We start from the raw sequence: 55532 nt of genomic DNA on the forward strand, positions 1-55532 counted from the left end.
CCCGGCAACCGCGCAACGCGCGACAGTGCCTGATCTGGTAGTGCCGAGCCATGCTCGGCAACCGCGCAACGCGCGGCCCACACCGGGCGTATTCAGTGCAGCGCCCATACTGAAACAGCGGCTACGAAGCCCGCCACCCGGACACCGCACCGAAAAGCCGCCGAGCATGGCCCGGCGTTACGCGGGGGCGGTGACGACCCCGTCGCCGGCTGCCCACGCATCGGCCAGCCCTTCGCGGTAGGTTGAAAATCGCGGCTGCCACTGCAACGCCTCGCGCGTGCCACGGCTGTCGATGCGCTTGTTGCTGCCGTAGAAGCGCCGCAGCGAGGCAGGGACGGCCGGGTCATCCCAGGCCAGCGCGGCAGGCAACGGCAGGCCACTCAGCGCCGCTGCGTACGCCAGCACGTCCTGCGGCGGCGCCGGCTCATCGTCGGCCGGCAGATACAGCGCGTTGCCCTGCGGCCGGCGCATCGCGGCCAGTACCGCACTGGCGAGGTCTTCCACGTGCAGCCGGTTGAATACCTGGCCCGGACGCACGACCTGCCGCGCCTTGCCCTGTGCCAACTGCACCAGCGCGTTGCGTCCGCGTCCGTACAGCGCGGGCAGCCGGAACACCGCCGAGGCCAGGCCGCGCGCCCGCGCCACGGCCTGCCACTGCTGTTCGGCACGCAGGCGCTTCAGTGCGGTGTCGTCGGTGGCATCGGCCGTCGAGTGCGTGTCGATCCAGCCGCCATCGCGGTCGGCATACACGGCGGTCGAAGAGAGATAGCCCACCCAGCGCAGCGACGGTGCATCGTGCAGCGCTTCGCCGAGCAGCCGTAGCGCAGGATCGCCCTCGGCATCGGGTGGGACACTGCACAGGATCGCGTCGGCCGTTCGGATCGCCTCACGCACGTCCGCATCGATGGCGCATCCCTCGGCCAGGCGATGGCGTGGCACGCCGTCGGCCGGCGCGGTGGCCGGATCGCGCACGGTGCCGCTGCACGCAATGCCATGTGCGTGCAGCAGCGCGGCCAGATGCCGCCCGCCGTAGCCCAGGCCCAGCACCAGCACGCGTGCCGGCGCGGCGTCGGCGGCCATGCTCAGCCCTTGCGCTGCTGCTGGTAGGCCTGCAGGTGCGCATAGGCCACGGCCAGCAGTGGCGCCGCCTGCCCGGCGGCACGCGCGCGGACCAGCATGTCGCCGACGATATGCTCGGCCTCGACCTGCTGGCCGGCCTCCAGGTCGCGCAGCATCGAGGCTTTCAGCGCCGAACCGGCCTGCGTGGTCGCGGTCAGGGCGATCTCGCGCGCCTTGGCGGGAATCGGCTCGCCGGCGGCGTCGGCCACGGCGAGGCATTCGTCGTACAGCCCGCGCACGATCGCCGCGCCGTCATCGGTGGCCACGATCGTGCCCACATCGGCGCGCATCAGGCAGGTCGCCGCCGCCAGCGTGGTCAGGAAGGTGTACTTGATCCACTGCTCCTGGCCGATAGCATCGGTGGCCACGTGGTCCACGCCGGCCTGCACGCAGGCCGCCGCCAGCGCCAGCACCCGTGCGCTGCTGCCGGTGCCGTCGCGCTCGCCGAAGGTCAGCTTGGCCGCAGGCGCCAGATGCACCACCGCGCCATCGGAGGCCTTGGTCGCGCTGATGAAGCACAGCCCGCCCAATACCGCGTCGCGGCCGAAGCGCGCATCCAGATCGGTGTAATGGCGCAGCCCGTTGAGGATCGGCAGCACCGTGGTCCGCGGCCCCATCGCCGGCGCAATGGCCTCGATGGAACTGGCGAGGTCGTAGGCCTTGCAGCTCAGGATCACCAGGTCGAACGGCTGCGCCGCGGCCAGCGCCGGCAGCGCCTCGGCGGTGACGTGCTGTACCGGGAACGTCGCATCGCCGAGCGGGCTGCGGATCACCAGCCCCTCGCTGGCCAGCTGCGCCGCGCGCGGCGGGCGCACCAGGAAGGTGACGTCCACGCCGGCTTGGGCCAGGCGGCCACCGAAATAACCGCCGGTACCGCCGGCGCCGAGGATCAGGATGCGCATCAGCTCCGCATCCCCACACCACGCTTCAGCAGCCACAGCGCCAGCGCGGTCAGCACCACCACGAAACCGAGCATCAGCGCGTAGGCCACCCACAGCGGCACGTCGCTGGTGCCCAGCAGGCCGTAGCGGAAGGCGTTGACCATGTAGAAGATCGGGTTGGCGTGGGTGGCGGCCTCGGCCCAGGTGGGCAGCAGCTTCACCGAATAGAACACGCCGCCCAGGTAGGTCAGCGGGGTCAGGATGAAGGTCGGCACGATCGCCACGTCATCGAACTTTTTGGCGTACACCGCGTTGATGAAGCCGGCCAGCGAGAAGATCGTCGCGCCCAGCAGCACCGTGGTCAGCGTCACCAGCGGGTGCGGGATGCGCACCGGGGTGAAGAACATGGCGATGATCAGCACGATCACGCCCACCATCAGGCCGCGCAGCACCGCACCGGACACATAGCCCCACAGGATCACCCAGTTCGGCATCGGGCTCACCAGCAGCTCTTCCACGTGGCGGCCGAACTTGGCGCCGAAAAACGAGGAGCTGATGTTGCCGTAGCTGTTCTGGATCACGCTCATCATCACCAGGCCCGGCACGATGAACTGCATGTAGCTGTAGCCGCCCATTTCGCCCACGCGCGAGCCGATCAGGCCGCCGAAGATCAGGAAGTACAGGGTCATGGTGATGGCCGGCGGCACCAGGGTCTGGCCCCAGATGCGCAGGATGCGCGCCACTTCGCGGCGCACGATGGTCATCAGGGCGATGCGGTTGCGCTGGCCGTCGGTGAGGACGGGGGTCGGGGTAGTGCTCATGCCGCGTTCTCCTGGTTGCCGGTGAGGCGCACGAACAGCTCCTCCAGGCGGTTGCTCTTGGTCCGCATCGAACGCACCCGGATGCCCGCCGCGTTCAACGCGTCAAACACGCGGTTGAGGTCCATCGCGCGCGGCATGTCCACGTCCAGCGTGTGACCGTCGGTGGCGATCAGCGTGGCCCCCTCGATCTCCGGCAGCTGGGCCGGCAGGCTGCCGTCGATGTCGAACAGGAAGCCTTCCACGTCCAGCTTGGCCAGCAGTTCGCGCATCGGGCCCTGGGTGACGATCTGGCCGTGGTTGATGATGGCCAGGTTGCGGCACAGGTGCTCGGCTTCTTCCAGGTAGTGCGTGGTCAGGATGATCGTGGTGCCGGCGGCATTGATCTCCTTGAGCACGCGCCACATGTCGCGGCGGATCTCGATGTCCACGCCGGCGGTGGGTTCGTCCAGGATCAGCAGGCGCGGGCGGGTCATCATCGCCCGGGCGATCATCAGCCGGCGCTTCATGCCGCCGGACAGGGTGCGGCTCATCACCTGGGCCTTTTCCCACAGGTGGGCGCGCTTGAGCTCCTCTTCGGCCATCTTCTCGGCCTCGGCGCGGGCCACGCCGTAGAAACCGGCGTAGTTGACCAGGATGTCGAAGGGCTTTTCGAACAGGTTGAAGTTGATTTCCTGGGGCACCAGGCCGATCAGGCGCATGGTGGCGCTGCGGTTGCGCACCAGGTCGCTGCCGAATACCTCGACCTGGCCCTCGCTGAGGTTCACCAGCGAGCTGATGATGCCGATCAGGGTGGACTTGCCGGCGCCGTTGGGGCCCAGCAGGGCGAAGAAGTCGCCCGGGGCCACGTCCAGCGAGACGCCCTTCAGCGCCTGGGTGCCGTTGTCGTAGGTCTTGCGGAGGTCACGCACCCGCAGGGCGGGGGCGGCGGAGGGCGCGGGAGTGTTCTGGGAAGCCAAGCTCTTGCCTTCGCGCCCATGGGCTGGCGCTGGATAGGGGCGGGGAGGGGCTATTATAGAAGACCCCGAGGGCTTGCCCCGGCTACACACTGTCCCGAAAAGTCGTGCCTGCCCAATTCCCCCTCAAACTGGTCGACCGGCGCATGCTGGCCCCGACCGTCGGCCACTACCAGTTCCTGCGTGATGACGGCCAGCCGCTGGATTTCCAGCCCGGCCAGTTCATCCAGGTCCATTTCGAGTACGCCGACGGCACCGCCGCCAAGCGCAGTTACTCGCTGGCCACCATTCACAACCACGCCCTCGGCGCGGGCGAAGCGGTCGATATCGCGGTCAGTTTCGTCCCCGGCGGCGCCGCCACGGCCCTGTTCGAGGGCCTGGACATCGGCGGCCACGTCACCGCCAGCGGCCCGTTCGGCCGGTTCTGCCTGCAGCCGGGCGACCACAATGGCCGCTACCTGCTGATCGCCACCGGCACCGGGGTCACCCCGTACCGGTCGATGCTGCCGCTGCTGGCGACCGCCATGGTCGAGCGTGGCGTCGAGGTGGTCCTGCTGCAGGGCGCCCGCACCCCGGCCGAGCTGCTCTACAGCGACGACTTCCGCGCCTTCGCCGACGCCCACCCGGGCTTCCGCTACGTGCCGTGCCTGTCCCGCGAGCTGCCCGACAACCCGCACCCGGACGTGCGCCATGGCTACGTGCAGCAGCACCTGGCCGAGTTCGCGCCCAACCCGGCCACCGACATCGCCTACCTCTGCGGCAACCCGGACATGGTGGATGCCACCTTCGAGGCGTTGAAGGACGCCGGGCTGCCGACGCCGCAGGTGCGGCGGGAGAAGTACGTCAGCAGCAAGTAATCCGCTGCGGGCCTGGCCCGTGCCGCCAGCCGGTGGCACGGCGCAGCCTCCGGCCGTGCCATGCCTGCGTCGGGGGCGGCGTTCAGCCGTCGAAGCCTTCCAGATCCTGTGGCCCGTAGGCGTAGTCGCCTTCCCATGCGGCGGCTTCGGCCAGCGCATCGGCATCCAGTGCTTCCACGCGGCTGCGCACATCGGCGGCGCGTTCGGCCAGCCACTGCTGGAACGTGCCCACTTCCTCCGTTACCACGCCGCCTTCCAGCAGCCACACCACCGGCTCGGCGTCGTCCTCGGCCTCCGGATCAACCCCGAACGCCCAGCCATCGCCATCGGCGAAGTTCCAGCCGGCGAACATCACGTACCGCCAGGTGTACTGGCCGGCGCGCCGCGCCGCGCGCACCTCGGCGAAGTCGCGTTCCTCATCGGCGATCAGCGTGCTCACCTGGCGTGCGGCCAGCGGCGGCAGGAAGGCGAAGCCATAGTGCAGTTCGCCGGGCACGGCGAGCAGGGGATAGCCGTGCGCTGCCACGAAGGTGCGGTAGGCCTGCGGCAGCAACGCCTCGAACTGCGCTGCGGAGGGGGCATCGTCGGGCAGCGCGCCATCCCGGCGCCAACTGGCATCGGCCGGCGAACTGCACACCTGGTCCGCCAGTCCGCTGGCGGTCAGGGCCTGGACCAGTTCGGTCCACGGCGAGGGATCTGCGGCAGGCTGCATGACGATTCCTTTCGCGCATTGAGGTAGCCACCGAGTGTACGTCAGGGGCTGGCTTCCCCGCCCGGGCATCGCGCCTTGCCGCACAGTAAACTGCGGCCGCCCCTCCGGCGCCCGAGGCGACATGTCATTGGATTTCCCCACCGTTGCCGTGCTCGGCTACCTGCTGTGCCTGGGCATCGCACTCGGCTTTTCGCTGCTGCTGCTGGTGCTGCGCGGGCAGCCGGCACTGCGCCTGTGGACGGCCAGCCTGTGGCTGCTTGCGCTGAGCCTGACCTCGGTCGCGCTGCGCGCGCAGTTGCCCGTCGTGCCCCTGGTCATCTTCGGCAACGCCGTGCTCGCCCTGTCGGCCGTGTTGATGCTCTATGGCGTGGCCCGCCACCTGGAGCGGCGGCTGCCACCGTGGCAGCCCGCCCTGCTGGCCGGTGTGTATGTCGCCGGTATCGTGGTGTTCGTGGTGCCCTTCCCGAACCTGGCGATCCGCTTGAACGTGGCCAGCCTGTTCGCGGTCCTGGTCAACGGCTGGATGGCCTGGCTGCTGGTCCGCCATGCACCGCCGGCGCAGCGCACCAGCTGCCGGCTTGCCGCTGCCATCTTCGCCGCCGAAGCCGGGGTGTACCTGGTGCGGCTGTGGCTGCCGGTGGCACCGGGTGCCGGGCAGGACATCTTCCGGGCCGGCGCGCCGATGTTCGCCACCTACCTGGCGGGGATCTTCCTGGAACTGGCGCGCTGCTTCGCCCTGGTCCTGCTGCTGGTCGAGCGGATGCTGGTGGACCTGCGCCGCGCCGCGCGCACCGATGGCCTGACCGGGCTGCTCAATCGCAGCGCGGTGCTGGCCGATGGCCAGGCGCACCTGCAGCACGGCCTCCGCGCGCAGCAACCGATGGCGCTGTTGCTGCTGGACGTGGATCACTTCAAGCAGATCAACGATCGCTGGGGCCACCAGTGTGGCGACCGCGTCCTGCAGCAGGTCGCGCAGGTGCTGGTGAGCTGCATGTCCAGCCCGCAGCACCTGCTCGGTCGCTACGGGGGCGAAGAGTTCGTCGTCCTGCTGCCGGGCGCCGGGCATGCCCGGGCGGTCGAGCTTGCCGCGACGATCCACGCCCAGCTGCGCCGGCATCCGGCGCAGGTGGGCACGTCGCAGGTGCAGGTCACCACCAGCATCGGGCTGGCGGTGGGATCGGGGCAGCACGATCTCGCGGCGCTGCTGGCCGCCGCCGATGCCGCGCTTTACCAGGCCAAGGCCGACGGTCGCGACCGCACCGTCAGTGCCGCGCCAGTGGCCGCCACCTGATCGCTGCGCCGCCCGCCGACGCCGCGGCATGGCATCGGTCACATCCAGCCTGCCCTGTCGTCATGGCATGCTGAACCCCTTCAATCCAGGATGCGATCGAACATGCGAGTTTCCTGCCGTCCCCTGGCGACCGGTGCAGCCTTGCTGCTGCTGGCCGCCTGCCAGGCTACCCCGGAGGCCGCGCCGGATGCGGCGCAACGCCAGTACGGACGCCTGACGTTCAAGCCGTGCACGCTGACCAGCACCCAGGCCAGCGACAACGTCGAAGCGCAGTGCACCACCTTGCACGTGGCCGAAAACCCGGCCGCGCCCGACGGTCGCAAGATCGGCTTGAACATCGCGTGGCTGGAAACCAGCAACGAAGGCGAGGGCAAGCACGACCCGGTGTTCTTCCTGGCCGGCGGGCCGGGGCAGGCGGCCACCGAGGTGGCCGCGGTGATCAACCTGGCCCTGCGCGAAGTGCGCAAGCAGCGCGACATCATCCTGGTGGACCAGCGCGGCACGGGTAAATCCAATCCGCTGACCTGCGTGGGTGCCGACGGCAAGGAAATGACGCTGGACGACACCGCCACGCCCTCCACCCAGCTGATCGCCGACTTCGCGCGGCAGTGCGCCGCATCGCTGGCCGATCGCGCCGACACGCGCTTCTACACCACCACCCAGGCCATCGCCGACATCGACACGGTGCGTGCGGCACTGGGCGTGGACAAGATCAACCTGATCGGCGGCTCCTACGGCACGCGCGTGGCGCAGCAGTACGCCGTGCACTACCCGCAGCACACCCGCGCGGTGGTGATCGATGGCGTGGCCCCGAACGACGTGGTGGTCGGCGGTGATTTCGCCAATACCTTCGAGGCGGCCATCGACCTGCAGGCCGAACAGTGCCGCAAGGATCCGGTCTGCGCCAAGCGCTTCCCGGTGGACACGCGCACCCAGCTCAAGAACGTGATGACCGCGCTGGCCAAGGCTCCGGTCGAGGTGGAGTACCGCGACCCGGGCACCGCCGAGGCCAAGCGCGACGTGCTCACCGCCGATTCGGTCACCGGCCTGGCCTTCATGTTCTCGTACATGCCCGAGCTGTCCTCGCTGCTGCCGGTGGTGCTCGATGAAGCCGCGCATGGCCGCTACGCCTCGCTTGCGTCGCTGAGCAAAATGGCCGGCCGCTCGCTGGGCGTGCAGATGAATCGTGGCATGCAGTGGTCGGTGATCTGCGCCGAGGATGCCGACCGGTACCAGGAGCCGGCCACCAGTGACCGCCTGCTTGGGCCGGAAGTGGCGCGCATGTTCTTCGCCGCGTGCCCGGGCTGGAACGTCGGCACGCGCCCGAAAGACTTCACCGCGCCGCTGAAGAGCGACCTGCCGGTGCTGCTGCTGTCCGGCCAGTTCGACCCGGTCACCCCGCCGCGCTACGCCGAGCAGGTGCTCAAGACCCTGCCCAACGGCCGTCACCTGGTCGCCAAGGGCCAGGGCCACGGCACCCTCAACGCCGGTTGCATGCCGCGCCTGCTCGGCCAGTTCATGGACAAGGCAGACGCCAAGTCGCTCGACGCCACCTGCCTGGACTCACTGAGCCCGGTGCCGGCCTTCACTTCGTTCAACGGATGGGCACCATGATCGTCGCCGAGAACCTGCATAAAGCCTTCAAGACCAAGACCGGCCTGATCAAGGCGGTGGAGAACGTGGGCTTCCATGCCGAGGATGGCCAGATCACCGGCCTGCTCGGCCCCAACGGCGCCGGCAAGACCACCACCATGCGCATGCTGTACACGCTGATGACGCCGGACCAGGGCAAGGTGCTGGTGGATGGCATCGACGCGGCCGCCGACGCGGTCGCCGTGCGCCGCCGGCTCGGCGTGCTGCCCGACGCGCGTGGCGTGTACAAGCGCCTGACCGCGCGCGAGAACATCGCCTACTTCGGCCAGCTGCACGGCATGAGCGCGGCGCAGATCCGCGAGCGCACCCGGGTGCTGTCCAAGGCGCTGGACATGGACGACATCCTGGACCGGCAGACCGATGGCTTCTCGCAGGGCCAGCGCACCAAAACCGCGATAGCCCGCGCACTGGTGCACGACCCGCGCAACGTCATCCTCGACGAGCCGACCAACGGCCTGGACGTGATGACCACGCGCGCGCTGCGTGGCTTCCTGCGCGGCCTGCGCGACGAGGGCCGCTGCGTGATCTTCTCCAGCCACATCATGCAGGAGGTGGCCGCGCTCTGCGATCGCATCGTGATCATCGCGCACGGCACGGTGATGGCCGCCGGCAGCGCCGATGAGCTGCGCGCGCAGACCGGGGAAGACAATCTCGAGGATGCCTTCGTCAAGGTGATCGGTTCGGAAGAAGGATTGCACGCATGAGTTCGTTCGCCACGTTGTTGACTGTCATGCGCAAGGAACTGCGCGACCTTTCCCGCGACCGCCGCACCCTCGCGCTGACCCTGCTGCTGGGCCCGCTGCTGTACCCGATCCTGATCCTGGGCATGGGCAAGCTGGCCGAGAGCCGGGTCAAGACCCAGATCGACAAGCCGTTGGAGATCGCCACCATCGGCCGTGAAAACGCCCCCAACCTGGTGCGCTTCCTGGCCGCGCAGGGGCTCAACGCGGTGGATGCGCCCAAGGACCTGACCGCGGCGATCCGCGACCAGCAGATCGACGTCGCGCTGCGGATCAGCCCGGACTTCGGCAAGGACTGGGCGGAAGGCCGCCCGGCGCTGGTGGAGATCGTCAAGGACAGCACCCGCCGCGCTGCCGATATCCCCAGCATGCGCCTGCAGACCGCCCTGGCCGGCTACAACCAGCAGGTGGGCGCGCTGCGGCTGCTCGCCCGTGGCGTGGACGCCCAGGTCGCGCGGCCGCTGGACCTGGCCACGCAGGACCTCGCCACCGCCGAAGCCAAGCGTGGCCAGGTGCTGTCCTTCCTGCTGCCGGTGCTGCTCACCATCACCTCCTTCCTCGGCGGTGCCTACCTGGTCATGGATACCACCGCCGGTGAGCGCGAGCGGCAGTCGCTGGAACCGTTGCTGGCCACCCCGGCACCGCGCAGCGCGATCGTCAGCGGCAAGATCGTGGCCGCCTGCGTGGTCGGCATGGCCTCGCTGCTGCTCACCCTGCTGGCCTTCAAGCTGAGCGCGCAGCTCTCCAGCAGCGGGGCCGGGCGGCAACTCAACATGGGCTTCCTGCCGATGGCGCAGATGCTGTTGATCATGCTGCCGATGCTGTTCATCGGCACCTCCCTGCTGACCTTCCTGTCGGCGGCGGCCAAGAGCATGAAGGAAGCCCAGAGCCACATGACCTGGCTGATGCTGCTGCCGATGCTGCCTGGCTATGCGCTGATGGTGTACCCGCTGAAGAGCGAGCTGTGGCAGTTTGCGGTGCCGTTCCTGGCGCAGAACCAGATGCTGCTGAAGATCATCCGCCACGAGGCGATCAGCGCGCAGATGTGGGGCGTGTACCTGGCGGCAGGCTTCGGCCTGGCAGCGGTGCTGTGGTACGCGGCGGTGCGCCGTTACCACCAGGAGCGCCTGGCGATCTCCGGTTGAGCGAACGGGGCGATGGCGACAGTGCCATCGCCCCGAGCGGATCCGCCACGCGTTGCCGACCCGTCAGCGACCTGCGGTCGACGTTGCAGCCACGCATCGCGTGGCTCCCCCACATCATGCCGTCGCGCCGCGGCTGCGCACGTACCGCGCCGGTGTCGTCCCCATCTCGCGCTTGAACACGGCAATGAACGCACTCGTCGTGTCGTAGCCCAGGCCCAGCGCGGTGCGCGTCACCGAGTCGCCGGCCAGCAGCTGTGGCAGCGCATGCAGCACGCGCAGGCGCTGCCGCCACTGCGCCAGCCCCATGCCCGTCTCGACCTGCCAGCGCCGCGCCAGCGTGCGGGCGGAGACACCGATCCGTGCGGCCCACGCCTCCACCTCGCGCCCGTCATGCGGCTGCTGCGCCAATGCCCGTGCCACCTGTCGCAGGCGGCGGTCACGGGGCTGGGCCAGTGCCAGCGGCAAGGGCGCGCTGGCGACAAGCTCATCCACGATCACCTCGGCCAGGCGCTGCTGGGCAGCATCCAGCGCTGCAGGCCGCCAGGCCAGCGCGCGGGTGATCGCCGCCTGCAGCAACGCGTCGGGAAACAGGACGCGGGGATCGGCCGGCAGGCGCGCGCTGGCCGCAGCACTGAAGTACAGGCTCCAGCCATCGAAGCCCTGCGGGGCGAGCAACGCGTGCGGCAGGCCGGGCGGGATCCAGGCCAGGTGGCCGGCCGGCAGCAGCCAGTGCGCACTGCCGGCCTCGATCTGCAACAGGCCCTGGCGCGCACCGATCAACTGGCCACGCGCGTGCTGGTGGCGCGGCGTGCGGCGCGGGCCCACCGCCGGGTGGTTGCTGGCAGCGAACAGCAGCGGGCCGTGGGCGGCGTCGGCCAGCGTGGGGTCGATCAGGGCGGAGGATGTCTGATTTGCCATATCAATTGGCAGTTATACGACAGAACGGCCGGCCCCAGGATCGGACACTGGAGCGCCTCCCGATGAAAGGTCGCCCACCATGCGCCCCGAAGACCTGCTCCCCGACCACCAGGACCATGTGCACCGCGACGGCATCATCGTGCGCAAAGGCAGCGTGGGTGCGTTCCTTGCCAATGCGCGGGTACTGCAGGACCCCGCTGCCAGCGCGGGTGCACGCGCCAGCGCCGCGTCCGACCTGCGCGCATTGCTGCCGGGGCTGCATGCGCTGGGCCTGTTCGAGATCCTCGTCCCGCGCGATCCCGCCCTGCGCGACCTGGTCGACGCCGACCGCTGAAAAGAAAAGGCCCGGATCGCTCCGGGCCTTCCCATGACGGCAATGCTGCGGCGATCAACCGCCCGGCGCGAAGGCCAGGGTGCGGCGGGTGGTCACGGGGGCGCCAACCGGTTCGAACTTCCAGCGCTTGACCGCGTTGAGCGCCTCGCGGTCGAACACGCGCGACGGCGTCGCGCGCAGCACGCGGGCGTTGGTGACCGAGCCGTCGGTGCCGACGGTGATCTCCACCAGCACTTCGCCGGAGGTGCCCGAACGCAGCGCTTCGGCCGGGTAGCGCGGGGCCGGGGTGCTGACCGGGCGCAGGCTCGGCGCCGCGGCCGCCGGTGCGGCAGCCTGGCGTGCGGCGGCAGCCTGCTGGGCAGCGGCGGCCTGCTGGCGCTGTTCGGCCTCGCGGCGGGTCGCGGCCTGGCGTTCGGCATCCTGGCGCTCGCCATCGCGGCGGGCGGCATCCTGCTGGGCGGCGATGGCGCGTGCCGCTTCGGCTTCGGTGGCCTGCTGCTGGGCCTGGCGCTGCTGGTCGGCCAGCTGCTTGGTGCGGTTCTCGGCGTCCTTCTTGACCTTGTCGGTCTCTTCCTGGGTGCGCTTGAGGGCGGTCTGCATGCCGCCGGTGATGCCCTGCTTCAGGCGCGGCAGCGCCGGCGCGGTGGCGTCCACCTTCTCGATCAGCGCGACCAGGCGCTGCGACTCGGCGAAGTCCTCGCGGCTCAGGCTCTGCTCGGCGGCGATCAGGGTGTAGGGCAGCAGGTCGGTGAGCGCGCTCTTGACCGAGGCGTCATCGGGGGTCTTGTCGCGCAGCGCCAGGTAGTACTCGATGGCGTTGTCGCCGGCCGGGGCGTACATGCGGTTCTCGCGCAGCGCCTTGCTGGCCAGGTCGCGCAGTTCCTCGGTGCCCATCGACTGGACCTTGGCCGACACCGCCGGTGCGGCGACCGGTGCGGCGGCGGGCGTTGCGGCCGGTGTGGCGGGTGCGGCCGGAGCCGTTTCGTCCTTGCCCGAGCAGGCGGCCAGGGCCACCAGCAAGGTCAGCGGCGCAAGCAGGCGCGCCTTGGCGATCGTGTTGACGTGCGACATCCAACTCCCCTTTGAAGACGACGATACGTAAGGCCCGATGCGGTCAGGCTGGCCGAGGCCCATGGACGTTTCCCGGCGTCCACGGCAGTACTGCAGGTGTGCAATCTAGCACCACCGCGCCCGGCCTGGGGCCGGGCGGCGAGGGCAGGCCGGCATCGTGACCGATGCCGGCGCCGCCGGGCAAGCGTCAGTGCGACAGCGTCTTGCTGGGCGTACCGCTCATCAGCTTGTCGGTGTAGGCGATGCCGATCGCCGACAGGATGAAGGCGGCATGGATGATGGTCTGCCACATCACCCCGGTGGAGGTGAAGGCGGTGCACTTGAAGGCAGCGGCGGCGGTCGGGCCCGCGGCCGCGACAGCGGTCGCCACGGCCTGGATGTAGACATCGCTGTTGCAGGAGGGAAGGCTGTCCAGGCTGCCGGCGGCGATGAACGTCTTCAGCAGGTGGATCGAGGAGATGCCGATGATCGACAGCGCCAGCTTCACCTTGAGCACGCTGGCATTGACATGGCTGAGCCACTCCGGCTGGTCGGGGTGGTTTTCCAGGCGCAGGCGCGAAACGAAGGTCTCATAGCCGCCCACGATCACCATCACCAGCAGATTGGAGATCATCACCACGTCGATCAGCCCCAGCACCAGCAGCATGATTTCCTGCTCGCCCATGCTGTTGGCCTTGTGCAGCAGGTGCCACAGCTCCTTGCCGAACAGGAACACATACACGCACTGCGCCAGGATCAGGCCCAGGTACAGCGGCAGCTGCAGCCAGCGCGAGGCGAAGATCAGGGACGACAGGGGGCTGATGGGCTTCTCGGTGGCGCTCATGCTGGAATGCTGCGTTGCGGGGGACGCGGCAGGTTAACGGGTCCGCGATGACGCCGCCACCCAACCGACGCACTAGACTCCAGCTTCCCTATCCGCGAGTGCGTCGCCATGATCGATCTGTACTACTGGCCCACCCCCAACGGCCACAAAGTCACGCTGCTGCTGGAAGAGCTGGGCCTGCCGTACCAGATCAAGCCGGTCAACATCGGCGCCGGCGACCAGTTCAAGCCCGAATTCCTGGCGATCTCGCCCAACAACAAGATGCCGGCCCTGGTCGACCACCAGCCCGCCGACGGCGGCGCCCCGCAGAGCGTGTTCGAGTCCGGCGCGATCCTGCTGTACCTGGCCGAGAAGACCGGCCGCTTCCTGCCGTCCGATGCCCGCGGCCGGGTGGCGGTGCTGGAGTGGCTGTTCTGGCAGATGGCCGGGCTGGGCCCGATGAGCGGGCAGATGGGCCACTTCAACGTCTACGCGCCCGAGCAGATCCCCTACGCCATCGAGCGCTACAACAACGAGGTGCGCCGCCTGCACGGGGTGATGGACAAGCGCCTGGCCGACAGCGCCTTCCTCGGCGGGGACGACTACAGCATCGCCGACATGGCCAGTTACCCGTGGATCGGCGCCTACGACAAGCTGCCCGTGGATTTTGCCGCCTTCCCGCACCTCAAGCGCTGGCACGAGACCATCGCCGCGCGCCCGGCCACCCAGCGTGCCTACGCGCTGCGCCAGCAGGTCAACCCGGATGCCGGCAAGCCGCTCAGCGAAGAAGAGCGCAAGCACCTGTTCGGCCAGCGCTGAGCCCGGGAAGTGCCGGCCGATGGCCAGCGCCCGGCAATGCCTGGCGCGGCCGGGGCACCGGCCACCCCGGCACGACCGCAAGGCTTTTGGTTAGGATGAACTGCTCCCCGCCGCCCCAGGCGGGCGGGGAACGTCCAGACGCTGCCGGAATCCTTCATGCGCCACCTGTTTGCTTCACTTGCCCTCATGCTCGCTTCGACCACGCTCGCCCACGCTGAAAAGCTGACCCTGGACGCCATCACCGGCCCGTTGCCGTTGTCCGGCCCGACCCTGATGAAACCCAAGGTCGCCCCGGACGGCTCGCAGGTCAGCTTCCTGCGCGGCAAGGACGCCGACCGCAACCAGCTGGACCTGTGGGCGTACGACATCGCCAGCGGCACGACCCACCTGCTGGTCGACTCCAAGGTGGTGCTGCCGGGCGAAGAAACCCTGAGCGACGCCGAGAAGGCCCGCCGCGAGCGCCAGCGCATCGCCGCGATGACCGGCATCGTCGATTACCAGTGGTCGCCCGACGCACGCACGCTGCTGTTTCCGCTCGGCGGCGAGCTGTACCTGTACGACCTGGGCAAGCAGGGCAAGGCGGCGGTACGCCAGCTCACCCACGGCGAAGGTTTTGCCACCGATGCCAAGCTCTCGCCCAAGGGCGGCTTTGTCAGCTTCGTGCGGGCGCGCAACCTGTGGGTGATCGACCTGGCCAGCGGCCGGCAGATCCAGCTCACCCGCGATGGCAGCGACACCATCGGCAATGGCGTGGCCGAGTTTGTCGCCGATGAAGAGATGGACCGCCACACTGGGTACTGGTGGGCGCCGGACGATTCGGCGATCGCTTTCGCCCGCATCGATGAAAGCCCGGTGCCGGTGCAGAAGCGCTATGAGATGTACGCCGACCGCACCGAGATGATCGAGCAGCGCTACCCGGCTGCCGGCGACCACAACGTCACCGTCAGGCTGGCCGTGATCGCGCCCAGGGCCGATGCCGCGCCGCGCTGGATCGACCTCGGCCGCAACCCGGACATCTACCTGGCGCGCGTGGACTGGCGCGATCCGCAACGGCTCACCTTCCAGCGCCAGTCGCGCGACCAGAAGCACCTGGACCTGGTCCAGGCCGACCTGGCCAGTGGCGCGCAGCACACGCTGGTCAGCGAAACCTCGCCGACCTGGGTGCCGCTGCACAACAGCCTGCGCTTCCTCAAGCAGGGCGGCTTCCTGTGGTCCTCCGAGCGCACCGGCTACGAGCACCTGTACCGCGTGTCCGAGGACGGCAAGACTGTCACCGCGCTGACCGCCGGCGCCTGGCCGGTGGACGAACTGCTGGCCGTGGACGAAGCGGCCGGCACGGTCTACTTCCGTGCCGGCGTGGACTCCCCGCGCGAGAGCCAGATCTATGCGGTGCCGCTGCAGGGCGGCACGCCGCGGCGCCTGTCGCAGGCGCCGGGCATGCACAGCGCCAGCTTCGCCAAAAATGCCAGCGTCTACGTGGACAGCTGGTCCAACACCACCACGCCGCCGCAGATCGCGCTGTACCGCGCCAACGGCGAGAAGATCGCCACGCTGGTCGAGAACAACCTGCAGGATCCGCAGCACCCGTATGCGCGCTACCTGGACGCGCAGCGCCCGGTGGAGTTCGGCACCCTCAAGGCGGCCGACAACACGACCGACCTGCATTACAGCCTGATCAAGCCGGCCGGTTTCGATCCGGCCAAGCGCTACCCGGTGGTGGTGTACGTCTATGGTGGCCCGGCCAGCCAGACCGTCACCGACAGCTGGCCCGGCCGCGGCGACCATCTGTTCAACCAGTACCTGGCCCAGCACGGCTATGTGGTGTTCTCGCTGGACAACCGCGGCACCCCGCGCCGCGGCCGTGACTTCGGTGGCGCGCTGTACGGCGTGCAGGGCACGGTGGAAGTGGCCGACCAGCTGCGTGGCGTGGCCTGGCTCAAGCAGCAGGCCTGGGTGGACCCGGCGCGCATCGGCGTGCAGGGCTGGTCCAACGGCGGCTACATGACCCTGATGCTGCTGGCCAAGGCCTCCGATACCTACGCCTGCGGCGTGGCCGGCGCGCCGGTCACCGATTGGGGGCTGTACGACAGTCACTACACCGAGCGCTACATGAACCTGCCGGCCAACAACCCGAAGGGCTATGAAGCGGCGCGCGTGCTGGCCCACATCGACGGGCTGCGCTCGCGCCTGCTGTTGATCCATGGCATGGCCGACGACAACGTGCTGTTCACCAATTCCACCTCGCTGATGAGCGCACTGCAGAAGCGCGGGCAGCCGTTCGAACTGATGACCTACCCGGGCGCCAAGCACGGTCTGTCGGGCAGCAATGCGCTGCACCGCTACCGCCTGGCCGAGGACTTCCTGGGGCGCTGCCTGGCACCGTAAGCGCAGCCCGCACACCGCACCACCGGCACGACAAGGAGGACGCCGATGACCCTTCCACCCCCGCTTCCCACCCACCCCCGGGGTTGGTGGGCACGCCACTGGCGCTGGGCAGTACCGCTGGCCGCACTGCTGACGATCACGGCCGCGGCCGGCGCCGGCTGGTTCGGGCTGCAGCAGGTGTCGAGGATGGCCCGTGGCAGCGAGCCCTACCAGGAAGCCATGCGGCGCGCGCGCTGCAGCGTGCACCTGGTGGCGCACCTGGGCGAGCCGATCCAGGACGGGTTCCTGCCGATGGGTGGCATCGAAACCGACAGCAGCGGTACCGGCTCCAGCCAGTTCGTGGTCCACCTCAGCGGCCCGCGCGGCAAGGGCCGGCTGTTCCTGCAGGCCGACCGCGCGCAGGGCCGGTGGGACTATCCGATGCTCTACGTGCTGGTCAAGGACGCCGAACCGATCGACCTGACCGCGCTGGACGACGCCGAGGCGGCCACCCAATGCGCGCTGGAGGCCTGTCGCGCGCAGGGCGACTGCCCGGCGCTGGCACCGCCGCTGGAGGTTTGAGCCCGGCGCATGACCTCCGGCCGATTGCCGCCCGTGCGCCGAGTGCGTAGGGTCACGGGCATCCGTCATCCGGGAGTCCTGCATGAAGCCGCTAGTCCTTGCCGTCGCGTTGGCCCTTTCCGTTCCCGCCGCGCTGAGTGCGCCGCCGGCCCTGGCTGCCAAGGCGGCCGCCAGCAAGACGCCGGAAAGCCCGGCCTGGGTCACCCGCAGCAACCAGCTGGCGCAGATCCTGCTGGACGCGCAGGGCCCGTTCCAGCCGGAAGAAACCGGCTTCTTCGGCGTGCCCGGCTACGACGACAAGGTGGCCGACTTCGGCCCCGACAACGGCGCCCGCTACCGCGCCGCCATGGCCAAGGCGCGCAGCGAGCTGCAGTCCAGGCTGGCCACCGAGCGCGACCCCAACGTGCGCCAGGACCTGGCGATCATGATCGCGGCCGCCGACCAGAACATCGAAGGCAGCGAGCTCAACGAGAAGTACCTGCTGCCGTGGAGCGATACCCCGCAGACCGTGTTCAGCGGCATCAACATGCTGCTCTCCGACCAGGTCTCGGCCGAGCGCCGCGCCAAGGCGCTGGACCGCCTGAAGGCCTACGCCGGCCTGGCGCCCGGCACCCAGCCGGTGACCACGCTGTCGCGCCAGCGCTATGCAGAGCGCCTGGGTGACAAGACCCTGCTGCAGCCGACCAAGATCGAGGTCGAGCAGTCGCTGGCCAACGTGGACACCTACATCACCGGCATCGAGCAGCTGTTCGGCAAGTACAAGGTGGCCGGCGCCGACGAGGCGCTGAAGACCATCGCCACCCAGTTGCGCGAGTACCGCGACTGGACCCGCAAGGACGTGCTGCCCAAGGCGCGCACCGATGCCCGCCTGCCCGAGCCGCTGTATGCCTACCAGCTCAAGCGCGTGGGCATCGACATCGCCCCGGCGGTGCTGATGCAGCGTGCGCAGCTGGAGTTCATGGAAACCCGTTCGGCGATGCGCCAGCTGTCGCCGTTGGTGGCCCAGGCCAAGGGCCTCAAGGTCGCCGATCCGACCGATCCGGTCGCGGTGGTGCGCGCGCTGAAGGGCGACAAGATCGCCGACGACCAGCTCGAGCACCACTACCGGGGCGTGATCGACGCCATCGACCCCATCATCCGCAAGGAAAAGATCGTGGACGTGCCGCAGCGCCCGATGCAGATGCGCCTGGGCTCGGCTGCCGAAAGCGCCGCGTCGCCGGCCCCGCACTTCCTGCCGGCCCCGCTGGTCGGCAACACCGGCCAGCAGGGCACCTTCGTGCTGCCGCTGGGCAACCCGGCCGCCGGCGACAAGGCCGCGCAGTACGACGACTTCAATTTCGGCTCGGCGGCGTGGACGCTGAGCGCGCATGAAGGGCGCCCCGGTCACGAACTGCAGTTCACCGCGATGGTCGAGCGCGGCATCTCGCTGGCGCGCACCATGTTCGCGTTCAACTCGGTCAACGTCGAAGGCTGGGCGTTGTATGCCGAGGCGGAGATGGTGCCCTACGAACCGCTGGACGGGCAGCTGATCGCGCTGCAGTTCCGCCTGCTGCGCGCCGCACGCGCCATGCTCGACCCGATGCTCAACCTGGGCCTGATCGACCGCGCCAGCGCCGAGCGCGTGCTGATCGACGAGGTCGGCCTGTCCAAGGCGATGGCCACCCAGGAACTGGACCGCTACATGGTGCGCATGCCCGGCCAGGCCGGCAGCTACTTCTACGGTTACACCCGCATCCTGGAACTGCGCATGCAGACCGAGCTGGCGCTGGGCGATCGCTTCGACCGCCTGGCCTTCAACAACTTCCTGCTCGACCAGGGCCTGTTGCCGCCGGACCAGTTGGCCAAGGCGGTCAATGACGTCTTCGTGCCGACCTACAAAAACGCCACCAAGCGCTGACGCCTCGCCGGCAGGCGCCGACCGTGGGTCGGTGCGCCGTTACGCACGCCACGACCCAGGGTCGTGGCGTGTCTCCTTGCGGCATTCCTTTGTACGCAGCAGCCATGAACATGCGTGCCGCGCAACGGCGCAGGCGAGGGCAAGGCGTCGGCAATGCATTCGGCGCCCGCTGATGATTCCACTGATAGTGTGATGCGCCACACCGCCTCGCAGGGTCGTGGCCCACCGCGGCGCTGGTTACCGCGTCGGCGTGATCGTCTGCGTCGGCAGGCGCGGCGCAGGCGGCGGGTTCGGGACCCAGATGGCCACGCCGGCCGCGCGCTTCTGCGTGGTCGGGATGCCGATGCCGACGCCACCGCCCACGTGCGAGCCGTAGCTGCCGGCGCCGACGGACATGCCCACCGGCGAACCGCTGGAGCCCACGCCCATCAGGATCACGCCATTGGCCCCGAGGGCGGCGGCCTCGCGCTTGAGCCGCATGACGGCCGCATCGGTCTGGCCCTGCGTGCCGAAACCGACCGCGCTGGACGACTCCAGTTGCGCGATTTCCACCGAGCCGGCCGGCGGCGTGGAATAGATCTGCACGCTGGCCGGGTCCACCGGCGCCCGCGCCTGGCCCAGCATCACCTTGGAGGTACTGGCGCAGCCGGCGACGGCCAGCAGTGCGCCCAGTACGGCAGTCATTCGGATGTTCATGCATCACCCCTGTTCGGTAGGGACCATCGGCCCGTGGCGCGATCATCGGTGGCGACCACTGAATCGGTGCCAACCTCGTGATCTTCACGCTAGCACTGTCCAGGTGAGCGGCGTGCCGTGGTCCGGCTGGCCGGCGCCGGGCGCCGATGAACGCGTCAGCCAGGCCCCCGATTTAGGCTATGGTGGCGCCAACATCACCGAAGGAGCCTGGCATGGGGTTGATCAGTCTGTTGTGGGGCATCCTGGCGCTGCTGTGGATGGTCCTGGCCCTGATCCCGCTGCTGGGCTGGGGCAACTGGTTCCTGATCCCGTTCGCGGCGGTGGGCGCGGTGATCGCCGCCCTCGGCATCCTGTTCACCCACCCGAGCAAGCGTGGCCGGGCCTGGGCCGGCCTGGTGCTCAACGGCATCGTGGTGGTGGTGGGCATCGTCCGGCTCAGCCTGGGTGGCGGCATCGTCTGAGCCGGTCCGCCTGTCGTGCCCGGCCACTGCGACCATCGGTCGCAGTGGCCGGGCACCGGCGCGCAGGGGCGTACAATCTTCGGCTGTCGGGGCGCGTCCGCCACTGGCCCACGCCCGTCCGGGCGCCACATCCGCTTTCGATGATCATTCGTCCTCGTCCCCACGGCTGGCAACTGCTGTACATCCTGCGCGGCTCCATCGTCCCGGCGGTGGCCCCCAAGGTGCTGGCGATCCTGCTGCTGGCCATCGCCGTGGCCGCCTTCGCCGAGGTCTGGCACCCGCCGGGCATCGAGCGCGTCTCGGTTGCGCCGTTCACCCTGTTGGGCCTGGTGCTGTCGATCTTCCTCAGCTTCCGCAACAACGCCTGCTTCGAGCGCTGGTGGGAAGGACGCAAGCTGTGGGGCCAACTGGTGTACGAATCGCGCAGCCTGGCACGGCTGTGCACGGCGCTGCTGGCCGACGACGCGCCGCGCCGCACGCGCATCTGCCGGCTCGGGATCGGCTTCGCCCATGCGCTGGCGGCCAAGCTGCGCGGCCGCGATGCCGTGCTCGCCGCGCTGCCCTGGGTGGGCGATGAGGATCACGCGCGTTTCGGCGCACGCCTCAACGCCCCGGACCAGCTGCTGGCGATGATCGCCGCCGACCTGGCCGAGCCGCTGCGCGCCGGGCGCCTGGACCCGATCCTGTACAGCCAGTTCGAAACGCGCCTGCATGCGATGTCCAGCATCCAGGCCGGCTGCGAACGCATTCTTTCCACGCCGCTGCCGTTCGCCTACACCCTGCTGCTGCACCGCTGCGCGTGGATGTTCTGCGTGCTGCTGCCGTTCGGCCTGGCCAGTTCGCTGGGCTGGGCCACCCCGGTGGTGTCGGCGGTGCTGGCCTATGCCTTCTTCGGCCTGGACCAGTTGGGCGAAGAGATGGAAGAGCCGTTCGGCCTGGAGCCCAACGACCTGCCGCTGGATGCGCTGGTGCGCACCATCGAAATCGACCTGCTCGACAGCCTCGGCGTGGCGCCCCTGCCCGCGCCGCTGCAGCCGCATCGCTACCTGCTGCAGTAACACCTGCCGCGCCCCCCGCATACCGTTACGGAGCATTCCCATGGCCCACCCCGACTATCGCCCCCGCCGCATGCGCCACGACGAGTTCTCGCGCCGCCTGATGCGCGAAAACACGCTCACCACCGATGACCTGATCTATCCGGTATTCGTGCACGACCTGGCCGGCCGCGCGCCGGTGGCCTCGATGCCGGGCGTGGAGCGGCTGTCCATCGACGAACTGCTCAAGGTGGCCGAAGAGGCGCTGGAACTGGGCATCCCGGTCATCGACCTGTTCCCGGTGATCGACCCGGCCGGCAAGTCGCTGGATGCGGCCGCGGCCTGGGACGAGAACGGCCTGGCGCAGCGCGCGATCCGCGCGCTGAAGTCGCGCTTCCCCGAGCTGGGGGTGATGACCGACGTGGCGCTGGACCCGTACACCACGCATGGCCAGGACGGGATCATCGACGACAAGGGCTACGTGCTCAACGACATCACCGTCGCCGCGCTGGTCAAACAGTCGCTGTCGCATGCGCAGGCCGGCGTGGACATCATCTCGCCGTCGGACATGATGGATGGTCGCATCGGCGCGATCCGCCGCGCGCTGGATGCCGACGAGCACGTCAACGTGCGCATCATGGCCTACTCGGCCAAGTACGCCTCGGCCTTCTACGGCCCGTTCCGCGATGCGGTGGGCAGCTCGGCCAGCCTCGGCAAGGCCGACAAGAAGACCTACCAGATGGACCCGGCCAACGGCGACGAGGCGATGCGCGAGATCGCGCTGGACCTGGAAGAGGGCGCGGACATGGTGATGGTCAAGCCGGGCATGCCCTACCTGGACCTGGTGCGCCGGGTGAAACAGCAGTTCGGCGTGCCCACCTTCGCCTATCAGGTCAGTGGCGAGTACGCGATGATGAAGGCCGCCTCCGCCAACGGCTGGCTGGACGAACGCGCCTGCGTGCTGGAATCGCTGATCGGCTTCAAGCGTGCCGGCGCCGATGGCGTGCTGACCTATTTCGCCCCGCAGGTGGCGCGTTGGCTGCGCGAGCGCTGACAATACGCGCCCACACGCACACAGGACGACGACAATGCAGACAATGGGATGGGTGCAGTGGCTGACCTGGGGCACCGGGGTGCTGGCCTTCGCGGTGGTGATCGGACTGGTCATCCGCGGCGTGCTGCGCGCGGCCAAGCGACCGCCGGAGCAGCCGTCCGCAGCAGCGAGGGTGGCGCGTGACAGCCAGTTGGCCCCTGCACTGCAGGCGCAGCTGGCCGCGTTGAACCAGCGCAAGGACAACGGCGAGATCAGCGAAGCGCAGTACGAACAGCAGCGCGCCGCGCTGCTGCGCCCCGGCCAGGGCACCGCAACCGGCGCGTAGCGCCAGGCCACGCATGGCTGCGCCGGCAACCGGCCAGGTCCTCAGCGGCAGGCCCCGTCGGGCGCCGCGGGCGCCTTCATCCGGTACAGGTCCAGCCCGCCGGCACGCGGTGCGCGGGCCACGCCTGCCAGCACCAGTTCGGACGGCTTGGACGCGTCCACCACCGGCGCGCCGGTCTGCCCGTCGGCCGTGTTGAAGGACAGCACCAGCGGCGTGGCCGGCTGCCGGTAGTCGCAGCCCACCCGCCACACCTGTGTGCGGGCGCCCGCGCCCCGGGTGATGACCAGTGCCCCGTCGTTGCCCAGCCACTCGCTGCCCAGTTCGTCGGCCGCGCTGTTGAGCGGCGCCGGCAGCGCCGTTGGCGGGTTGAAGCCCCGGCCCTGCGCGGTTGCCACGTACAGGTCGAAACCACCGTGGGTGGCCTTGCCCGTGCCGTTGCGGGCGAACAGCAGCGCCTGGCCATCCGGGCGCACGGCCGGGTACCGCTCGTCGGCGGCAGTGTTGATGGTCACCGGCATCGACATCACCGGCCCCACGCTGCCGTCCTCGTGCAGCATCACGCTGTACAGGTCGAAGCCGCCGCGCCCGCCGCTGCGGTTGGAGGCGAAGTACAGCCAGGCACCGTCATGGCTGAAGTACGGATCGAGGTCATCGGCGGCGGTGTTGAACGCCAGCGGCGTGGGGTCCTGCCAGCGGCCGTCGCGCTGCACCGCCTGCCACAGGTCCCAGCCACCGGCGCCGCCGGCGCGGTCGGAGGCCCAGACGATGCGCTGGCCGTCGGGCGAGATCGTGGCTTGGCCCTCGTTGGCCTTGGTCGAGACCACGCCCATGCCCTCGATGCCGAACTCGGAAAGCGCCATCGCCTGCGGTGTGGAGAGTAAACTGACGCTCAGCGCGAGCAGTGACAATGGAGTGCGCATAGCCGCTTCCGTTGGGGGTTTGCGTTCCATTCTAGGCCCGGAGCAGACACACCCATGACCGCCGACCATTACGCCGTATTTGGCCAGCCCATCGCGCACTCGCAGTCGCCGCGCATCCACGCCGCGTTCGGCCGCCAGGAAGGCATCGCGGTGGAGTACCGCGCCATCGAGGCCAGCCCGGCCGAGTTCGCCGCAGCGCTGGAGGCCTTTGCCGCCGAGGGCGGTGTCGGCGCCAACGTCACCGCCCCGCACAAGGAGGCCGCCTTCGCGCTGTGCACCACGCTGACCTCGCGCGCGCGCCGCGCCGGCGCGGTCAACACGCTGCTGCGCAAGGGCGAGCGCTGGCACGGCGACACCACCGATGGCATCGGCCTGGTCCGCGACCTCACCGATCGCCACGGCCTGGACCTGCGCGGCCGCCGCACGCTGCTGATCGGGGCCGGCGGTTCGGCGCGCAGCGTGGCCCCGGCACTGCTGGATGCCGGCATCCTGGAGCTGGTGGTGGTCAACCGCACGCCCGAGCGTGCCGACGCGCTGATCGACGCTATGGGCGAGCCGGGCCGCGCGATCACCCGCTACTGGGAAGACATCCGCGAGCTGGGCGACTTCGAGCTGATCATCAACGCCACCTCGGCCGGCCGCGACCGCGCCAATGAATTCACGCTGCCGCTGGGCCTGGTCAACAGCATGACCACCGCGGTGGACCTCAACTACGGCGAGGCGGCGATCGCCTTCAGCGCCTGGGCGCGCTCGGCCGGCTGCCGCAACGTGGTCGACGGGCTGGGGATGCTGGTCGAGCAGGCGGCCGAGAGCTTCCTGCAGTGGCATGCGGTGCGCCCGCAGACCGACGCGGTGTACGCCGAGCTGCGCGCCGAACACGCGCTGGCCGGCGAGGACTGAGCGCGATGAACCTGGAATTGCTGATGGCGGTGCTGGGCACGGTGGCCATGCGCCTGCCGATCCTGATCGCGCTGGCGGTATCGGTGGTGTGGGTGGCCGACAGCCCGCGTGGGGCGGTACGCAGCGTGGCGTTGTGGGCGCTGGGCCTGCTTGCCCTGACCACGCTGGCCGGGCTGCTGGTGAACATCGTGCCGCAGTGGCTGGTGCAGCAGGGCGATTACGCGTCCATGCAGGGCATGGTGATGTGGCTGGGCGGCGCGCGCTTCGTGCTCGGCCTGGTGGATGCGCTGGCGATCGTGCTGCTGGTGTGGGCGATGACCCGCGCGCTGCGCGGCCGCGCCCCGGCGCCGGCGGGCTGAGCGACAGCGCACGGGCTGCCGCGCTCACTGTCCGGGCGACGGTCGCCACACGAAGGGCTGCCTGTCGTTGGTGGAGATGATGGCGGCCCGATCGGCCAGTGCCTGCAGCAAAGGCAACGGAAACGCCTGCCATGCACCGGTCGGGAGGATCCGCGCATGCCCGGGGGTGTCGGGGGCACCGAGCTGGAAGGCAATGATGATCGGTCGTCCGTCGATCAGCAGCAGGTACTCGTAGGCGCCATCGCGCATGGCCGCCGACGTGCTGATGAGCTGGGTAAACACCACGCGGTAGTCCGGGCTTGCCGCCACCGCCCAATCGGGTGACGTGGGCAGCGTGCCGGGGTGCCCGATCAGGCGCAGGACGTTTGCAGCGATGGACACCTGGTGCAGCGGTGCGCGCAACAGCGCGATGGCTGCCAGGTCCAGGGGCAGCGCAGCGGGCGTGTCCATGACGATCTCTCCTTGATGGGGTGCAGGCGGCGGGGGCGGTAGCGTGATCGCCCGCCCTTCCCGAATGGGGCCATGCCGGCGGGATGATAACGCCGGCCGCTGTCCGGCGCGTGGACAGTGCCGCGCAGACCGGGACTATCGCGGATCTGAACCGGCGCGGAAATCCGCGCCGGTTCCCGCCTCCCGCTCGTGAGAAAATACCCGCCGTGATCCAGGCAGGTAGCTCTTGGCGTGACCGAAAAAGTTGAAGCCCCGCGGGCGCTGAACGACGACATGAAGGCCGCCATCCGCGATGCCTACGCCAAGCTGCAGGCCAATACCCCCGGCTTCAGTACCCGGCGTTCGCAGAGCCAGATGATCGGCGTGGTCTCGCGTGCGCTCTCGCACAGCGGGGGCGTGGGCGTGGTCGAGGCGCCTACCGGGGTGGGCAAGTCGCTGGGCTACCTCACCGCCGGCGTGCCGATCGCGCTGGCCACGAAGAAGAAGCTCGTGATCAGCACCGGCACCGTGGCATTGCAGTCGCAGCTGGTCGAGCGCGACATCCCCAATTTCCTCAAGGCCACCGGCATCGAGGCCACCGTGGCGCTGGCCAAGGGCCGCACCCGCTACCTGTGCACCCGCAACGCCGCCGAAGCGCATGGCGACGGTGCCCAGGAAGGCATGTTCGACGACGAGCAGCCGCTGTTCGACCGGCCACTGGCGCCGATCGAGATGGACCAGGCGCAGACGCTGAGCAAGGCGTTCCTGGAGGGGCGCTGGAACGGCGACCTCGACAACGCCCCGGAAACCATCAGCAACACGCTGCGCTCGCGCATCACCACGCCCGCCTCCGGCTGTGCCGGGCGCAAGTGCGCCTACTCGGCGCAGTGCGCGGTACTGCGCTCGCGCAACACCGTGCGCGAGGCGCAGATCGTGGTCACCAACCATGCGCTGCTGCTGTCGGCGCTGTCCATCGGCGAAAGCGACAATGGCCAGCCGTTGATCGCTCCGCCCTCGGACATGCTGCTGGTGCTCGACGAAGGCCACCACATCGGCAGCGTGGCCATCGACCAGGGGGCGGCCAGCCTGGCCCTGGACGAGATGGCCAAGCGCACCGGCCGCCTGCAGGTGCTGATCGCCGCGTCCTACCGCGCGGTGGACAAGGACAAGCTGGGCAACCTGCTGCCCAACGAGGCCATCGAGGCGGCGGCCAAGGTCAGCAAGCAGCTCAAGGCCTTCCGCGATGTCATCGACCGCAGCTGGCGCCCGGACCCGGCCGCGCAGGAGCCGATGTGGCGCGCGCCCAACGGCCGCCTGCCGGAGATCTGGATGGCCGACATCGAGGCCATCGCCGATGACACCCGCAGCCTGTTCAACTGGGCCCACGCCGCGCTGGGCCAGGTGGCCAAGGGCAAGCCCGAGGACGCCGCGCGCGAGCGCCTGCAGCGCAACCTGGGCATGGCGCTGGAGATGATCGAGCAGCAGCACAACCTGTGGACGGCCTGGCGCCGCGAAGACAAGGAAGGCCAGCCGCCGATGGCGCGCTGGGTCACGATGTCGCGCGAGGGGGATTTCATCCTGCACGGCTCGCCGGTCTCGGCCGCGCACGTGCTGCGCAAGCTGCTGTGGGACGAAGTGGATTCGGTGGTGATGACCTCGGCCACGCTCACCGGCGGCGGTGATTTCCAGTCGCTGGCGATCGACAACGGCATCCCCGCCGAGGCCGAGATGGTCTCGCTGGCCTCGCCGTTCGACCTGCCCAACCAGGCCCAGCTGATCGTGCCGGCGTTCCCGGTCACGCCGGACGACAAGGAAGGGCATCCCAGGGAAGTGGCCAAGTACCTGGTCAAGGAACTGGACTGGGACAAGGGCAGCATCGTGCTGTTCACCTCGCGCTGGAAGATGGAAAAAGTGGCCGGGCTGATGCCGGCCGAACAGCGCAAGCGGATGCTGGTGCAGGGCGAGGGCGCCAAGCAGAAAATGGTGGACGAACACCTGCGCCGTACCGCCGCCGGAGAGGGCTCGGTGCTGTTCGGGCTCAATTCGTTCGGCGAAGGCCTGGACCTGCCTGGCGAGGCCTGCACCACGGTGGTGATCACCCAGGTGCCGTTCGCGGTGCCGACCGACCCGCAGACCTCCACGTTGAGCGAGTGGTTCGAAAGCCGTGGGTTGAACGCCTTCAACCTGATCGCGATCCCGCACGCGCTGCGCACGCTGACCCAGTTCTCCGGTCGCCTGATCCGCACCTCCACCGACACCGGTCGGGTGATCATCCTCGACTCGCGCCTGCTGACGCGTCGTTACGGCAAGCGCATCATCGATGCGCTACCGCCGTTCAAGCGGGTGATCGGCTGACGCGCAGGACCGTCGACGACGCCGGCCACGCGCGGGCAACCAGCGTGCGCCAGCCGCCGTCAAGATCCTGGTCGAACGCCTCGACCGGCACGGCCAGCATCGCCGTCGCCGCGTTCACTGCCACCGCCAACAGCAGCGAAAACGCGGCCATCGCAAGCGCCGCGTCCGTACGCCACCGGCACCTTGGCGCAGGTGGCACGCGGCTACATGCAGGGCGGCCGCGTCACCCTTCCAGCTTGGAGAGGTCGCGCACCGCGCCCTTGTCGGCACTGGTGGCCAGCAGCGCATAGGCCTTCAACGCACCGGTGACCTTGCGCGGGCGTGCCTCGCGCGGCTTCCAGCCCAGTGCATCCTGTTCGGCGCGGCGTGCCGCCAGCGTGGCGTCGTCCAGCAGCAGATCGATGCGGCGTGCGGGAATGTCGATGCGGATGCGGTCGCCGTCGCGGACCAGCCCGATCATCCCGCCCGCGGCCGCTTCCGGCGAGGCGTGGCCGATCGACAGCCCCGAGGTGCCGCCGGAGAAACGGCCATCGGTGAGCAGCGCGCACTGCTTGCCCAGGCCCTTGGATTTCAGGTAGCTGGTGGGGTACAGCATCTCCTGCATGCCCGGGCCACCACGCGGGCCTTCGTAGCGGATCACCACCACGTCACCGGCCACCACCGTGTCGGCGAGGATGCCGGCCACGGCCGCGTCCTGGCTTTCGAACACGCGCGCGTTGCCCTCGAACACGTGGATGGATTCATCCACGCCGGCCGTCTTCACCACGCAGCCGTCCGGTGCGAGGTTGCCGCGCAGCACCGCCAGCCCGCCTTCGGCCGAGTAGGCATGGGCGACCGCGCGGATGCAGCCTTCCGCACGATCCACGTCCAGCGTCGGCCAGCGCGTGGCCTGGCTGAAGGCGACCTGGGTGGGGATGCCGGCCGGCCCGGCGCGGAAGAAGTCGTGCACCGTGGCATCGTTGCTCACCGCCACGTCCCAGCGCGCCAGGGCATCGGCCAGCGTGCGGCTGTGCACGGTCGGCACGTCGGTGTGCAGCAGCCCACCGCGTGCCAGCTCGCCAAGGATGCCGAACACGCCGCCGGCGCGGTGCACGTCTTCCATGTGGTACTTGGGCGTGTTGGGGGCGACCTTGCACAACTGCGGTACGCGCCGCGACAACGCGTCGATGGCGTGCAGGTCGAAGTCCACGCCCGCCTCCTGCGCAGCGGCGAGCAGGTGCAGGATGGTGTTGGTCGAACCGCCCATCGCGATGTCCAGGGTCATCGCATTCTCGAACGCGGCGTGGGTGGCGATGCCGCGCGGCAGCGCGCTGGCATCCTCGCCGCCATACCAGCGATGGCACAGCTCCACCACCACGCGCCCGGCGCGGCGGAACAGCTGCTCGCGGTCGGCATGGGTGGCCAGGGTCGAGCCGTTGCCGGGCAGCGACAGGCCCAGCGCTTCGGTCAGGCAGTTCATCGAGTTGGCGGTGAACATGCCCGAGCACGAACCGCAGGTAGGACAGGCGCTGCGTTCGTATTCGGCGACCTTCTCGTCGCTGGCGCTTTCATCGGCGGCGATCACCATCGCATCCACCAGGTCCAGCTTGTGCTCGGACAGCCGTGTCTTGCCGGCCTCCATCGGCCCGCCGGAGACGAACACCACCGGGATGTTCAGGCGCAGCGCGGCCATCAGCATGCCGGGGGTGATCTTGTCGCAGTTGGAGATGCACACCAGCGCGTCGGCGCAGTGCGCGTTGACCATGTACTCCACCGAGTCGGCGATGATCTCGCGGCTCGGCAGCGAATACAGCATGCCGTCGTGGCCCATGGCGATGCCGTCATCCACCGCGATGGTGTTGAACTCCTTGGCGACCCCGCCCACCTGCTCGATCTCGCGCGCCACCAGCTGGCCGAGGTCCTTGAGGTGCACGTGGCCGGGCACGAACTGGGTGAACGAATTGGCGATGGCGATGATCGGCTTGTGGAAGTCGCCATCGGTCATGCCGGTGGCGCGCCACAGGGCGCGGGCGCCGGCCATGTTGCGGCCGGCGGTGGAGGTGCGGGAGCGGTATTCAGGCATGGTGGCTGGCAGGATCGGGCGGGCCGTGGGGGCGCGTTTCGCCTTGATTCTGCCGAAAAATTGCGGTTGCGTTTGCAACCAAGCGGGCGCCGCCGGTCGTCCGGAATGCTGAAACGCCGTTCATCTTCTTGGCTGTGCCGGTTTTGGTTGTTCGCGGCGATGAGGCATGATTGAGGGGATAACCGCATTAGGGGGCATGACGCCATGAAACGTTCCAGGACCACCGCGCTGCTGTTGATGAGCGCCGCGCCGCTGTTGTTCACCGCCTGCCAGAAGGAAGAAGCCGTCCGGGTGCAGGAAGGGTTGTACACCTCGGTGCAGGCCTGTACCGAGGCCACCGGCGATCCGTCCAGCTGCCGCACCGCCTTTGCAGAGGCGCAGAAGCAGTCGGCCGATGCCGCCCCCAAGTACGCCTCGCGCGAGGCCTGCCAGGCCGATTACAGCGCCGAGCAATGCGTGGAGCAGAAGACCTCGACCGGCCACTCGTTCATCGGGCCGATGATGATGGGCTTCTTCATGTCGCAGATGCTCAGCAACCGCGGCGCGGGCCTGGCGCAGGCGCCGGCCGCCAGCCCGGCGTACCAGGACAAGGCCAACGGCTGGGCGCGTCCGGCCCCGGGCGGCAGCGGCGGCCTGAATACCGCCAGCGGGATCGGCGCGGGCAAGACCGGGCTGGCCCCGGTCAACGCCACCCCGAACCGTGCGGTCACCGCCAGCCGCGGTGGCTTCGGCAGCTCCAGCAGCGGCCGCAGCAGCGTGGGCGGTTGATCGATGCAGCGCGTGCGGATCGCCGAGCGCAGCCAGTGGCGCGCCCGGGCAGAGGAGTCGGGGTTCCGTTTCCACACCATCGATGGACTGCCGTACTGGGATGAGACCGCGTACTACGCGTTCACCCTGCGCCAGATCGAGCAGGACATCGAAGACCCCAGCGCCGAGCTGCATGCGATGGCCATGGACCTGGTCGAGGAGGTGGTGGGCAGCCAGCAGTTGATGGACCAGTTGGCGATCCCGCCGCAGTTCCGCGACTGGATCGCCGACAGCTGGCGCCGTCGCCAGCCGCACCTGTATGGGCGGCTGGATTTCGCCTACGACGGCAACGGCCCGGCCAAGCTCTACGAGCTCAATTACGACACCCCGACCTCGCTGTTCGAGGCGTCGTTCTTCCAGTGGCAATGGCTGGAAGACCAGCGCAACCAGAACCGCCTGCCGGCACACGCCGACCAGTTCAACGCGATCCATGAAGCGCTGGTCGAGCGCTTCGCGCAGTTGTCGGCGCAGTTGCCGCCGCCGCTGTATTTCAGTGCGGTGGGCAACTCCGAGGAAGACCAGGGCACGGTGGCCTACCTGCGCGACTGCGCGGCCCAGGCCGGCCTGCGCGGCGAGGCGATCGCCATCGAAGACATCGGCCTGTCCGAGGACGGGCGGTTCACCGCGCTGGACGACACCGTGATCGGCAGCCTGTTCAAGCTGTACCCGCTGGAAGACCTGATGACCGAGTCCTTCGGCCAGGCCTTGCCGGGCTCGGGCGTGCAGCTGCTGGAACCGGCGTGGAAGGCGATCCTCAGCAACAAGGGCGTGTTGCCCCTGCTGTGGCAGCGCCACCGTGGCCACCCGAACCTGTTGGCGGCCGAGTTCGACGATGGCAGCGAACTGCCGCGCGGTTGGGTACGCAAGCCGCTGTTCTCCCGCGAGGGCGCCAACGTGGCCATGCACCTGGCCGACGGCAGCTGGCAGGAAAGCGAGGGCCCGTACACCGGGCCGGCCATCCGCCAGGCCGCGCACCCGCTCACCGCGTTCGATGGCGGCTACCCGCTGGTCGGCAGCTGGGTGGTGGGCGACCAGGCGTGTGGCATGGGCATCCGCGAAGACAACAGCCGGATCACCCGCGACAGCGCCCGCTTCGTGCCACACGCGATCATCGATCAGGCGCCCACCGGCATCTACGTCTGAGATGGCGATGCAGCGCAACCGCAGCCTGCGTCCCGCGCCGGTGGCCGGACGCCACCTGGATGATGGGCATGGCCTGTGGCGGTACGCCGATCGCATCGCGGTGCGCTGCCATCGCTGTGCTGCGCCGGGCTGGGTGGTCAGGTCCTCCAGGACGGCACGCTTCCGCTGCCTGTCGTGCAGCGTCGCGTTGCAGGACGGAAACAACTGCGGGTGCGCGGCGTGCGGTCCCGGCACGTGGGTGGGGCCGGTGCGCTACAGCGGGCAGCGGCCCTGCGGGTACTGCGGGCACCAGTGGGTGCGCGCGCAGGCGCATCGCGCGGCGGCATCGCCGCCGTTGACGACACTCGCCGCCCACTGCGCGCAGTGCGGCCGCAGCAGCGAGGTCAGCGTGAGCGGGTCGCCGCTACGCGATGCCGAATCCAACGACCCGTACTTCGGCCTGCCGCTGCTGCTGGTCACGCGTACCCGGGCCGGGCTGCTGTGGGCCTACAACCAAGCACACCTGCAGGCGCTGCACGACTACGCCGCCGCACCGCTGCGCGAACGCGCCGGCGTGGCCAATGGCTCGATGTTCTCGCGCCTGCCGCAGTGGATGAAGCTCGCGCGCAACCGCGCGCTGCTGCAGAAGGCCACCGCGCGCCTGATCGCCCAGGCCAACGCCGTCGGCCGGCAGGCCTCGCCCCCTACAGCAACCCGTCCCGCTTGACCGCCAGATACCGCTCCACCAGCGCACCGGGCAACGCATCGGCGGTGACGTCCAGCACCATCACCCGATGGCTGCGCAACGCGTCGTGCGCGTCGCTGCGCTGCTGCAGGTAACGGGCGATCGCGCCGGCCTGGGTGGCGTCCTGCAGGGTCTCCACCTCCTTGCCCAGGGCCTCGTCCAGTTCCCGTTCGCGCAGGCTGGCCACGCAGACCAGGTGCTGGCGCTGCAGCAGGCGCACCGCGGCCAGCAGGTCTTCGATGTCTTCATCGCGCACGTTGGTGACCAGCATCACCAGCGAGCGCCGGCGCTGGCGCAGGCTCAGTTCGGTGGCGGCGGCCAGGTAGTCGGTGGCCACCGGCCGCGCCTGCAGGTCGTAGCTGGCGCGCAGCAACCCGTCGATGGCGCCCATGCCGCGTTGCGGCGCCACCCAGCGGCTGTCGCCGCCGCTGGCGAACAGGCCCACGCCATCGCCCTGGCGCAGGGCCAGGTAGGACACCACCAGGGCGGCGTTGAGCACATGGTCGAAGTGCGACAGGCCGTCTTCGCTGGCCATCATCCGCCGGCCGGTGTCGATCATCAGCAGCAGCTGCTGGTTCTTTTCGTCCTGGTACTCGCGCGAGATCAACTTGCGCGCGCGCGAGGTGGCCTTCCAGTCGATCTGGCGCAGGCTGTCGCCGATGCGGTACTCGCGCATCTGGTGGAAATCGGTGCCTTCGCCGCGCCGGCGCTTGAGGTGCGCGCCCACCAGCCGCGAGGCCTGTTCGGCACTGAACAACGCAAACCGGGTGAGCGGGGCGAAGTTCGGGTACACGCGCACGGTCAACGCCGGCGGCAGGGTGCGGCGTTGCCGCCACAGCCGCCACGGCGCATGCACGCGCAGGTGCACGCCCTCGAAGGTGAAGCGCCCGCGAGCGGTCGGGGTCAGCCGGTACTGCACGCTGCTGGCCACCATCGGCTTGAGCGCCAGCCGCCGCGGCAGGCCCTGCAGCGACCACTCACCCGGGACCAGGTCGAACACCTCCACACGCTGGCGCAGGCTGGATTCCAGGCGCAGCGTCACCGGCCGTTCCACGTTCAGGGCCAGGGCTTCGGGCAGCTCGCGCTGGATGCTCGGCGAGGGTTGCCGCCACAGCCGCAGCAGGTCCACCAGCGCCAGCAGCGCGATCGCCGCAGCGCAGGCGGCCCACGTCCAGCGTGGCCACGCCCCGAACACCACCGGCAGCCCGAGCAGGCCCCAGGCCACGATCAGTGCCAGCAGCAGCGGGGCCGGCCTCATGCGCGCGGCCCAGCGTGGTCAGCAGTACGCCGCAGGCTCATTTGCGCGGTGCTTCCACCTTGGCCAGCAGGGCGTCCAGCGCGTCGTCGGCGCTCTGCCCCTCGATCTGCAGTTCCGGGGCCAGCGCGATACGGTGGCGCAGTGCCGGCTTGGCAATGTCGCGAATGTCATCGGGGGTGACGAAGTCGCGCCCGGACAGCACCGCCTGCGCACGCGCGGCACGCACCAGCGCGATGCTGCCACGTGGGCCGGCACCGAGGGCGATGCCCGGCCAGCGACGGGTGGCGGCCACGATCCGCACCGCATAGTCGATCACTTCCGGGTCGACCGCGATCGCGGCGGTGGCCTGCTGCAGCGCCACCACCTCGGCGGCGGTCAGCACGCGCGGCACCTGCGACAGGTCGAAGTCGGCCGCGCTGCGGCCGGTGGTGATCGCATCGACCATGCGCTTCTCGTCGTCCAGTTGCGGGTAGTCGATCAGCACCTTGAGCAGGAAACGGTCCAACTGCGCTTCGGGCAGCGGGTACGTACCTTCCTGCTCCACCGGGTTCTGCGTGGCCAGCGCCAGGAACGGCGGGGTCAGCGCGAACGCCTTGCCTTCGATGGTGACCTGGCCTTCCTGCATCACTTCCAGCAGGGCCGACTGCGTCTTGGCCGGGGCGCGGTTGATTTCGTCGGCCAGCAGCAGGTTGGTGAACACCGGGCCGCGGCGGATCTTGAAGCTCTCCGACTTGGGGTCGTACACCGCATGCCCGCTGACATCGCTGGGCATCAGGTCCGGGGTGAACTGCACGCGGCCGTAGTCCAGCTCCAGCGCCTGGGCGAGGGCGCGCACCAGCAGGGTCTTGCCCAGCCCGGGCACGCCTTCGATCAGCACGTGGCCGCCGGCCAGCAGCGCGATCAGGATCTGGTCGAGCACCTCGGGCTGGCCGATGAAGGCACGCCCGACCGCTTCGCGCACGGCATCCACGCGGTCGACCAGGCTGGGACCGGCGACGGCCGGGGACGGGGCCGGGGCAGGTTCGAAGGAGGGCAGCGGCGGCAGGGTCGGCTCGGTCATAGCAGGTTTCTCATCTGGATCAGCAGGCGGATGCGCTCGCGCAGACCGGGCAGGTCGTGCGAGGCCGGAGCGGTCAGGGCGGTGTGGACACGGGCGTGCGGCCATTGCAGCAGGGCGGCGACGGCCTGCACCTGCGCGTCGCCGACGAGCACGGCCGCGGTGGGCGCGCGTCGCCGCAGGCGGCCGAGGAAGGCCCGTCGCACCGCGTCGTACAACAGGGGCGCCTTGCCATAGCGCAGCAGGTGCTCGCCGCTGGCACGCACGTGTTCGAGCAGCGAGCGCCGCTCCACGGCCGGCGAAGGCAGCAGGCTGCCCATGCGCTGCGTGCGGTGCCACAACCAGCCCAGCAGGGCCAGCAGCAGCGGCACCCACACCGGCCAGCCCTGGTAAAACAGCCGGTTCCACAACGACGGTGGGCGCGACCCGTACACCAGCCACATGCTGCCCTCGCCATAGCGCGGCGCCAGCAGGTAGCGGGTGAGGTCGCGGTGCGCCTTGTCGTGCAGGCCGTCGATGTAGTCGCCCGGCTTGGCGTTGGGGGCGTCGTCAGGGGCGGGGCGGCCGAGGCCCTTCATGAACTCCAGGTCGGCCAGCACGTCCACGCTGCCCTGGCCATGACGCAGGCGCGCGAACACCTGCCCGTACTCGTCGCTGTCCTCGCCCCAGCTGCGCTCCAGGCGCATGCCCTGCGGCGGTGCCACGGCGAAACGGCGGCCCCCGCAGAACTCCACGTGCTGCGGGTCATCGCGTACATGGAACGGTTGGCAGCCAGTGCCGTAACCGATGCTGTCCACGCCCAATGCGTCCAGCAGGGGTCCATTGCGCGAGATCTCGGCCGGCTCCACCTCGGCCGGCTCGACCTCGGCCTGTTCGGCCGGCGGCGTACGCATCACCAGATGACCGCCGCGTGCGACCCAGGCCAGCAGCTCGCGTGCGGTGGACGCCGGCAGCGTCGCGCTGTCCTGCAGCAGCACCAGCGTGTCGCGTGGCTGCAGCGGCATCGTCGCCAGGTCCACGCGTGGGCGCGCATGCACCGTGATGCCATCGGCACGCAACGCCTGGCCCAGCACGTACAGCGGGTTGTAGCTTGCCTCGCCCTGCGGCGGCAGCTGCTCGGTGCGGGTCACCCGTTCGTGGGTGCGCAGGAAGGCGATCGTCAGCGGCACGCCCAAGGCCAGCACGCCCAGCACCACCAGCAGCCAGCGCAGGCGCGTACTCATGCGCGCCACCGGAACTGCTGCTGCAGCGTGCTGGCCAAGGCATCGAACTCGGCATCGTCGGGCAGCCGCCCCGCATAGGCGGCGTACTGCCAGACCCGGACGATCCGCGCGAACAGGGTGCGGTCGGCCTCGTCGGGCATGCGTCGCGACGCGCGCAGGCACTGCGCTTCGGTGGCGCCTGGCGGCAACGCGGTCTGGGTGCGCTCGGTCATCGACTCCACGCTGGCCCGGTACAGCAGCGCCAGCGCCTGCCGTGGGCGCCCCTGCTGCCACAGCGTGCGCGCGCGCGCGGCGGCATCCGGGGGTACCTCGTCGGGTACGCGGATGTCATCTTCCACCACCGCCGTGGGCGGGGCGCGGCGTCGCGTGCCGGTGCCACGCAGCCAGCGCAGCCAACGTGGCGCGGTCGCCACCAATGCCAGCAACAGCAGGCCGACCAGGGCCCACAACACCCATTCGGCGATCTGCGCCGGCAGCACCGGCCCCTTGGGCCGGGCATTGCCCTTGTCGGCGTCCGCGTCGCCCGCCTTCTTCTTGTCCTTGTCGGCCGCGTCCTTCCGCGACGGTTCCCAGCGCACCACGGTACGCGTCGGGCTCTGCAGCGGGTCCTCGTAGGCGCGCTGCACGGCCTGGCGGAAGCCGGCGGTATCCACGCTGGCGGTGCCGAACACGCTCTCCGGCCGATTGGCTGGATCGTTGTCGTAGGTCAGCGCGGGTTCGTCTGCCGCGTCCTCGGCCTCGGCATCCTCGTCCTCCGCATCCGCATCCGCATCCGCATTGGCATCGGTATTGGGATCAGTATCGGCATGCGCATCCTGCGCATCCTGCGCGGCCAGCTCGTCCACGCCGTGCGCCTGCTGCGCGTGCAGGGTGCCGCCGGGCCAGCCCAGGACCAGCGCCAGCACCAGCAGCGGTGCCGCCTGCTGCAGGCGATCGCGCAGGCGGCGGAACGCGATTTCCACGTCCCACGCCTCCATCTCGGTGCGCCGGTTGAGGTACAGGCCGAAGCCGGCGCCGACATGGAACGGGCCGATCAGTGCCGCTGCCAGCCAGCACGCCAGGTTGAAGCCGAGCTTGGCCCACGCCGGGGTATCGGTGCGGACCATCGCCCATGCCGCTCGCCAGGAATCGGACAGCAGCTCGAACGGGATGAACATGAAGATCGTCGCGATGCAGCCGACCACCAGCACCAGCTCGAACATCATGCAGGTCAGGGTGAGCAGGACGGCATGGCCGAAGGCACCGCCAGCGATCGCGCGCCGGCGCGCGCCACGCAGTTCGGGCGAGCTGCCTTCCAGCAGGTTCACCGGCAGCATCAGCGCACGCAGGGGGCTGAACCGGCGCCAGCCCAGGTAGCCCCAGAAGCCGCTCCAGCCCCAGTGGCGCTGCGCGCGCAGCGCCTGCCATGGCGTGGGTGCATCGCCGAAGACCCCGCGCGAGATCACGTACAGGGCCAGCCGTTCGAAGAGCGGCTTGAGCCACCACATCAGCAGCCAGGCCAGCCCGAAGGCGTCCGCCCACCATGCAAGCGCATTGACCACGGCGAACACCGGCAGCCCCAGCAGCACCCAGGGCAGCCAGATCGCGCGCGCGTGCCGGCGGACCAGCGCGGTGCCCAGCTCCACGGCTTCCCAGCCGCTGCGCGCACGCAGCACCACATCGAGCTGGTCAATCCGCATGCGTGCTCCCGCGTCCACCGCGCCACAGCCACAGCGGCACCACGCTCCACAGCACCCCGGCCACGCTGAACTTGCCCCATGCCGGGACCTCGGCGATCGAGGACCAGAATGCTTCGATGAACGCCGCCACCAGCAGCATCGCGGCCACGCCCAGGCACAACCGTGCTCCGATCACCCCGCCGTCCACCAGCGCATCGATGCGCCGTCGGCGACCCGGCGCCAGCAGCTTCATGCCCAGCTGCAGGCCCGCGCCACCGGCGATGACGATCGCGGTCAGCTCGAACGCGCCATGCCCGGCCACGAACTGCCAGAACGGAGCGCCATGGCCGATATGCTGCAGATGGCCGGCCACCGCACCGATGGTGAGCCCGTTGAACAGCAGCACCAGCACCGTGCCTACCCCGGCCAGCAGGCCGCTGGCGAAGGTGCGCAGGCCGATGCTGATGTTGTTCATGATGTAGTGGCCGAACATCATCCAGTCGGTGCCGCTGTCACGGCCCAGGTGCGGCGAGGAGGGGTCGTACATGCTCTCCATCGCCGCGATCTCGCGGTTGTCCATCAACAGGTGGATGAAATCGGGGTACCACTGCACCAGCAGGAAGCTGCCCAGCAGCGGCACCGCGAACAGCGCGGTGGCGGCCCACATGCTGCGGGCCTGGCTGCGCACCAGTTGCGGGAAGTCGGCGAACAGGAACTCCAGCGCGCGCTGCCAGTGCGGCGACGGGGTGCGGTAGAGCAGGCCGTGGCCCTGTTGCATCAGCACCTGCAGGCGCGCCACCAGCTGCGGGCTGTAGCCGCGCTTGCGCGCCAGCGCCAGCTGCTGGCACAGACGGCGATAGTGCTGCGGGATGTCTTCGTCGTTGAGGGCGTTGTCGGCCACCTGGCGACGCGCGCGGCGCGCACTTTCCCCGCGCAGCGCCAGCCAGCGTTCCAGGGCCTGCCATTCGTGCTGGTAACGGGCGACGAACTGTTCCTGCCTCATCGACGCCCCAGCAGCCAGTTGGCCATGGCATACAGGCGCAGCACGCCGACCTGGCCGCCGCCACTGAGCGGGGCGACGATCGTGGCCAGTTCCTGCTGGCGCGGCGAGGACAGCCGCGGTGCGCGTTCGGCGAAGGCCACCACCGCCGCCTGCTCGGCCGGCTGCAGCGGCTGCGGCGGCGCCATCACGGTGTCGATGGCCAGGCTGCCCGGGGGGGGCTGCAGGCTGTCGTGGATCACCACGGTGCCGGCGACCAGGTCGCCCAGGCGGCGCCCGTGCGCATCGAACAGGCTCGACAGCAGGCCCAGTGCGTAGGCGAACGGCAGCATGTCCACCGTGCGCAGCAGGTTGCGGGTGATCGCGGCCATCCAGCCGATCGGCGCACCGTCGTGCGCGACCACGCGCAGGCCCAGCGCGCGCTTGCCCACGGTGCGCCCCCACAGGGCTTCCTGCACGATGGTGTAGGCCCACATCAACAGGAACATCAGCGCCAGGTACAGGCCCTGCCCGAACCCGCCGAGGAAGGTGAGCGGTATGCCCAGCAGCATCAGCGAGCCCACGCGGATGACGAAGTCGATCAGCCAGGCCAGCGCACGCGGCACCGGGCCGGCGGCCGGCAGGTGCAGCGGCACGCCTTCGGGCGTGATCACTTCACGGTAGGTGTCCAGCATCGTCGCGCTCATGCGCGCACGCGGCGGGAAAGGGATGGCCGGAATCCTCTCCGGTCTGCTGCCAGCGGGGGCATGCGGTTCTCGACTGCTTCCTGGTCGGCTGTGGACTTTACCGTGCAGCCGCGCCGATGCCCAGCGCCGGTGCGCGGGCCGGGGCCGGGCAGGCGACCGCGGTTACGGCGATCAGCCCAGGTACTTGTCCTTGAGCCGCACGTAGTGGTCGGCCGAGTAATGCAGTGATTCGATCTGCTTGTCGGTCAGGGTGCGCACCCTCCGCGCCGGGTTGCCGACCCACAGCTCGCCTTCGCCGACCACCTTGCCCGGACCGACCACTGCGCCGGCCCCGACGAAGCCATGCCGCTCCACCCGCGCACCGTCGAGGATGCACGCGCCCATCCCGATCAGGCTGTAATCGCCGATGGTGCAGGCATGGATGATGGTGCCGTGGCCGACCGTGACCCCCTCGCCGATCAGCGTGGGGAAGCCTTCCAGGTTGTACGGGCTGTGGTGGCTGACATGGATGATGGTGCCGTCCTGGATATTGCTGCGCGCGCCGATCCGCACGTGGTTGACGTCGCCGCGGATCACCGTGCCCGGCCACACCGACACGTCATCGCCCAGCACCACGTCACCGATGAGGGTGCAGGCCGGATCGATGTAGCAGCGCTGGCCCAGGACGGGAAGCTTGTCGAGGAAGGGACGGATCGGGGACATGTGGCACTCCGGCAACGCAGGGGCAGGGACGCCGCCTGCAGCGTTGTCCCGGCCCCCGATGATAACGCGGGGGCGCCGACGCCCGCCGATGGCGTGCATGCCCCCCGGTAGAGCCGACCGTTGGTCGGCTGCCCGTCCCCGACGGCGAATGTTGCGCAGCCGACCAATGGTCGGCGTCACCGGTAATGTTGCGCAGCCGACCAACGGTCGGCTCTACCGGGGGGCGTGCGTGGCCAGCATCTGGCGGAACAGCGCGTCCAACGCCCCGCTGTCGCCACTGCCCGACGCGAGCGGCGGCGCGGCATGCTCCATCGCCGCCAGTTCGGCCTCGATGTACGCGCTGATCACCCCGTTCCGTGGGCCATCGGCAACCTCGGCGCTGGCCCGCTTGACCACCAGCAACTGGTCGATCGCCGCGCGCACCGGGCCGTGGGGCAGCAGGCGATCCAGCAGCAGCTCGAAGGCCATCGGCGGCGGATCGGGCTCGCACTCGATCCAGCGGCAGGCCAGCAGCGGGCGAAGCACATACAGGTACTTCTTGGTGCGCACCCGCTCGCCGCGCAGATAGCCGCGGAAGTTGGTGCGGGCCATGTTGAGGTAATGCCACCAGCTGCCCAACGGCGAATGGAACTGCTGCACTGCATCCATCAGCGCGGCCACCGCCGCGTCGTCCTGCCGGTACACGATCGGCGAGCGCAGCCATTCGGACAGGGTCGGGTTGGATTTGGACACCAGCCGCAGTGCCTTGCGCAGGTCCCAGCCGCTCACGTCCAGTTCGTCGTCGATCGGCAATTCGATGACGTCCCGCTGCGCCTGGCCGGGCCCGGTGGCCTCGTTGACGCTGAGGTACCACGGTTGGCGATGCACGTAGATGAAGCGCGCATCGTAATCGCTGTCGGGCGAGGAAAAGCCCCAGCCGCGACTGCCCGACTCGCAGGCCATCAGCACGCGCACGTCATGTACGCGTTCGATGCGCTCCAGTTCGACCATGATGGCGGCGCGCTTGTCCGGCGCGATCGGGTGGATATCCATGTCTGCTCTCCTGCGTCCTGCAGCGCTGCGGGGGCGGTGGAACCTATGGGCCGACCGAGGGTCGGCGCTGGCGGGGTGGGGGTCGCCTCACGCGGCGCGGATGCGGCGTGCGCGTTCCAGGTGCACCAGCAGCAGCGAGATCGCCGCCGGGGTCATGCCGGGGATGCGCTGGGCCTGGCCGATGGTCTGCGGGCGCACGCGTTCGAGTTTCTGCTGCACTTCGGCCGACAGGCCGCGCACGCTGGCATAGTCGAAATCGCTGGCAATGGCGGTGTTCTCGTGGCGCTGCTGGCGCTCGATTTCCTCACGCTGGCGGTCCAGGTAGCCGGCGTACTTCACCCCGATCTCGACCTGTTCGGCCACCTTCGGGTCGGCCACGGCCGGGCCCAGCGACGGCACCTGCATGAGCTGGGCGTAGTCCAGCTCGGGGCGCTTGATCAGATCCAGCACGTTGGTTTCGCGGCTCACCGCTACGCCCAGGGTGGCTTCCACTTCGCGGCCGAGCGCATTGCCCGGGGTGGCCCACAACGCGCGCAGGCGTGCCGATTCGCGCGCGACCGCCTCCTGCTTGGTCTGGAAGGCCGCCCAGCGGCGCTCGTCGACCAGGCCCAGCGCGCGACCCAGTCCGGTCAGGCGCACGTCGGCATTGTCTTCGCGCAGCTGCAGCCGGTACTCGGCGCGGCTGGTGAACATGCGGTACGGCTCGGTGGTGCCGTGGGTGATCAGGTCATCGACCAGCACGCCCAGGTACGCCTCGTCGCGCCGCGGGCACCAGCCCGCGTCCCCGCGTACGTGGCGCGCGGCGTTGAGGCCGGCCAGCAGCCCCTGCGCGGCGGCTTCTTCATAGCCGGTGGTGCCGTTGATCTGGCCGGCGAAGAACAGGCCGGCCACGCTCTTGGTCTGCAGGGTGTTGTCCAGCCCGCGCGGGTCGAAGAAGTCGTACTCGATCGCATAGCCGGGGCGGGTGATGTGGGCGTTCTCGAAGCCGCCGATGCTGCGCACCAGGGCCAGCTGCACGTCGAACGGCAACGAGGTGGAGATGCCGTTGGGATAGATCTCCACCACGTCCAGACCTTCGGGCTCGACGAAGATCTGGTGGCTGGCCTTCTCGGCGAAGCGCACCACCTTGTCTTCGATCGACGGGCAGTATCGCGGGCCGATGCCCTCGATCTGGCCGCTGTACAGCGGCGAGCGGTGCAGCGCGGCACGGATGATCTCGTGGGTGCGCTCGCTGGTGTGGGTGATCCAGCAGCTGACCTGGGCCGGATGCTCGGACACATCGCCCAGGTAGGACATCACCGGGCGCGGATCGTCGCCGGGCTGCTCGTCCATCACGCTGTAATCGAGCGAGCGGCCATCGATGCGCGGCGGGGTGCCGGTTTTCAGGCGGTCGATCACGAACGGGCGCTCGCGCAGGCGAGCGGCCAGCGTGGTGGCCGGCGGGTCGCCCATGCGCCCGGCGGCGTACTGGGTCTGGCCGACGTGGATCTTGCCGGCCAGGAAGGTGCCGGCGGTCAGCACCACTGCCGGTGCGTGGAAGGTCAGCCCGGTCTGGGTCACCGCGCCGCGCACGGTGTCGCCGTCGATCAGCAGGTCGTCGACCGCCGCCTGGAACACGGTCAGGTTGGGCTGGGCCTCCACGATCTGGCGGATGGTCATGCGGTAGAGATTGCGGTCGGCCTGGCAACGGGTGGCGCGCACGGCCGGGCCCTTGGACGCATTGAGGGTGCGCCACTGGATGCCGGCGCGGTCGGCGGCATGCGCCATCGCCCCGCCCAGGGCGTCGATCTCCTTGACCAGGTGGCCCTTGCCGATGCCGCCGATGGCCGGGTTGCAGCTCATCGCGCCGATGGTTTCGACGTTGTGGGTCAGCAGCAGGGTGCGCGCGCCGCTGCGCGCGGACGCCAGCGCGGCTTCGGTGCCGGCGTGGCCGCCGCCGATGACGATGACGTCGTAACGGTAGAAGGAGTCGGTCATTGGCTTGGGGCTCGGGGGGCGCGCGTGGCCCAGGATCGGCCCTGGAACCAGGCCGCGGGTGGTGATTTTAGCGCCAAACGGGGCGATCGCCGAAAACAGCCCTCAAGTTGGCACGTTTTCTGCAGATAACCCAATAGCACCCAGGATGGCAGGCGCCCATGGCGCTACGGACCGGAATTGGAACAGGGGCCGGTCCATGCGCATCCCGGGGAAGCAGAAGGGCCGACAGTCGGGGGACTGTCGGCCCTGTTTTTTTGCGTGCTCCGCCGCGACCCGAAAACAGAAGGCCCCGCCATGGCGGGGCCTTCTGCGTTGTAGGTGCCGACATCCGTCGGGGCCGGAACAGGGGGGATCCAGAGTTTCCCGGCGGATATCGACATAGAACTGGATGTGACGCGCTGTGTCGTTTTTGTCACTTTACGACCGAGCCCGTCACCACCCGCCTAGATTGAACCGGGTGGGTGGTGAAAATCAAGATGGATCAGGGCTCAACTGTGCGCTGGTTCAACTTGTTCATAGTCCGCCAGGGTGAACCGTTGGAGCGCTGGGCCGGGCGCGGAGCCTGGGCCGGACGCGCCTGCGGCTGCGGCGGGCGTTGCTGCTGCTGCGGTGGCCGCGCCAGCGAGTCCATGTTCCGCCACGGCGAGCCGCCATTGCTGGGCGGACGCGGACGGTCCGGACGCACCGGCGGGTTGCCGCCGTTGCCCGGGCGCGGCGGCGGGCGATGGTTGTGGTTGTGCTGCGGCGGGCGATAGTTGGGATACGGGCGGTAGTTGGGGTAGCCGTAGCCACCCCCGTAGTAGCCGCCACCGTAATAGCCACTGCCATAGCCATAGCCATTGCCGTAGCCATAGGGGTAACCGTAGGGGTAGCGGTATTCCACCGACGGGGCGCCGTGGTAGTAGCCGCTGCCACCGCCGCCGCCGACATAGTCGTACGTGGCGCAGCCGGACAGGGCCAACAGCAGGCCACCGGCGAAGATCAGGCGCAATTTCATGATGGGGTCCCCCCGAGGGTATGCAGCCAGCTTCAGCCCGCCGCGTTGAATCGGCCCTTAACTCGGCCCCGATCCGATGAATGATTGCCATGGTGTCACGCCCGGGCGACGCGTTGCGAACCATGGCCATACGTTAATCTTGCGTCATGAGCGATTCACCCTTGCCCTGTGTCGACGACCTCCTGGCGGCCGCCGCACGTATCGCCCCGCATGCCAGCGTGACCCCGGTGCTGCAGTCGCACGTACTCGACGGGCTGGCGGGCGCTGCGCTGGCGTTCAAGGCCGAGCACCTGCAACGCGGCGGCGCGTTCAAGTTCCGGGGCGCGTGCAACGCCGTCTGGTCGCTGGACCCGGACCAGGCCGCGCGCGGGGTGGTCACCCACTCCTCGGGCAACCATGGCGCCGCCCTGGCGCTGGCGGCACGCACCCGCGGCATTGCCTGCAACGTGGTGGTGCCCGAGGGCGCGGTGGCGGCCAAGCTGGCCAACATCGTCCGCCATGGCGCCACCATCTGGCGCTGTGCGCCCAGCATCCAGGCGCGTGAAGCGATGTGCGCGCAGGTCCAGGCGCAGACCGGCGCCGCCCTGGTGCATCCCTATGCCGACCCGCGGGTGATCGCCGGGCAGGGCACCGCGGCGCTGGAACTGTTGCACAGCCACGGCCCGCTGGACGTGCTGGTGGTGCCGGTGGGGGGAGGCGGGCTGGCCGCGGGAACCCGGCTGGCGCTGCAGGCGCTGGCACCGCAGGCGCGGCTGGTGCTGGCCGAGCCGGAGGGAGCCGCCGACACCGCACGCTCGCTGGCCGCTGGCGAACGTCGCATCGATTTCACCCCGGACACGGTCTGCGACGGCCTGCGCACCACCCTGGGCGCGCCCAATTTCACGCTGCTGCTGGGCAAGGCCGAGGTGGTCACCGTGCCCGATGCCGCCACCGTGGCGGCGATGCGCCTGCTCTGGCAGGTGCTCAAGCAGGTGGTGGAACCGTCCTCGGCGATCGCCCTGGCGGCCATCCTGTCCGACCCGGCGCAGTTTGCCGGGCAACGGGTCGGGGTGGTGCTGTCCGGCGGCAACGTCGACCTGGACGCACTGCCGTGGGCGCGCGCATGAGCCGGCGCGCGCGGGTGGGCGTGCTGGGCTGGCTGTGGCGGCTGTGCATCGTGCTGGCGGCCTGGCTGCTGGGCGTGACCGCCTGGATCGTGTGGGTGGGTGAACGCGACCAGGCGGCCAAGGCCGACGCGATCATCGTGCTGGGCGCGGCCGCCTACGATGCCAAGCCGTCACCGGTGTTCGAAGAGCGCATCCGCCACGGGCTGGACCTGTACGAGCAGGGCTATGCGCCGCTGTTGATCTTCACCGGTGGCTACGGCGGCAGCGGTGCACGCTTTTCCGAATCGCAGGTGGCGCGCCGTTATGCGCTCAAGCAGGGCATCCCCGATGACGCGATCCTGATCGAGACCGCCTCGCGCACCACCCGCCAGAACCTGATCGAGGCACGGCGGCTGATGCAGCAGCGCGAGCTGCACCGGGTGATCATCGTCAGCGATCCGCTGCACATGGCGCGCGCGCTGCGGTTGGCGCGCGAGCTGGGCATCGACGCGTTGGCGTCCTCCACGCCGAGCACGCGCTTCCGCAGCTTCCACACCAGCTGGAAGTTCCTGGTGCAGGAAATCTATTTCTTCCACCGTGACCTGTTCCCGGCATAGGCCGCGTAGAGCCGACCGTTGGTCGGCTGGGCCACCGACCAGGCATACAGGTAGCCAGCCACGTAGAGCCGACCGTTGGTCGGCCGCACCGCCGGCCACGCGTACGGGTAGCCAGCCGCGTAGAGCCGACCGTTGGTCGGCTGGGCCACCGACCTGGCATACGGGTAGCCGACCAACGGTCGGCTCTACGATCAGCGCCTTCGGCTCAGGGCGTTCTGCACCGGATCGGGATCGCCGATTCCACACCAGCTGGACGTTCCTGGTGCAGGAAATCTATTTCTTCCATCGCAACCTGTTCCCGGCGTAGCCCGCGTAGAGCCGACCGTTGGTCGGCTGGGGCCACCGACCTGGCATACGGGTAGCCAGCCACGTAGAGCCGACCGTTGGTCGGCTGGGCCACCGACCTGGCATCCGGGTAGCCAGCCGCGTAGAGCCGACCGTTGGTCGGCTGGGGCCACCGACCTGGCATCCGGGTAGCCAGCCGCGTAGAGCCGACCGTTGGTCGGCTGGGCCACCGACCTGGCATCCGGGTAGCCGACCAACGGTCGGCTCTACGCGATGCGCGCTTTTGGCTCAGGGCGTCCTGCGCCGGATCGGGATCGCCGAGACCGGTACGCTGGCGACGTCGTGGCCGTGTTCGCGGATCGGTGCGCCCGCTTCGGGCGCCCAGGCGTGGGCATAGATGACCTCCCAGCTGCTGGGCAGGCGGCCATCGTCGCGCCGCAGTGGCTCGTAGGCCGCGCGCGCAGCGGCGAAGCGGCCGCGCCCGGTCAGCGTATGGCGGCGGTCGTGGCGGGCGTTGGTGGCACCGATGGCCTGCAGTTCGCGCATCAGTGCGGTCAGGTCGTCGTAGGTGAGGGTGAACAGGTCGCGGTCCAGCACCGGGTCGCGGAAGCCGGACATCATCAATGCATCGCCAAACTGGGCGATGGGCGCGAAGCGGCTGACATGCGGCACCGCGTCGGCCTGCGCGAAGGCCTCGCGCAGTTCGATCAGCGTATCCGGGCCGAACGTGGAGCACAGCAGCAGGCCGCCAGGCTTGAGCGCGCGCCGAAAACCGGCGAACACCGCCGGGAGGTCGTCCACCCACTGCAGGCACAGGTTGCTGTAGATCACATCCACGCTCTGGTCCAGCAGCGGCAGGGCCTGTGCATCGGCGCAGACACGCGAGAACGGCTTCCACCAGCCGGCCTGCTTCTTCGCTTCGCGCAGCATCGGCTCGGCCAGGTCGAGCGCGATCACCTGCGCCTTGGGCCAGCGCTTCTTCATCGCCGCACTGGCATGGCCGGTGCCGCTGCCGATGTCCAGCACCACCTGCGGCTGCCGGTCTTCCAGGTAGTCCAGCGATTCCAGCAGGCGCTTTTCCACCTCGCGCTGCAGCGCGGCGGCGGCATCGTAGCTGCTGGCGGCGCGCGAGAACGCGCGGCGGACGTGGCGGGGGTCGAAGCTGGACGTCATGGAAGGCTCACTGCGGAAAACAAGGGTGCAAGGATCAGAACGTACCCGGGTAGGCGCCGCCGTCGATCAGCAGGTTCTGCCCGGTGATGTAACCGGCGTGCGCGCTGCACAGGAACGCGCAGGCGGCGCCGAACTCGTCGGCGGTGCCGAAGCGGCCGGCCGGGATGTGGGTGCGCTTGCGCTCGGCGAGCTGGCCGGCGTCGATGCCCTGCTGCTGGGCCAGGTAGGCGAAGTTGCCGCGCAGGCGGTCGGTGTCGAACTGCCCGGGCAACAGGTTGTTGAGGGTGACGTTGTGCGCGACGGTCTTGCGCGCCAGGCCGGCGACGAAGCCGGTCAGCCCCGAGCGCGCACCATTGGACAGGCCGAGGATGTCGATCGGCGCCTTCACCGAGGAGGAGGTGATGTTGACCACGCGGCCGAAGCCGCGCTCGATCATGCCGTCCACGGTGGCGCGGATCAGCTCGATCGGGGCCAGCATGTTGGCGTCCAGTGCGGCGATCCAGTCGTCACGGGTGAACTGGCGGAAGTCGCCGGCCGGCGGGCCGCCGGCGTTGTTGACCAGGATGTCGACCTGCGGGCATGCCGCCAGCGCGGCCTGCCGGCCGTCGACGGTGGTGATGTCGGCGACCACGCCGATGACCTTGCGCGCGCCCGGCAGCGCCTGCAGTTCGCGTACGGCGCGGTCCAGCGCGTCTTCGCCGCGCGCGGCGATGACCACGTTGACGCCTTCGCGCACCAGCGCACGCGCGCAGCCCAGGCCGAGGCCTTTGCTGGCGGCGCAGACCAGGGCCCAGCGCCCGGCGATTCCAAGGTCCATGGGTCAATCCTGTGGTGAGAGACGGGCGTACATGATCGGCGATGCGCGGTGATGGGGTCAGGACAGGCCGGCAACGAAGTGTTGCAGCTGCGTGGCGACCTCGTCGGCGTGGCCCAGGAACGGGGCATGGCCGCCGTGGGCAACCACGTGCGCGCGCGCCGCCGGTGCCAGCGCGGCGGCCGCCTGCATGCCCGTTGCCGACACCAGCCGGTCGCGCTGGCCGGCCAGCCACAGGCTGGGTTTGCCCAGCCCGGGCAGGGCGCCACGCAGATCGGTGGTCTCCAGCAGCCGCAGACCTTCCTGCAGCGCGCGCGGGGCCGGCTCGCCGCGCGCCACCAGCATCTCGCGCAGGCTGCGCAGTTCCTGCCGGGCATGTTCGGAGCCCATCGCATCCAGTGCCAGGAAGCGCTCCAGGGTGCCGCGGTAGTCCTGCGCCAGGTCCTGCCCGAACTGCTCGAACACCGCCGGCTCGACCGCATGCGGCCAGTCGTCGGCGCGCACGAAGCGCGGGGTCGCGGCGATCATCGCCAGCGCGCGGACCTGCGGCAGCGTGGCGGCGGCATGCAGCGCGAACAGGCCGCCCAGTGACCAGCCGCACCACACCGCCGGCGGCGTGGCGGCGGCGATGGCGTTGACCACGTGCGGCAGGCGCAGCGGGGTGGTGTCTTCGCGGCTGTGACCGTGCCCGGGCAGGTCGACCAGATGCAGCTGGTACTGCGCGGACAGGCGGTCGACCAGCGGCGCGAACACCCCGCCGTGCAGGGCCCAGCCATGGATCAGGACCAGCGCCGGCCCCTGGCCGAGCACCTCGATATGCAGGCTCACAGCGACCGGCTCACGCGCTCAATGCATCCAGCGACTGCTGGCGCAGCACGGTGTCGCGGGCATGCCCGATCGCATCGGTCAGTGCACGCACCTGCGCCGGGGTATGCAGTGCCGACAGGGTCACGCGCAGGCGCGCCTTGCCTTCGGGCACGGTCGGCGGGCGGATCGCGCTGACCAGGAAGCCGGACGCTTCCAGCGCGGCCGACAGCGCCATCACGGTCGATTCGGCACCGCACAGCAGCGGCTGGATGGGCGTATCGGAGGGCATCAGTTCCAGCCCGTGCTGGCGTGCACCGGCACGGAACACGGCAATCAGCTCGCCCAGTTTTTCGCGGCGCCAGTCGTCGCGCCGGGCCAGCTTGACCGCGGCCAACGACGCGGCGGCCTGCGCCGGCGACACCGCCGTGGTGTAGATGTAGGGGCGGGCGGTTTCGGCCAGGTGCTGGATGAGGGCGTCATCGCCCACCACCACCGCACCACTGCCACCAAGCGCCTTGCCCAGCGTGGCCAGTTGCAGTGGCACGTCGGCCACGCCCAGGCCGGCATCGGCCACGCAGCCGCGGCCGTGTTCGCCGACCACGCCGATACCGTGCGCGTCGTCCACGTACAGCAGGGCTTCCTGCATGCGCGCCACCAGCGACAGCGAACGCAGCGGGGCGATGTCGCCGTCCATGCTGAAGACGCCATCGGTGGCCAGCATCGCCGCGCCGTCCGGCGCGTGCTTCAACTGGCGCAGCGCGCCTTCGGTATCCAGGTGCGGGTAGCGGCGCAGGCGGCAGCCGGCCAGGCGGGTGGCATCGAGCAGGCTGGCGTGGTTGAGCCGGTCCTGCACGCACACGTCGTCTTCTTCGCTGAGCAGGGCCTGCTGCACGGCCAGGTTGGCCGCAAAGCCGCTGCCGAACAGCAGCGCGCGCGGATAGCCCAGCCAGTCGGCCATTTCGCGCTCCAGCGCGTCATGCAGGGCATGGTGGCCGCAGATCAGGTGCGAGGCGGTGGCGCCGGCGCCTTCGCGCGCGGCCGCGTCCTGCAGCGCGCTGACCACGCCAAACTGCTGCGACAGGCCCAGGTAGTCGTTGCTGCAGAAGCCGGTGAGCCATTGGCCGTCGATCTCCAGCCGCACGCCATCGCGACGGGTCACCGTGCGGCGAACGCGAAGACGCCCCTGCGCGTCGCGGAGCTTGCGCTGGGCCTGGATGCGGTCGTGCAGGTCGGGGCGGGCCATGGTCGTCGGCTGGCATGGATGGGCAGTTAGCGTACCCGGTTGGCGGGCGCCGCGCTGCCCCGGCCGGGCGGCCGGGGCGCCGGCCTCAGGCGGCCCGGCCACAGCCGTGGCCGGCGGTGATGTCCGCGTGCACGGTGCCCGGGTGGTCGTGGTCGGCCGCGTCCACCTGGACCGCCATCGGGCGCAGCCCCAGCCGCTCGAACAGGGCCCGGTCGTGCGCGGTGTCCGGGTTGCCGGTGGTCAGCAGCTTTTCGCCATGGAAGATCGAGTTGGCCCCGGCCAGGAAGCACAGCGCCTGCAGCTCATCGCTCATCGCCTCGCGCCCGGCCGACAGCCGCACCATCGACCGCGGCATCACGATGCGGGCCACCGCGATCATCCGCACGAACTCGAACGGGTCCAGCGCGGTGGTGCCATGCAGGGGGGTGCCGGCCACCTGCACCAGCCGGTTGATCGGCACCGAGTCGGGATGGGCGGGCAGGGTGGCCAGCGCCAGCAGCAGGCCGGCGCGCTGCTCGCGGGTCTCGCCCATGCCGACGATACCGCCGCAGCAGGTCTTCAGCCCGGCGTCGCGGACGTGGGCGAGCGTGTCCAGCCGGTCCTGGTACTGGCGGGTGTGGATGATCGCGTCGTAGTAGTCCGGCGCGGTGTCCAGGTTGTGGTTGTAGTAGTCCAGCCCGGCTTCGCGCAGCGCCTCGGCCTGCGATCCGCTGAGCATGCCCAGCGTGGCGCAGGTTTCCAGGCCGAGCGCCTTCACCTCGCGGATCATCGCCGCCACCTTGGGGATGTCGCGATCCTTGGGCGAGCGCCAGGCCGCGCCCATGCAGAACCGCGAGGCGCCGGCCGCCTTGGCCTGGCGGGCCTTGGCCACCACCGCGTCGGTGTCCATCAACTTCTGCGCCGCCACCCCGGTGCTGTAACGCTGGGCCTGCGGGCAATACGCGCAGTCCTCGGGGCAACCGCCGGTCTTGACCGACAAGAGGGTGGAGACCTGCACTTCCGCCGGATCGAAGTGCTCGCGGTGGATGCCGGCGGCGCGGTGCAGCAGGTCCGGGAACGGCAGCGCGAACAGCGCCAGCAGTTCGTCGCGGTGCCAGTCGTGGCGGAGGGCGGCAGCCATGGGGTGTCCTGACGGAGAGAGGCGAAAGGGCGGCAGTCTGGTGAGTGCGGCGAAGGCTGTCAACTTTTTAAGTAAAGACAGGGTTTACAGTGGATCGTCTGCTCGAGCGACCTTATGTTGAATAAATCCATCAAAACTCCAGCAAATGTTGGTTTTATGGACCATGCGCGCCTGGCGATGTCCTGATGACGTATACAATGTGAGATAAAAATTACATCCAGCGCCAAAGTGATGGTTTAATTCAGCATGGCCAAGCGAACGCCACCGGTAAGACCAGGAGACGCCAGGCGCATTGCCGCGCTCGGCGAGCGCCTGCGTACCGCACGGCTCGCGCGTCGCATGAGCCAGGCAAACCTGGCCGAGCGCGTCGGCGTGGATCGCACCACCATAGGCAAGCTGGAAGCGGGCGACGCGGGCACCAGCCTGTCCACCGTCCTGCGCGTGCTTTCCGCATTGGGCCTGGAGCGGGACATCGAGCTGATTGCAGCGGACGACGCGCTGGGCGCGCAGCTGGCCGCAAGCAGCCTGAAGCGACCGCCACCGCGCCGCGTGCCCGCCACAACCAGCAGGGCAGCGCGCCCGCAAGGTGCGCCCGCCACGCTGCAGGTCCGGGAGCCAGGGGGTGCTGACACGCGCCCCCTCTATTCGACCGATCCCCCCGGGCCATCGCAGGACGCAACCGGCGACCGATACGCATTGGTTGCAGGCCATCGCGCGCCACGTCTCGATGCTCCGGCTGCAACGCCGACGCGGCGTCGATCCCGCGCCCCCGGGAGCCGCTGAACATGGCTGGCCGGGAGCAGATCGACCGTGAAGTCTGGTTCGACGCACCGGAACTCTGCCCGCCGGTGCAGGTGGGATGGATCAGCCGGCACGCCGGTCGCACCGGCGACACCGTCGCCTTTGCCTACGCCGATGTCTGGCTGCGTGGCGCCATGGGTATCGCTCCTTTCGCACTCGACCCCGGCCTGCCGCTGGTGGAGGGCCACCAGTTCGCCCGCACAGGCGCCGGCGAGGCAACGGCTGCGTTCCAGGACTGCTCGCCCGATCGCTGGGGGCGGATGCTGATGGACCGGCGCGATGCGGTGCGCGCCAATCGCGATGGCGGGGCTCGCCGCTCCCTGCGGCCGTGGGACTACCTGATGGGTGTGGATGACACCACCCGCATGGGGGCGCTGCGTCTGCGTGATCCGCACACGCAGACGTGGATCGCTTCGGACAGTCCGGCCGCGCCGCCGGTCACCGACCTGCGCCGATTGGAGAGCATCGCGGGAAAGGTGGAGGCCGGTGCCAGACTCACCCGCGACGAAGAAACACGCTGGCTGATCCAGCTCGTCGCACCTGGGGCGTCATTGGGCGGGGCCCGCCCCAAGGCAGGGTATCGGGATTCGAACGGTGCGCTGTGGTTGGCGAAGTTTCCCGGCAACGAAGACCGTCATGACGTCGGGCTCTGGGAATACATCACCTACCGCCTCGCCACGGATGCTGGCGTACTGATGCCGCCGGCCGCGCTGCTGCCGCTGTCCGCGCGCGGGCACACGTTCGCCGTCCAGCGCTTTGATCGTAGTCCTGATGGGCGGCGCCACTACGCGTCGGCGTTCACCCTGCTCGACGCGACGCACAGCGAAGGCCATAGCTACCTGGATCTGGCCCAGGTGATCGAAAACGTCGGCACGCAGGGGGGCATCGCAGACGATCTCAACCAGCTTTTCCGCAGGGCCCTGTTCAACGTGCTGGTCGGTAACCGCGATGACCACTTGCGTAACCATGGCTTCCTGCGTACCCGAACGGGCTGGTCGCTTTCCCCTGCGTTCGATGTAAACCCCAATACGGCCAGCGACACGCACGTGCTGGCGCTGGACGATGCCGATCCCACGCCAACGACCGTGCATGTTCTGGCGACGGCCGCGTATTACCAGCTGACGCCGGCCGATGCTGCTGTCATTGAAAGGCAGGTGCGGCACGCGGTGCGCAAATGGCAGGCGGTTGCCAAGGCGCACGGTGCCAAACGTGCCGAAATCGAGCTGATGGCGTCGGTGATCGACGCCGACCGATGAGGCACCTGCAAGGCAAATCGCCGACGCTCTCGAAGGGAACGCACTGACAGACACTCGCCGACCGAGGCGGCAGCCTTGTCGCACTCCACGCGCTGCGGTGATACGTTGCCTTTTCACTGGTTCCATTCGCTGGCGTGGCTTGCTCGACAGGCCCTGCCGCTGCGCTGCCTGGTCTGTGACGAACCCGGGGCCGACGGGCGCGACCTGTGCCTGGCCTGCCATGCCGCATTGCCATGGAATGACCACGCCTGTCCGCTGTGTGCGCTGCCACTGCCAGCCCACGAACCTGCCGAGCGCTGCGGCAGCTGCCTGCACGAGCCACCCCGCCAATCCGCCGCCGCTGCGGTGTTCCTGTATGCCGCGCCGGTGGACCAGTTGCTGATCCGTTTCAAGTTCCACCAGGACCTGGCTGCCGGACGCCTGCTGTCCCAGCTCATGCTGCAGCGCGTGCCCACGTTCGTCGCCGGGCCACTGGCGCCAGTGCCGCTGCACTGGCGGCGGCTGCGTTCGCGCGGCTACGACCAGGCGCTGGAACTGACCCGGCCGCTGGCGCGCGCACTGCGGCAACCGCTGTGGCGCGGGTTGCAGCGTGATCGCCTGACCGCGGCGCAGTCACGCCTGGATGCCGACGCGCGGCGCGACAACCTGCGCGATGCGTTCGCGGTGACTGCGCCGCCACCGGCGCGGCTGACCGTGGTCGATGATGTGATGACCACCGGCGCCACGCTGGATGCGGTGGTGCATGCCGTGCAGCGTGCCGGCCTGCCCGATGTCGCGTTGTGGGTGTGCGCGCGGGTGCCATGACGGCGGCGCTATACTCCCGTGTTGTCCCCACCAGGACCGCACCCGATGGATCCGTTCGCCACCTTCGACTTCGACGACTTCTGGGACGACTGCGACTACGCGCAGCAGAACTACCAGGAGCCACCCCCCGGCGACGCGGTGATCGCCGAACTGCAGGCCGAGCTGGGCTACCGCATCCCCGATGCGTATATCGCCCTCGCACGGCGCCACAACGGCGGCCTGCTGCGGCGCAGCTGCCACCCGATGGACGAGGCCACCAGCTGGGCCGAGGACCACGTCCAGGTCTGCGGCCTGTATGCGCTGGGGCGGCAGAAGCCGTACTCGCTGGGGGGCGAGTTCGGCTCGCGTTTCATGCAGGAGCAGTGGGGCTATCCGGACATCGGCATCGTGTTCGCCGACTGCCCCAGCGCCGGACATGACGTGCTCATGCTCGACTATCGCCACTGCGGGCCGCAGGGCGAACCGCAGGTCGTGCACGTGGACCAGGAGGCGGACTACGCGATCACCGTGGTCGCGCCGCACTTCGCTGCGTTCATCCATGGGTTGGTGGACGAGGAGGCCTTCGATGACGCCGCCGAAACGCTGGAGATCGATCTGGTCACGGTGGACCGGGGCACCTTGTCACCGATCGTTCGGCGCGCGCTGGATGCCTCGGCCACCGTGCTCCCCCACGGCGAACGCCACCTGCGCGCGCTGGCCAGGAAGATCACCGAAGAGAAGGGCTTCTTCGCCCTGCATGCCGACGCAGACTCGCATCGCATGTACGACTGGATGTTCTGGCTGTACTCGCAGTTGGCCACGGCCACCTCGTTCACGCATTTCGTGAAGCTGCCCGCCGAGCAGAACGACTACGCAACACCGTGCTACGAACTGATGCTGCCCTTCGACCTCGTCGCGGCGCCGTTCGGCTTCAAGACCGGCGGCTTCGCGCCCGGGTTCGTCGAGGACTGGTGGAACGCGCGCGTGGCCGAAGGTGCCATCGTGCCGGTGGACGGCGGCTATCGTTTCAGCGCCGAGGCCGAGCAGCGGCTGCTGCATACCGCCGCCACCGAACCGACCTGAGTCACGGCGTAGCTCCGCGCACCATGGCCCGGCGTTGGCATGGGCCCACCCGCGCCCCGCGCCCGTGTCTCTTCCCTGATGGGCTGCAGCGGGCGCGGATGCCCAGCGGCCTGCGGGCCATCGCGCCCGGCGCGATGATGGTGGCCGACCCATGGCCGGACATTGCCGTCCCCACCTTGTGGATCGGCATCGGCAACCTCATCTTTGGAATGCTGCAGGTGCCGGTGGCATCCCGCCTCCGCCGCCTGCGCTGAACGGCGCCGGGCGATGCGCGGTGCCACCGACAGGGAGGAGGGCGTATGCGCAGGTATCTTCTTGCAGCACTGTTGTTGGCAAGCACGGCGGGCTTGATGGGATGCAAGCCGGCAACACGGCTGTTCAACCCGGACACCTCGGCCGCCCCCCTTGCACAGTCGCGCATCCTCATGCGCGAGGTGGACGAGCAGGGCAGCGCCGGCGCCACAGTGCTCAAGGATGCGGACGGCAGGCCGCTGGCGGTCCTGGAGCCGGCCTTCATCACCACCGCCGATATCGCATCGATCACCCTGGCCCAGGCGGCACAGGGGCAGGAGCCGGTGCTCAACGTGACCATGACCGACGCGGCCGCGCCGCGGATCCAGGCCGCCACCGAAGCACGCATCGGCCGC

General features: G+C 69.6%; 56 protein-coding genes (1 of these 56 running past the window's edge). 28 read left to right on the top strand and 28 right to left on the bottom strand.

The genetic code is table 11. From position 1 onward, the window contains the following. Positions 1–177: 177 nt before the first annotated feature. From M2421_RS16140 to M2421_RS16155, 4 genes are read right to left on the bottom strand one after another with little or no spacing between them, the layout of a single operon-like run. Positions 178–1080, bottom strand: a complete 903-nt coding sequence (locus M2421_RS16140) for an NAD-dependent epimerase/dehydratase family protein (RefSeq protein ID WP_259208627.1) — start codon at positions 1078–1080, stop codon at positions 178–180. Positions 1081–1082: 2 nt separating this feature from the next. Next, complete coding sequence (gene panE, locus M2421_RS16145) at positions 1083–2021, bottom strand: 2-dehydropantoate 2-reductase (protein WP_259208629.1); 939 nt, start codon at positions 2019–2021, stop codon at positions 1083–1085. Further along, positions 2021–2821, bottom strand: coding sequence for an ABC transporter permease (locus M2421_RS16150; protein WP_259208631.1), 801 nt, complete (start codon positions 2819–2821; stop codon positions 2021–2023). Before M2421_RS16150 ends, panE begins: the two co-directional genes overlap by 1 nt. Beyond that, positions 2818–3777, bottom strand: a complete 960-nt coding sequence (locus M2421_RS16155; RefSeq protein WP_259208633.1) for an ABC transporter ATP-binding protein — start codon at positions 3775–3777, stop codon at positions 2818–2820. The genes M2421_RS16150 and M2421_RS16155 overlap by 4 nt, the downstream gene beginning before the upstream one ends. A 104-nt stretch (positions 3778–3881) precedes the next feature. Between M2421_RS16155 and M2421_RS16160 the strand changes: the two genes are divergently transcribed. Beyond that, entirely contained in the window at positions 3882–4631 is a 750-nt protein-coding gene (locus tag M2421_RS16160; RefSeq protein WP_259208634.1) for a ferredoxin--NADP reductase, read from the top strand. Positions 4632–4713: 82 nt separating this feature from the next. Here M2421_RS16160 and M2421_RS16165 read toward each other — a convergent pair whose 3' ends face one another. Beyond that, a complete protein-coding gene (locus tag M2421_RS16165) occupies positions 4714–5343 on the bottom strand; it encodes a hypothetical protein (protein ID WP_259208636.1) in 630 nt (209 codons plus the stop codon). A gap of 121 nt (positions 5344–5464) precedes the next feature. Between M2421_RS16165 and M2421_RS16170 the strand changes: the two genes are divergently transcribed. The 4 genes from M2421_RS16170 to M2421_RS16185 all read left to right on the top strand — a co-directional run bounded on the left by M2421_RS16170 (position 5465) and on the right by M2421_RS16185 (position 10172). Continuing rightward, positions 5465–6634, top strand: coding sequence for a GGDEF domain-containing protein (locus M2421_RS16170; protein WP_259208638.1), 1170 nt, complete (start codon positions 5465–5467; stop codon positions 6632–6634). 102 nt (positions 6635–6736) lie between these two features. Next, the gene (locus tag M2421_RS16175) at positions 6737–8248 is read left to right on the top strand and encodes an alpha/beta hydrolase (protein ID WP_259208640.1); all 1512 of its coding nucleotides are present in this window, start codon (positions 6737–6739) and stop codon (positions 8246–8248) included. Then, positions 8245–8991 carry an ATP-binding cassette domain-containing protein gene (locus M2421_RS16180; RefSeq protein WP_259208642.1) on the top strand — a complete coding sequence of 249 codons (747 nt, stop codon included), beginning with the start codon at positions 8245–8247 and terminating at the stop codon, positions 8989–8991. Before M2421_RS16175 ends, M2421_RS16180 begins: the two co-directional genes overlap by 4 nt. Beyond that, positions 8988–10172, top strand: coding sequence for an ABC transporter permease (locus tag M2421_RS16185; protein WP_259208645.1), 1185 nt, complete (start codon positions 8988–8990; stop codon positions 10170–10172). Before M2421_RS16180 ends, M2421_RS16185 begins: the two co-directional genes overlap by 4 nt. A 114-nt stretch (positions 10173–10286) precedes the next feature. On the opposite strand, the gene M2421_RS16190 is transcribed toward M2421_RS16185, so the two are convergent. Next, on the bottom strand, positions 10287–11090 hold the full coding sequence (locus M2421_RS16190) for a helix-turn-helix transcriptional regulator (protein WP_259208646.1): 804 nt from the start codon (positions 11088–11090) through the stop codon (positions 10287–10289). 79 nt (positions 11091–11169) lie between these two features. Between M2421_RS16190 and M2421_RS16195 the strand changes: the two genes are divergently transcribed. Then, positions 11170–11424, top strand: a complete 255-nt coding sequence (locus M2421_RS16195) for a hypothetical protein (RefSeq protein WP_259208648.1) — start codon at positions 11170–11172, stop codon at positions 11422–11424. 54 nt (positions 11425–11478) lie between these two features. Here the strand turns inward: M2421_RS16195 and M2421_RS16200 are convergent, their stop codons facing one another. Together M2421_RS16200 and M2421_RS16205 are read right to left on the bottom strand one after the other, a co-directional pair. Beyond that, positions 11479–12495 carry an energy transducer TonB gene (locus M2421_RS16200; protein WP_259208650.1) on the bottom strand — a complete coding sequence of 339 codons (1017 nt, stop codon included), beginning with the start codon at positions 12493–12495 and terminating at the stop codon, positions 11479–11481. A 187-nt stretch (positions 12496–12682) separates the two neighbouring features. Then, positions 12683–13318, bottom strand: coding sequence for a TIGR00645 family protein (locus M2421_RS16205; protein WP_259208653.1), 636 nt, complete (start codon positions 13316–13318; stop codon positions 12683–12685). Between the two features lie 108 nt (positions 13319–13426). Between M2421_RS16205 and M2421_RS16210 the strand changes: the two genes are divergently transcribed. The 4 genes from M2421_RS16210 (at position 13427) to M2421_RS16225 (ending at position 18959) form a co-directional block, all read left to right on the top strand. Further along, positions 13427–14116 carry a glutathione S-transferase N-terminal domain-containing protein gene (locus tag M2421_RS16210; RefSeq protein ID WP_259208655.1) on the top strand — a complete coding sequence of 230 codons (690 nt, stop codon included), beginning with the start codon at positions 13427–13429 and terminating at the stop codon, positions 14114–14116. 156 nt (positions 14117–14272) lie between these two features. Beyond that, on the top strand, positions 14273–16501 hold the full coding sequence (locus tag M2421_RS16215; protein WP_259208656.1) for a S9 family peptidase: 2229 nt from the start codon (positions 14273–14275) through the stop codon (positions 16499–16501). A 45-nt stretch (positions 16502–16546) separates the two neighbouring features. Further along, a complete protein-coding gene (locus M2421_RS16220) occupies positions 16547–17062 on the top strand; it encodes a cytochrome c oxidase assembly factor 1 family protein (protein ID WP_259208659.1) in 516 nt (171 codons plus the stop codon). Between the two features lie 82 nt (positions 17063–17144). After that, a complete protein-coding gene (locus M2421_RS16225) occupies positions 17145–18959 on the top strand; it encodes a DUF885 domain-containing protein (RefSeq protein WP_259208660.1) in 1815 nt (604 codons plus the stop codon). Between the two features lie 237 nt (positions 18960–19196). On the opposite strand, the gene M2421_RS16230 is transcribed toward M2421_RS16225, so the two are convergent. After that, positions 19197–19655 carry a hypothetical protein gene (locus tag M2421_RS16230; protein ID WP_259208661.1) on the bottom strand — a complete coding sequence of 153 codons (459 nt, stop codon included), beginning with the start codon at positions 19653–19655 and terminating at the stop codon, positions 19197–19199. A gap of 212 nt (positions 19656–19867) precedes the next feature. Here M2421_RS16230 and M2421_RS16235 point away from each other — a divergent pair, with 212 nt between their 5' ends. The 4 genes from M2421_RS16235 to M2421_RS16250 all read left to right on the top strand — a co-directional run bounded on the left by M2421_RS16235 (position 19868) and on the right by M2421_RS16250 (position 22529). After that, a complete protein-coding gene (locus M2421_RS16235) occupies positions 19868–20116 on the top strand; it encodes a hypothetical protein (RefSeq protein ID WP_259208663.1) in 249 nt (82 codons plus the stop codon). A 140-nt stretch (positions 20117–20256) separates the two neighbouring features. Next, positions 20257–21174 carry a bestrophin family ion channel gene (locus M2421_RS16240; protein ID WP_259208665.1) on the top strand — a complete coding sequence of 306 codons (918 nt, stop codon included), beginning with the start codon at positions 20257–20259 and terminating at the stop codon, positions 21172–21174. Positions 21175–21214: 40 nt separating this feature from the next. Continuing rightward, complete coding sequence (hemB, locus tag M2421_RS16245) at positions 21215–22204, top strand: porphobilinogen synthase (protein WP_259208667.1); 990 nt, start codon at positions 21215–21217, stop codon at positions 22202–22204. Positions 22205–22238: 34 nt separating this feature from the next. Beyond that, positions 22239–22529: an SHOCT domain-containing protein gene (locus tag M2421_RS16250; RefSeq protein ID WP_259208670.1), complete on the top strand. Its 291-nt coding sequence runs from the start codon at positions 22239–22241 to the stop codon at positions 22527–22529. A 41-nt stretch (positions 22530–22570) separates the two neighbouring features. On the opposite strand, the gene M2421_RS16255 is transcribed toward M2421_RS16250, so the two are convergent. Next, positions 22571–23449, bottom strand: coding sequence for a TolB-like protein (locus M2421_RS16255; RefSeq protein ID WP_259208673.1), 879 nt, complete (start codon positions 23447–23449; stop codon positions 22571–22573). A gap of 54 nt (positions 23450–23503) precedes the next feature. Here M2421_RS16255 and aroE point away from each other — a divergent pair, with 54 nt between their 5' ends. After that, positions 23504–24349 carry a shikimate dehydrogenase gene (gene aroE, locus M2421_RS16260; protein ID WP_259208676.1) on the top strand — a complete coding sequence of 282 codons (846 nt, stop codon included), beginning with the start codon at positions 23504–23506 and terminating at the stop codon, positions 24347–24349. Between the two features lie 5 nt (positions 24350–24354). Then, a complete protein-coding gene (locus tag M2421_RS16265; RefSeq protein ID WP_259208678.1) occupies positions 24355–24708 on the top strand; it encodes a hypothetical protein in 354 nt (117 codons plus the stop codon). Between the two features lie 24 nt (positions 24709–24732). On the opposite strand, the gene M2421_RS16270 is transcribed toward M2421_RS16265, so the two are convergent. Further along, positions 24733–25158, bottom strand: coding sequence for a hypothetical protein (locus tag M2421_RS16270; RefSeq protein WP_259208680.1), 426 nt, complete (start codon positions 25156–25158; stop codon positions 24733–24735). 273 nt (positions 25159–25431) lie between these two features. On the opposite strand from M2421_RS16270, the gene dinG reads away from it, so the two are divergent. After that, entirely contained in the window at positions 25432–27492 is a 2061-nt protein-coding gene (gene dinG, locus M2421_RS16275) for an ATP-dependent DNA helicase DinG (protein ID WP_259208972.1), read from the top strand. On the opposite strand, the gene M2421_RS16280 is transcribed toward dinG, so the two are convergent. Together M2421_RS16280 and ilvD are read right to left on the bottom strand one after the other, a co-directional pair. After that, on the bottom strand, positions 27473–27643 hold the full coding sequence (locus tag M2421_RS16280; protein ID WP_259208681.1) for a hypothetical protein: 171 nt from the start codon (positions 27641–27643) through the stop codon (positions 27473–27475). The two genes, dinG and M2421_RS16280, sit on opposite strands and share 20 nt — an antisense overlap. Positions 27644–27715: 72 nt before the next feature. Continuing rightward, on the bottom strand, positions 27716–29554 hold the full coding sequence (ilvD, locus tag M2421_RS16285) for a dihydroxy-acid dehydratase (protein ID WP_259208682.1): 1839 nt from the start codon (positions 29552–29554) through the stop codon (positions 27716–27718). A 204-nt stretch (positions 29555–29758) separates the two neighbouring features. Between ilvD and M2421_RS16290 the strand changes: the two genes are divergently transcribed. The 3 genes from M2421_RS16290 (at position 29759) to M2421_RS21000 (ending at position 32210) form a co-directional block, all read left to right on the top strand. After that, on the top strand, positions 29759–30322 hold the full coding sequence (locus M2421_RS16290; RefSeq protein WP_259208684.1) for a DUF1190 domain-containing protein: 564 nt from the start codon (positions 29759–29761) through the stop codon (positions 30320–30322). Positions 30323–30325: 3 nt separating this feature from the next. Further along, positions 30326–31504 carry a glutathionylspermidine synthase family protein gene (locus M2421_RS16295; protein ID WP_259208686.1) on the top strand — a complete coding sequence of 393 codons (1179 nt, stop codon included), beginning with the start codon at positions 30326–30328 and terminating at the stop codon, positions 31502–31504. 334 nt (positions 31505–31838) lie between these two features. Then, positions 31839–32210 (top strand): hypothetical protein, encoded by a 372-nt coding sequence (locus M2421_RS21000; RefSeq protein WP_310440150.1) that lies wholly within the window; start codon positions 31839–31841, stop codon positions 32208–32210. Here M2421_RS21000 and M2421_RS16305 read toward each other — a convergent pair. The 10 genes from M2421_RS16305 to M2421_RS16350 all read right to left on the bottom strand — a co-directional run bounded on the left by M2421_RS16305 (position 32188) and on the right by M2421_RS16350 (position 43818). Beyond that, positions 32188–33486 (bottom strand): DUF58 domain-containing protein, encoded by a 1299-nt coding sequence (locus tag M2421_RS16305; RefSeq protein ID WP_259208689.1) that lies wholly within the window; start codon positions 33484–33486, stop codon positions 32188–32190. The two genes, M2421_RS21000 and M2421_RS16305, sit on opposite strands and share 23 nt — an antisense overlap. Before the next feature lie 37 nt (positions 33487–33523). Further along, complete coding sequence (locus M2421_RS16310; RefSeq protein ID WP_259208691.1) at positions 33524–34546, bottom strand: MoxR family ATPase; 1023 nt, start codon at positions 34544–34546, stop codon at positions 33524–33526. After that, positions 34543–35766 carry a DUF4350 domain-containing protein gene (locus M2421_RS16315; protein ID WP_259208693.1) on the bottom strand — a complete coding sequence of 408 codons (1224 nt, stop codon included), beginning with the start codon at positions 35764–35766 and terminating at the stop codon, positions 34543–34545. Before M2421_RS16315 ends, M2421_RS16310 begins: the two co-directional genes overlap by 4 nt. Further along, entirely contained in the window at positions 35763–37445 is a 1683-nt protein-coding gene (locus M2421_RS16320) for a DUF4129 domain-containing protein (protein WP_259208695.1), read from the bottom strand. The genes M2421_RS16315 and M2421_RS16320 overlap by 4 nt, the downstream gene beginning before the upstream one ends. Continuing rightward, a complete protein-coding gene (locus M2421_RS16325) occupies positions 37435–38427 on the bottom strand; it encodes a stage II sporulation protein M (protein ID WP_259208696.1) in 993 nt (330 codons plus the stop codon). Before M2421_RS16325 ends, M2421_RS16320 begins: the two co-directional genes overlap by 11 nt. After that, a complete protein-coding gene (locus M2421_RS16330; protein WP_259208698.1) occupies positions 38424–39110 on the bottom strand; it encodes an RDD family protein in 687 nt (228 codons plus the stop codon). The genes M2421_RS16325 and M2421_RS16330 overlap by 4 nt, the downstream gene beginning before the upstream one ends. Before the next feature lie 171 nt (positions 39111–39281). Next, positions 39282–39812: a gamma carbonic anhydrase family protein gene (locus M2421_RS16335; RefSeq protein WP_259208700.1), complete on the bottom strand. Its 531-nt coding sequence runs from the start codon at positions 39810–39812 to the stop codon at positions 39282–39284. A gap of 213 nt (positions 39813–40025) precedes the next feature. After that, positions 40026–40844, bottom strand: coding sequence for a nucleotidyltransferase domain-containing protein (locus M2421_RS16340; protein WP_259208701.1), 819 nt, complete (start codon positions 40842–40844; stop codon positions 40026–40028). Positions 40845–40931: 87 nt separating this feature from the next. After that, positions 40932–42821 carry a tRNA uridine-5-carboxymethylaminomethyl(34) synthesis enzyme MnmG gene (gene mnmG, locus M2421_RS16345; RefSeq protein WP_259208703.1) on the bottom strand — a complete coding sequence of 630 codons (1890 nt, stop codon included), beginning with the start codon at positions 42819–42821 and terminating at the stop codon, positions 40932–40934. A gap of 481 nt (positions 42822–43302) precedes the next feature. Then, positions 43303–43818 (bottom strand): hypothetical protein, encoded by a 516-nt coding sequence (locus tag M2421_RS16350; protein WP_259208705.1) that lies wholly within the window; start codon positions 43816–43818, stop codon positions 43303–43305. A gap of 146 nt (positions 43819–43964) precedes the next feature. Between M2421_RS16350 and M2421_RS16355 the strand changes: the two genes are divergently transcribed. Continuing rightward, positions 43965–44924: a pyridoxal-phosphate dependent enzyme gene (locus M2421_RS16355; RefSeq protein ID WP_259208707.1), complete on the top strand. Its 960-nt coding sequence runs from the start codon at positions 43965–43967 to the stop codon at positions 44922–44924. Then, complete coding sequence (locus tag M2421_RS16360; RefSeq protein ID WP_259208710.1) at positions 44909–45520, top strand: YdcF family protein; 612 nt, start codon at positions 44909–44911, stop codon at positions 45518–45520. The genes M2421_RS16355 and M2421_RS16360 overlap by 16 nt, the downstream gene beginning before the upstream one ends. Positions 45521–46093: 573 nt before the next feature. Here M2421_RS16360 and bioC read toward each other — a convergent pair. The 5 genes from bioC to bioB all read right to left on the bottom strand — a co-directional run bounded on the left by bioC (position 46094) and on the right by bioB (position 50962). Then, positions 46094–46978: a malonyl-ACP O-methyltransferase BioC gene (bioC, locus tag M2421_RS16365; RefSeq protein ID WP_259208711.1), complete on the bottom strand. Its 885-nt coding sequence runs from the start codon at positions 46976–46978 to the stop codon at positions 46094–46096. A 34-nt stretch (positions 46979–47012) separates the two neighbouring features. Next, complete coding sequence (locus M2421_RS16370; protein ID WP_259208713.1) at positions 47013–47795, bottom strand: SDR family oxidoreductase; 783 nt, start codon at positions 47793–47795, stop codon at positions 47013–47015. A gap of 57 nt (positions 47796–47852) precedes the next feature. After that, complete coding sequence (gene bioH / locus M2421_RS16375; RefSeq protein WP_259208973.1) at positions 47853–48614, bottom strand: pimeloyl-ACP methyl ester esterase BioH; 762 nt, start codon at positions 48612–48614, stop codon at positions 47853–47855. 16 nt (positions 48615–48630) lie between these two features. Continuing rightward, positions 48631–49842, bottom strand: a complete 1212-nt coding sequence (bioF, locus tag M2421_RS16380) for an 8-amino-7-oxononanoate synthase (RefSeq protein ID WP_259208715.1) — start codon at positions 49840–49842, stop codon at positions 48631–48633. 85 nt (positions 49843–49927) lie between these two features. Further along, positions 49928–50962 (bottom strand): biotin synthase BioB, encoded by a 1035-nt coding sequence (bioB, locus tag M2421_RS16385; protein WP_259208716.1) that lies wholly within the window; start codon positions 50960–50962, stop codon positions 49928–49930. Between the two features lie 246 nt (positions 50963–51208). Here bioB and M2421_RS16390 point away from each other — a divergent pair, with 246 nt between their 5' ends. The 6 genes from M2421_RS16390 to M2421_RS16415 form a co-directional block, all read left to right on the top strand. Further along, complete coding sequence (locus M2421_RS16390; RefSeq protein WP_259208718.1) at positions 51209–51745, top strand: helix-turn-helix transcriptional regulator; 537 nt, start codon at positions 51209–51211, stop codon at positions 51743–51745. A gap of 2 nt (positions 51746–51747) precedes the next feature. Next, positions 51748–53019 carry a HipA domain-containing protein gene (locus M2421_RS16395; protein WP_259208720.1) on the top strand — a complete coding sequence of 424 codons (1272 nt, stop codon included), beginning with the start codon at positions 51748–51750 and terminating at the stop codon, positions 53017–53019. Between the two features lie 105 nt (positions 53020–53124). Then, on the top strand, positions 53125–53823 hold the full coding sequence (locus tag M2421_RS16400) for a ComF family protein (RefSeq protein WP_259208721.1): 699 nt from the start codon (positions 53125–53127) through the stop codon (positions 53821–53823). Positions 53824–53868: 45 nt separating this feature from the next. Beyond that, the gene (locus M2421_RS16405; RefSeq protein ID WP_259208723.1) at positions 53869–54885 is read left to right on the top strand and encodes an SMI1/KNR4 family protein; all 1017 of its coding nucleotides are present in this window, start codon (positions 53869–53871) and stop codon (positions 54883–54885) included. A gap of 98 nt (positions 54886–54983) precedes the next feature. After that, positions 54984–55139: a hypothetical protein gene (locus tag M2421_RS16410; protein WP_259208724.1), complete on the top strand. Its 156-nt coding sequence runs from the start codon at positions 54984–54986 to the stop codon at positions 55137–55139. A gap of 96 nt (positions 55140–55235) precedes the next feature. Then, positions 55236–55532, top strand: partial view of a hypothetical protein gene (locus tag M2421_RS16415; RefSeq protein WP_259208726.1) — the 5' portion only. It continues 144 nt past the right edge of the window; 297 of the gene's 441 nt are visible here — the first part of the coding sequence; the start codon lies at positions 55236–55238; its stop codon lies beyond the right edge, outside the window.

It is taken from the genome of Stenotrophomonas sp. BIGb0135, assembly GCF_024810105.1.
Classification (GTDB): Bacteria; Pseudomonadota; Gammaproteobacteria; order Xanthomonadales; family Xanthomonadaceae; genus Stenotrophomonas; species Stenotrophomonas maltophilia_AB.

Coding starts and splice junctions, on each gene's coding strand:
- M2421_RS16140 (WP_259208627.1), bottom strand. CDS start 1,080: ATGGCCGCCGACGCCGCGCCGGCACGCGTGCTGGTGCTGGGCCTGGGC.
- panE (WP_259208629.1), bottom strand. CDS start 2,021: ATGCGCATCCTGATCCTCGGCGCCGGCGGTACCGGCGGTTATTTCGGT.
- M2421_RS16150 (WP_259208631.1), bottom strand. CDS start 2,821: ATGAGCACTACCCCGACCCCCGTCCTCACCGACGGCCAGCGCAACCGC.
- M2421_RS16165 (WP_259208636.1), bottom strand. CDS start 5,343: ATGCAGCCTGCCGCAGATCCCTCGCCGTGGACCGAACTGGTCCAGGCC.
- M2421_RS16170 (WP_259208638.1), top strand. CDS start 5,465: ATGTCATTGGATTTCCCCACCGTTGCCGTGCTCGGCTACCTGCTGTGC.
- M2421_RS16175 (WP_259208640.1), top strand. CDS start 6,737: ATGCGAGTTTCCTGCCGTCCCCTGGCGACCGGTGCAGCCTTGCTGCTG.
- M2421_RS16180 (WP_259208642.1), top strand. CDS start 8,245: ATGATCGTCGCCGAGAACCTGCATAAAGCCTTCAAGACCAAGACCGGC.
- M2421_RS16185 (WP_259208645.1), top strand. CDS start 8,988: ATGAGTTCGTTCGCCACGTTGTTGACTGTCATGCGCAAGGAACTGCGC.
- M2421_RS16190 (WP_259208646.1), bottom strand. CDS start 11,090: ATGGCAAATCAGACATCCTCCGCCCTGATCGACCCCACGCTGGCCGAC.
- M2421_RS16195 (WP_259208648.1), top strand. CDS start 11,170: ATGCGCCCCGAAGACCTGCTCCCCGACCACCAGGACCATGTGCACCGC.
- M2421_RS16200 (WP_259208650.1), bottom strand. CDS start 12,495: ATGTCGCACGTCAACACGATCGCCAAGGCGCGCCTGCTTGCGCCGCTG.
- M2421_RS16205 (WP_259208653.1), bottom strand. CDS start 13,318: ATGAGCGCCACCGAGAAGCCCATCAGCCCCCTGTCGTCCCTGATCTTC.
- M2421_RS16210 (WP_259208655.1), top strand. CDS start 13,427: ATGATCGATCTGTACTACTGGCCCACCCCCAACGGCCACAAAGTCACG.
- M2421_RS16215 (WP_259208656.1), top strand. CDS start 14,273: ATGCGCCACCTGTTTGCTTCACTTGCCCTCATGCTCGCTTCGACCACG.
- M2421_RS16220 (WP_259208659.1), top strand. CDS start 16,547: ATGACCCTTCCACCCCCGCTTCCCACCCACCCCCGGGGTTGGTGGGCA.
- M2421_RS16225 (WP_259208660.1), top strand. CDS start 17,145: ATGAAGCCGCTAGTCCTTGCCGTCGCGTTGGCCCTTTCCGTTCCCGCC.
- M2421_RS16230 (WP_259208661.1), bottom strand. CDS start 19,655: ATGAACATCCGAATGACTGCCGTACTGGGCGCACTGCTGGCCGTCGCC.
- M2421_RS16235 (WP_259208663.1), top strand. CDS start 19,868: ATGGGGTTGATCAGTCTGTTGTGGGGCATCCTGGCGCTGCTGTGGATG.
- M2421_RS16240 (WP_259208665.1), top strand. CDS start 20,257: ATGATCATTCGTCCTCGTCCCCACGGCTGGCAACTGCTGTACATCCTG.
- hemB (WP_259208667.1), top strand. CDS start 21,215: ATGGCCCACCCCGACTATCGCCCCCGCCGCATGCGCCACGACGAGTTC.
- M2421_RS16250 (WP_259208670.1), top strand. CDS start 22,239: ATGCAGACAATGGGATGGGTGCAGTGGCTGACCTGGGGCACCGGGGTG.
- M2421_RS16255 (WP_259208673.1), bottom strand. CDS start 23,449: ATGCGCACTCCATTGTCACTGCTCGCGCTGAGCGTCAGTTTACTCTCC.
- aroE (WP_259208676.1), top strand. CDS start 23,504: ATGACCGCCGACCATTACGCCGTATTTGGCCAGCCCATCGCGCACTCG.
- M2421_RS16265 (WP_259208678.1), top strand. CDS start 24,355: ATGAACCTGGAATTGCTGATGGCGGTGCTGGGCACGGTGGCCATGCGC.
- M2421_RS16270 (WP_259208680.1), bottom strand. CDS start 25,158: ATGGACACGCCCGCTGCGCTGCCCCTGGACCTGGCAGCCATCGCGCTG.
- dinG (WP_259208972.1), top strand. CDS start 25,432: ATGAAGGCCGCCATCCGCGATGCCTACGCCAAGCTGCAGGCCAATACC.
- M2421_RS16280 (WP_259208681.1), bottom strand. CDS start 27,643: ATGGCCGCGTTTTCGCTGCTGTTGGCGGTGGCAGTGAACGCGGCGACG.
- ilvD (WP_259208682.1), bottom strand. CDS start 29,554: ATGCCTGAATACCGCTCCCGCACCTCCACCGCCGGCCGCAACATGGCC.
- M2421_RS16290 (WP_259208684.1), top strand. CDS start 29,759: ATGAAACGTTCCAGGACCACCGCGCTGCTGTTGATGAGCGCCGCGCCG.
- M2421_RS16295 (WP_259208686.1), top strand. CDS start 30,326: ATGCAGCGCGTGCGGATCGCCGAGCGCAGCCAGTGGCGCGCCCGGGCA.
- M2421_RS16305 (WP_259208689.1), bottom strand. CDS start 33,486: ATGAGGCCGGCCCCGCTGCTGCTGGCACTGATCGTGGCCTGGGGCCTG.
- M2421_RS16310 (WP_259208691.1), bottom strand. CDS start 34,546: ATGACCGAGCCGACCCTGCCGCCGCTGCCCTCCTTCGAACCTGCCCCG.
- M2421_RS16315 (WP_259208693.1), bottom strand. CDS start 35,766: ATGAGTACGCGCCTGCGCTGGCTGCTGGTGGTGCTGGGCGTGCTGGCC.
- M2421_RS16320 (WP_259208695.1), bottom strand. CDS start 37,445: ATGCGGATTGACCAGCTCGATGTGGTGCTGCGTGCGCGCAGCGGCTGG.
- M2421_RS16325 (WP_259208696.1), bottom strand. CDS start 38,427: ATGAGGCAGGAACAGTTCGTCGCCCGTTACCAGCACGAATGGCAGGCC.
- M2421_RS16330 (WP_259208698.1), bottom strand. CDS start 39,110: ATGAGCGCGACGATGCTGGACACCTACCGTGAAGTGATCACGCCCGAA.
- M2421_RS16335 (WP_259208700.1), bottom strand. CDS start 39,812: ATGTCCCCGATCCGTCCCTTCCTCGACAAGCTTCCCGTCCTGGGCCAG.
- M2421_RS16340 (WP_259208701.1), bottom strand. CDS start 40,844: ATGGATATCCACCCGATCGCGCCGGACAAGCGCGCCGCCATCATGGTC.
- mnmG (WP_259208703.1), bottom strand. CDS start 42,821: ATGACCGACTCCTTCTACCGTTACGACGTCATCGTCATCGGCGGCGGC.
- M2421_RS16350 (WP_259208705.1), bottom strand. CDS start 43,818: ATGAAATTGCGCCTGATCTTCGCCGGTGGCCTGCTGTTGGCCCTGTCC.
- M2421_RS16355 (WP_259208707.1), top strand. CDS start 43,965: ATGAGCGATTCACCCTTGCCCTGTGTCGACGACCTCCTGGCGGCCGCC.
- bioC (WP_259208711.1), bottom strand. CDS start 46,978: ATGACGTCCAGCTTCGACCCCCGCCACGTCCGCCGCGCGTTCTCGCGC.
- M2421_RS16370 (WP_259208713.1), bottom strand. CDS start 47,795: ATGGACCTTGGAATCGCCGGGCGCTGGGCCCTGGTCTGCGCCGCCAGC.
- bioF (WP_259208715.1), bottom strand. CDS start 49,842: ATGGCCCGCCCCGACCTGCACGACCGCATCCAGGCCCAGCGCAAGCTC.
- bioB (WP_259208716.1), bottom strand. CDS start 50,962: ATGGCTGCCGCCCTCCGCCACGACTGGCACCGCGACGAACTGCTGGCG.
- M2421_RS16390 (WP_259208718.1), top strand. CDS start 51,209: ATGGCCAAGCGAACGCCACCGGTAAGACCAGGAGACGCCAGGCGCATT.
- M2421_RS16395 (WP_259208720.1), top strand. CDS start 51,748: ATGGCTGGCCGGGAGCAGATCGACCGTGAAGTCTGGTTCGACGCACCG.
- M2421_RS16405 (WP_259208723.1), top strand. CDS start 53,869: ATGGATCCGTTCGCCACCTTCGACTTCGACGACTTCTGGGACGACTGC.
- M2421_RS16410 (WP_259208724.1), top strand. CDS start 54,984: ATGCCCAGCGGCCTGCGGGCCATCGCGCCCGGCGCGATGATGGTGGCC.